General features: G+C 71.9%; 45 protein-coding genes and 1 pseudogene. 22 read left to right on the top strand and 24 right to left on the bottom strand.

Annotated elements, in window-relative coordinates; all coding sequences use genetic code 11:
* Positions 1–198: 198 nt before the first annotated feature.
* The 4 genes from ACIF9R_RS15400 to ACIF9R_RS15385 all read left to right on the top strand — a co-directional run bounded on the left by ACIF9R_RS15400 (position 199) and on the right by ACIF9R_RS15385 (position 5,198).
* Complete coding sequence (locus ACIF9R_RS15400) at positions 199–2,025, top strand: gamma-glutamyltransferase family protein (protein WP_399979450.1); 1,827 nt, start codon at positions 199–201, stop codon at positions 2,023–2,025.
* 92 nt (positions 2,026–2,117) lie between these two features.
* Entirely contained in the window at positions 2,118–2,975 is an 858-nt protein-coding gene (locus ACIF9R_RS15395) for an inositol monophosphatase family protein (RefSeq protein ID WP_399979591.1), read from the top strand.
* Positions 2,976–3,279: 304 nt separating this feature from the next.
* Complete coding sequence (locus ACIF9R_RS15390) at positions 3,280–4,689, top strand: phytoene desaturase family protein (protein ID WP_399979447.1); 1,410 nt, start codon at positions 3,280–3,282, stop codon at positions 4,687–4,689.
* Positions 4,686–5,198, top strand: a complete 513-nt coding sequence (locus ACIF9R_RS15385) for an O-acetyl-ADP-ribose deacetylase (protein ID WP_399979444.1) — start codon at positions 4,686–4,688, stop codon at positions 5,196–5,198. Before ACIF9R_RS15390 ends, ACIF9R_RS15385 begins: the two co-directional genes overlap by 4 nt.
* A gap of 19 nt (positions 5,199–5,217) precedes the next feature.
* On the opposite strand, the gene ACIF9R_RS15380 is transcribed toward ACIF9R_RS15385, so the two are convergent.
* Positions 5,218–6,288, bottom strand: coding sequence for an SPFH domain-containing protein (locus ACIF9R_RS15380; RefSeq protein WP_399979441.1), 1,071 nt, complete (start codon positions 6,286–6,288; stop codon positions 5,218–5,220).
* 4 nt (positions 6,289–6,292) lie between these two features.
* Entirely contained in the window at positions 6,293–6,724 is a 432-nt protein-coding gene (locus ACIF9R_RS15375) for an NfeD family protein (RefSeq protein ID WP_399979439.1), read from the bottom strand.
* Positions 6,725–7,043: 319 nt separating this feature from the next.
* Here ACIF9R_RS15375 and ACIF9R_RS15370 point away from each other — a divergent pair, with 319 nt between their 5' ends.
* The 3 genes from ACIF9R_RS15370 to ACIF9R_RS15360 all read left to right on the top strand — a co-directional run bounded on the left by ACIF9R_RS15370 (position 7,044) and on the right by ACIF9R_RS15360 (position 13,141).
* Positions 7,044–10,955: a glycoside hydrolase family 2 TIM barrel-domain containing protein gene (locus ACIF9R_RS15370; RefSeq protein ID WP_399979437.1), complete on the top strand. Its 3,912-nt coding sequence runs from the start codon at positions 7,044–7,046 to the stop codon at positions 10,953–10,955.
* Positions 10,956–11,161: 206 nt separating this feature from the next.
* Positions 11,162–12,637 carry an AlkA N-terminal domain-containing protein gene (locus ACIF9R_RS15365; RefSeq protein WP_399979589.1) on the top strand — a complete coding sequence of 492 codons (1,476 nt, stop codon included), beginning with the start codon at positions 11,162–11,164 and terminating at the stop codon, positions 12,635–12,637.
* Positions 12,638–12,658: 21 nt separating this feature from the next.
* A complete protein-coding gene (locus ACIF9R_RS15360) occupies positions 12,659–13,141 on the top strand; it encodes a methylated-DNA--[protein]-cysteine S-methyltransferase (protein ID WP_399979434.1) in 483 nt (160 codons plus the stop codon).
* Here the strand turns inward: ACIF9R_RS15360 and ACIF9R_RS15355 are convergent.
* The 3 genes from ACIF9R_RS15355 to ACIF9R_RS15345 all read right to left on the bottom strand — a co-directional run bounded on the left by ACIF9R_RS15355 (position 13,138) and on the right by ACIF9R_RS15345 (position 15,191).
* Positions 13,138–13,866: an SIR2 family NAD-dependent protein deacylase gene (locus ACIF9R_RS15355; RefSeq protein WP_399979432.1), complete on the bottom strand. Its 729-nt coding sequence runs from the start codon at positions 13,864–13,866 to the stop codon at positions 13,138–13,140. The genes ACIF9R_RS15360 and ACIF9R_RS15355 overlap by 4 nt on opposite strands.
* A gap of 59 nt (positions 13,867–13,925) precedes the next feature.
* A complete protein-coding gene (locus tag ACIF9R_RS15350) occupies positions 13,926–14,429 on the bottom strand; it encodes an NUDIX domain-containing protein (RefSeq protein WP_399979430.1) in 504 nt (167 codons plus the stop codon).
* Positions 14,430–14,612: 183 nt separating this feature from the next.
* On the bottom strand, positions 14,613–15,191 hold the full coding sequence (locus ACIF9R_RS15345) for a TetR/AcrR family transcriptional regulator (protein ID WP_399979427.1): 579 nt from the start codon (positions 15,189–15,191) through the stop codon (positions 14,613–14,615).
* Between the two features lie 91 nt (positions 15,192–15,282).
* Here ACIF9R_RS15345 and ACIF9R_RS15340 point away from each other — a divergent pair, with 91 nt between their 5' ends.
* The gene (locus tag ACIF9R_RS15340) at positions 15,283–15,729 is read left to right on the top strand and encodes an anthrone oxygenase family protein (RefSeq protein WP_399979587.1); all 447 of its coding nucleotides are present in this window, start codon (positions 15,283–15,285) and stop codon (positions 15,727–15,729) included.
* A 14-nt stretch (positions 15,730–15,743) separates the two neighbouring features.
* On the opposite strand, the gene ACIF9R_RS15335 is transcribed toward ACIF9R_RS15340, so the two are convergent.
* Complete coding sequence (locus tag ACIF9R_RS15335) at positions 15,744–16,826, bottom strand: ADP-ribosylglycohydrolase family protein (RefSeq protein WP_399979424.1); 1,083 nt, start codon at positions 16,824–16,826, stop codon at positions 15,744–15,746.
* Between the two features lie 147 nt (positions 16,827–16,973).
* Between ACIF9R_RS15335 and ACIF9R_RS15330 the strand changes: the two genes are divergently transcribed.
* Positions 16,974–18,149 (top strand): glycerate kinase, encoded by a 1,176-nt coding sequence (locus ACIF9R_RS15330; protein WP_399979422.1) that lies wholly within the window; start codon positions 16,974–16,976, stop codon positions 18,147–18,149.
* 263 nt (positions 18,150–18,412) lie between these two features.
* On the opposite strand, the gene pssA is transcribed toward ACIF9R_RS15330, so the two are convergent.
* From pssA to ACIF9R_RS15285, 9 genes are all read right to left on the bottom strand, one after another.
* Positions 18,413–19,237 (bottom strand): CDP-diacylglycerol--serine O-phosphatidyltransferase, encoded by an 825-nt coding sequence (pssA, locus tag ACIF9R_RS15325; RefSeq protein WP_399979584.1) that lies wholly within the window; start codon positions 19,235–19,237, stop codon positions 18,413–18,415.
* Positions 19,238–19,259: 22 nt separating this feature from the next.
* Positions 19,260–19,916 carry a phosphatidylserine decarboxylase gene (locus ACIF9R_RS15320; protein WP_399979419.1) on the bottom strand — a complete coding sequence of 219 codons (657 nt, stop codon included), beginning with the start codon at positions 19,914–19,916 and terminating at the stop codon, positions 19,260–19,262.
* 170 nt (positions 19,917–20,086) lie between these two features.
* Positions 20,087–21,292 (bottom strand): acyl-CoA dehydrogenase family protein, encoded by a 1,206-nt coding sequence (locus ACIF9R_RS15315; RefSeq protein WP_399979416.1) that lies wholly within the window; start codon positions 21,290–21,292, stop codon positions 20,087–20,089.
* Between the two features lie 3 nt (positions 21,293–21,295).
* Positions 21,296–21,808, bottom strand: coding sequence for a MaoC family dehydratase (locus tag ACIF9R_RS15310; protein ID WP_123972516.1), 513 nt, complete (start codon positions 21,806–21,808; stop codon positions 21,296–21,298).
* 5 nt (positions 21,809–21,813) lie between these two features.
* Positions 21,814–22,779 (bottom strand): HpcH/HpaI aldolase/citrate lyase family protein, encoded by a 966-nt coding sequence (locus ACIF9R_RS15305; protein ID WP_399979413.1) that lies wholly within the window; start codon positions 22,777–22,779, stop codon positions 21,814–21,816.
* Positions 22,776–24,803 carry a protein meaA gene (locus tag ACIF9R_RS15300; protein ID WP_399979410.1) on the bottom strand — a complete coding sequence of 676 codons (2,028 nt, stop codon included), beginning with the start codon at positions 24,801–24,803 and terminating at the stop codon, positions 22,776–22,778. The genes ACIF9R_RS15305 and ACIF9R_RS15300 overlap by 4 nt, the downstream gene beginning before the upstream one ends.
* Before the next feature lie 7 nt (positions 24,804–24,810).
* Positions 24,811–26,154, bottom strand: a complete 1,344-nt coding sequence (gene ccrA / locus ACIF9R_RS15295) for a crotonyl-CoA carboxylase/reductase (RefSeq protein ID WP_399979407.1) — start codon at positions 26,152–26,154, stop codon at positions 24,811–24,813.
* Between the two features lie 413 nt (positions 26,155–26,567).
* Positions 26,568–27,380 carry a TetR family transcriptional regulator gene (locus ACIF9R_RS15290; RefSeq protein WP_399979403.1) on the bottom strand — a complete coding sequence of 271 codons (813 nt, stop codon included), beginning with the start codon at positions 27,378–27,380 and terminating at the stop codon, positions 26,568–26,570.
* 163 nt (positions 27,381–27,543) lie between these two features.
* Entirely contained in the window at positions 27,544–29,349 is a 1,806-nt protein-coding gene (locus ACIF9R_RS15285; RefSeq protein ID WP_399979400.1) for a 3-hydroxyacyl-CoA dehydrogenase family protein, read from the bottom strand.
* 355 nt (positions 29,350–29,704) lie between these two features.
* Here ACIF9R_RS15285 and ACIF9R_RS15280 point away from each other — a divergent pair, with 355 nt between their 5' ends.
* Positions 29,705–30,310: an adenylosuccinate lyase gene (locus ACIF9R_RS15280; protein ID WP_399979397.1), complete on the top strand. Its 606-nt coding sequence runs from the start codon at positions 29,705–29,707 to the stop codon at positions 30,308–30,310.
* A 42-nt stretch (positions 30,311–30,352) separates the two neighbouring features.
* On the opposite strand, the gene ACIF9R_RS15275 is transcribed toward ACIF9R_RS15280, so the two are convergent.
* On the bottom strand, positions 30,353–30,880 hold the full coding sequence (locus tag ACIF9R_RS15275; protein WP_399979395.1) for a GNAT family N-acetyltransferase: 528 nt from the start codon (positions 30,878–30,880) through the stop codon (positions 30,353–30,355).
* A complete protein-coding gene (locus tag ACIF9R_RS15270) occupies positions 30,877–31,275 on the bottom strand; it encodes a RidA family protein (protein ID WP_399979393.1) in 399 nt (132 codons plus the stop codon). The genes ACIF9R_RS15275 and ACIF9R_RS15270 overlap by 4 nt, the downstream gene beginning before the upstream one ends.
* 287 nt (positions 31,276–31,562) lie before the next feature.
* Between ACIF9R_RS15270 and ACIF9R_RS15265 the strand changes: the two genes are divergently transcribed.
* The gene (locus ACIF9R_RS15265; RefSeq protein ID WP_399979390.1) at positions 31,563–31,919 is read left to right on the top strand and encodes a DUF805 domain-containing protein; all 357 of its coding nucleotides are present in this window, start codon (positions 31,563–31,565) and stop codon (positions 31,917–31,919) included.
* Between the two features lie 118 nt (positions 31,920–32,037).
* On the opposite strand, the gene ACIF9R_RS15260 is transcribed toward ACIF9R_RS15265, so the two are convergent.
* The 3 genes from ACIF9R_RS15260 to ACIF9R_RS15250 form a co-directional block, all read right to left on the bottom strand.
* On the bottom strand, positions 32,038–33,618 hold the full coding sequence (locus ACIF9R_RS15260) for an alpha/beta hydrolase (protein WP_399979387.1): 1,581 nt from the start codon (positions 33,616–33,618) through the stop codon (positions 32,038–32,040).
* Between the two features lie 328 nt (positions 33,619–33,946).
* Entirely contained in the window at positions 33,947–34,579 is a 633-nt protein-coding gene (locus ACIF9R_RS15255; protein ID WP_399979582.1) for a response regulator, read from the bottom strand.
* Positions 34,579–35,850, bottom strand: a complete 1,272-nt coding sequence (locus ACIF9R_RS15250) for a sensor histidine kinase (protein ID WP_399979579.1) — start codon at positions 35,848–35,850, stop codon at positions 34,579–34,581. Before ACIF9R_RS15250 ends, ACIF9R_RS15255 begins: the two co-directional genes overlap by 1 nt.
* A 198-nt stretch (positions 35,851–36,048) precedes the next feature.
* Between ACIF9R_RS15250 and ACIF9R_RS15245 the strand changes: the two genes are divergently transcribed.
* On the top strand, positions 36,049–36,786 hold the full coding sequence (locus ACIF9R_RS15245) for an ABC transporter ATP-binding protein (protein ID WP_399979577.1): 738 nt from the start codon (positions 36,049–36,051) through the stop codon (positions 36,784–36,786).
* Positions 36,780–39,233 carry an FtsX-like permease family protein gene (locus ACIF9R_RS15240; RefSeq protein WP_399979385.1) on the top strand — a complete coding sequence of 818 codons (2,454 nt, stop codon included), beginning with the start codon at positions 36,780–36,782 and terminating at the stop codon, positions 39,231–39,233. The genes ACIF9R_RS15245 and ACIF9R_RS15240 overlap by 7 nt, the downstream gene beginning before the upstream one ends.
* 161 nt (positions 39,234–39,394) lie before the next feature.
* Here the strand turns inward: ACIF9R_RS15240 and ACIF9R_RS15235 are convergent, their stop codons facing one another.
* The gene (locus ACIF9R_RS15235; RefSeq protein ID WP_399979383.1) at positions 39,395–39,604 is read right to left on the bottom strand and encodes a hypothetical protein; all 210 of its coding nucleotides are present in this window, start codon (positions 39,602–39,604) and stop codon (positions 39,395–39,397) included.
* A gap of 213 nt (positions 39,605–39,817) precedes the next feature.
* On the opposite strand from ACIF9R_RS15235, the gene ACIF9R_RS15230 reads away from it, so the two are divergent.
* The 5 genes and pseudogenes from ACIF9R_RS15230 (at position 39,818) to ACIF9R_RS15210 (ending at position 47,094) form a co-directional block, all read left to right on the top strand.
* A complete protein-coding gene (locus ACIF9R_RS15230; protein ID WP_399979380.1) occupies positions 39,818–40,261 on the top strand; it encodes an SRPBCC family protein in 444 nt (147 codons plus the stop codon).
* A 162-nt stretch (positions 40,262–40,423) separates the two neighbouring features.
* The gene (locus ACIF9R_RS15225) at positions 40,424–42,892 is read left to right on the top strand and encodes an MFS transporter (protein WP_399979377.1); all 2,469 of its coding nucleotides are present in this window, start codon (positions 40,424–40,426) and stop codon (positions 42,890–42,892) included.
* A 144-nt stretch (positions 42,893–43,036) separates the two neighbouring features.
* Positions 43,037–45,513, top strand: a pseudogene (locus ACIF9R_RS15220) (SpoIIE family protein phosphatase).
* A gap of 149 nt (positions 45,514–45,662) precedes the next feature.
* Positions 45,663–46,388, top strand: coding sequence for a methyltransferase domain-containing protein (locus ACIF9R_RS15215; RefSeq protein WP_399979375.1), 726 nt, complete (start codon positions 45,663–45,665; stop codon positions 46,386–46,388).
* 292 nt (positions 46,389–46,680) lie between these two features.
* A complete protein-coding gene (locus ACIF9R_RS15210; protein WP_399979373.1) occupies positions 46,681–47,094 on the top strand; it encodes a DUF6059 family protein in 414 nt (137 codons plus the stop codon).
* Positions 47,095–47,704: 610 nt separating this feature from the next.
* Here ACIF9R_RS15210 and ACIF9R_RS15205 read toward each other — a convergent pair.
* Positions 47,705–49,315: an MFS transporter gene (locus ACIF9R_RS15205; protein WP_399979370.1), complete on the bottom strand. Its 1,611-nt coding sequence runs from the start codon at positions 49,313–49,315 to the stop codon at positions 47,705–47,707.
* A gap of 227 nt (positions 49,316–49,542) precedes the next feature.
* Here ACIF9R_RS15205 and ACIF9R_RS15200 point away from each other — a divergent pair, with 227 nt between their 5' ends.
* Positions 49,543–51,369: a BTAD domain-containing putative transcriptional regulator gene (locus ACIF9R_RS15200; RefSeq protein ID WP_399979368.1), complete on the top strand. Its 1,827-nt coding sequence runs from the start codon at positions 49,543–49,545 to the stop codon at positions 51,367–51,369.
* 55 nt (positions 51,370–51,424) lie between these two features.
* On the opposite strand, the gene asnB is transcribed toward ACIF9R_RS15200, so the two are convergent.
* The gene (gene asnB / locus ACIF9R_RS15195) at positions 51,425–53,290 is read right to left on the bottom strand and encodes an asparagine synthase (glutamine-hydrolyzing) (protein ID WP_399979366.1); all 1,866 of its coding nucleotides are present in this window, start codon (positions 53,288–53,290) and stop codon (positions 51,425–51,427) included.
* Positions 53,291–53,387: 97 nt separating this feature from the next.
* A complete protein-coding gene (locus ACIF9R_RS15190) occupies positions 53,388–53,816 on the bottom strand; it encodes a DUF6069 family protein (protein WP_399979364.1) in 429 nt (142 codons plus the stop codon).
* A 147-nt stretch (positions 53,817–53,963) separates the two neighbouring features.
* Here ACIF9R_RS15190 and ACIF9R_RS15185 point away from each other — a divergent pair, with 147 nt between their 5' ends.
* The 3 genes from ACIF9R_RS15185 (at position 53,964) to ACIF9R_RS15175 (ending at position 56,820) form a co-directional block, all read left to right on the top strand.
* Positions 53,964–54,479: a MarR family winged helix-turn-helix transcriptional regulator gene (locus tag ACIF9R_RS15185; protein ID WP_399979574.1), complete on the top strand. Its 516-nt coding sequence runs from the start codon at positions 53,964–53,966 to the stop codon at positions 54,477–54,479.
* A gap of 168 nt (positions 54,480–54,647) precedes the next feature.
* Positions 54,648–55,682, top strand: coding sequence for a hypothetical protein (locus tag ACIF9R_RS15180; RefSeq protein WP_399979362.1), 1,035 nt, complete (start codon positions 54,648–54,650; stop codon positions 55,680–55,682).
* A 136-nt stretch (positions 55,683–55,818) separates the two neighbouring features.
* Positions 55,819–56,820, top strand: a complete 1,002-nt coding sequence (locus ACIF9R_RS15175) for a beta-ketoacyl-ACP synthase 3 (protein WP_399979360.1) — start codon at positions 55,819–55,821, stop codon at positions 56,818–56,820.
* The last annotated feature ends 405 nt before the right edge of the window (positions 56,821–57,225 follow it).

Genomic DNA, 57,225 nt, shown 5'->3' with positions numbered 1-57,225 from the left:
CGCCCGCTTCCCGGCCGGCGCAGGGACGGCATCAGAATTCCCCGGGGAAGGGGGAAGAAGGGGCGTGGGGCGACCGATAGCCTTCTGGGGGAGCGGGAGGAGGAGGCCGGCGCACACTCCCCAGATTCTCCCCAGGGCCCGTCCTGAGTGCCCATCACCTGGGGGCCGCGTCACGTAAACAGCGAGGTGAGAGGCACTGTGTTCACGACCCGCCCCACCCTCCAGGGCACCTTCGGCATGGTGTCCTCCACCCACTGGCTGGCCTCGCAGTCCGCGATGGCCGTGCTGGAGGACGGCGGAAACGCCTACGACGCGGCAGTGGCCGGAGCCTTCGTCCTGCACGTCGTCGAACCGCACCTCAACGGACCGGCCGGCGAGGTGCCGATCCTGCTCGCGCCGGCCGGCGGGGAGGCGCGGGTGCTGTGCGGGCAGGGCGTTGCCCCGGCCGGGGCGACCGTCGCCCACTACCGGGGGCTCGGTCTGGACCTCGTCCCCGGCACCGGACCGCTCGCCGCGGCCGTGCCCGGCGCCTTCGACGCCTGGATGCTGCTGCTGCGCGACCACGGCACCCGCACCCTCGCCGACGTCCTGAAGTACGCCATCGGGTACGCCGAGGACGGACATCCGCCCGTGGAACGCGTCGGCGAGACCGTGGAGACGGTACGCGAGCTGTTCGAGACCGAGTGGACCTCCTCGGCCGAGGTCTACCTGCCCGGCGGCCGGGCCCCGCGCCCCGGCGCGCTGCTGCGCAACCCCGTCCTCGCCGCCACCTGGAAGCGGCTCCTCGCCGAGGTCGCCGGGTCCGGGGACCGCGAGGCACAGATCGACGCCGCGCGGGAGGTGTGGCGTACCGGATTCATCGCCGAGGCCCTGGTCCGGCAGGCCGGCCGCCCGACCTTGGACACCAGCGGCGAACGCCACAGTGGCACCCTGACCGCCGCGGACCTCGCCGGCTGGTCCGCGACGTACGAGGCTCCGGTGCGCCACGACTTCGACGGCTGGACCGTGTGCAAGGCCGGCCCATGGAGCCAGGGCCCGGTGCTGCTCCAGCAACTCGCCCTGCTCCCGCCGGAACTGCCCCGCTACGGCTCCGCCGACTACCTGCACCTGCTGATCGAGGGCTGCAAGCTCGCCATGGCCGACCGCGAGGCCTGGTACGGGGACGCCGCCGAGGTGCCGCTCGACGACCTGCTGTCCGCCGGGTACAACGCCGAGCGGCGGACCATGATCGGCCCCCGCGCCTCCCACGACCTGCGGCCCGGCAGCCCCGGCGGGCGCGTCCCCCGGCTGAGCGTCCATGCGCGCGTGGTGGTCACCGACGAACCCGGGGCCGCCCCGATGGGAGTCGGTGAGCCGACCGTCGCCAAGAGCCCCGCGTCCCCCGTGCCCGGCGAACCGGACGTCTCCGCCGCCGGCGGCACCCGCGGCGACACCTGCCACCTGGACGTCGTCGACCGCTGGGGCAACATGATCGCGGCCACCCCCAGCGGCGGCTGGCTCCAGTCCAACCCCGTCGTGCCCGAACTGGGATTCCCGCTCGGCACCCGGCTGCAGATGACCTGGCTGGAGGAGGGCCTGCCCAACACGCTCACCCCCGGCCGCCGCCCCCGGACCACCCTCACGCCGTCCCTCGCGCTGCGCGACGGCGTGCCCGTCATGGCGTTCGGCACCCCCGGCGGGGACCAGCAGGACCAGTGGCAGCTGCACTTCTTCCTGGCCGTCGTGCTGCGGGCGAAGGTGCGCGGCGGACTCGACCTCCAGGGCGCCATCGACGCCCCGAACTGGCACAACGACAGCTTCCCCGGCTCCTTCTACCCGCGCGGCATGCGGCCCGGCAGGGTCACCGTCGAGTCCCGCACGGATCCGGCGGTGGTGGAGGCGCTGCGCCGCCGTGGCCACGAGGTGACCGTCGGTGACGCCTGGTCGGAGGGCCGTCTCTGCGCCGTGGCACGCGACCCGGCCACCGGTGTCCTCTCCGCGGCCGCGAATCCGCGTGGACAGCAGGGCTACGCGGTGGGCCGCTGAGCCCAGGAGCCCGGGGTCCGGCACCCCGTTTTCATGCCGATTCCACCCGGGGTGCACCGGGAAGGACGGGAATGTCAGTGGCGCGTGTTCTCATGGAGGGCATGATCGCAAACCACGACGAAACCATCGACGAGTTTCTCACCCGGCACGCCTTCGACGTGGAGGAAGCCGTCCGCAAGGCCGCCGCTCAGGAGATCATGCCGCGCTGGCGCCGCCTCGCCGAGCACGAGGTGGACCGCAAGTCCGGCCCGCACGACCTGGTGACGGACGCCGACCGCAACGCCGAGTTGTATCTCACCGACGCCCTCGCCGCCCTGCTGCCCGGCTCCGTCGTGGTCGGCGAGGAGGCGGTGCACGCCGACCCGGCGTCCTACGGGGCGATACGGCAGGACGCGCCGGTCTGGATCGTCGACCCGGTCGACGGGACCCGCCAGTTCGTGCGCGGCGAGACCGGCTTCTGCACCCTGGTCGCCCTCGCCCTGCGCGGAGTCGTCCACGCCTCCTGGACCTACGCCCCCGTCGACGACCGGATCGCCACGGCCGTCCGGGGACGCGGCGCCCATCTCGACGGAGAGCGGCTGCGCGCCGGATCCCCGGACCCGGGCCGCGATCTCCGCGTGGCCACCTCCCACCCGGACTTCACCACGGACGAACAGAAGCGCTCCCTGCACGGCCTGTGGACGGATGGTGTCGTGCCCCGCGCCTGCGGCTCCGCGGGGCTGGAGTACCTGGCCGTCGCCCGCGGCGAGTCCGACGCCACCGGCTTCTGCTGGGAGGCCGCCTGGGACCACGCGGCCGGGCTGCTGCTCGTGGAGGAGGCCGGAGGAGCCCACCTCACCCGCGCGGGCAAGCCCTTCGACATCCGGGGCGGCAACACCCTGCCCTTCACGGCGGCCAGGGACGCCGCCACCGCACACCGGGTGGTGGACCTGCTGTCCCATGCGGCCTGATCCCGCCCCCGGGCCGAAGGGTCGCGCCCCACGACGTGGTGCAGGGGATCAAGCAGTGCGCGTTCCGGTTCGGGGCCCATGGCGATCTCCGTGGCGACGGCGGCCCGGGAAGGGTCCCGGTGCGGCGGGCCGGATGCCGGACGGCGCGCGGGCTCGCCCCTGGCCTGCCGGTTCCGGCGCCTCGATCCGCGACACCACCAGGCGGGACGCCATCGGCCGAAGACCCCGGAAGAACGCCGGCGGCCCGGCATATCCTGATCCCCCAGTGGCCGCCCGCCGACAGAGGAGTCCGAAGGTGCCGTCGATGCTCGATGCGGTCGTGGTGGGGGCGGGGCCGAACGGGCTGACCGCTGCCGTGGAGCTGGCCAGGCGAGGCTTCTCGGTGGCGCTGTTCGAGGCGAAGGACACCGTGGGCGGCGGCGCCCGCACCGAGGAACTCACCCTCCCCGGCTTCCGCCACGACCCGTGCTCCGCCGCACACCCCCTGGCCGTCAACTCACCGGCGTTCCGTGACCTCCCGCTGGAGCGCTACGGTCTGGAGTGGCTGCACGCGCCGCTCCCCATGGCCCACCCCTTCCCGGACGGGACGGCGGCCGTGCTGTCCCGCTCGGTCGGCGAGACCGCCGCCTCCTTCGGACCGCGAGACGCCGGCGCGTACCGCCGCCTAGTCGAGCCCTTCCTGCCCAAGTGGGACACGCTCGTCCGCGACTTCATGTCCCTGCCGCTGACCGCCCTGCCCCGCGACCCGGTCACCCTCGCCCGCTTCGGTCTGGTCGGACTGCCCCCGTCCACCTGGCTCACCCGCCGTTTCCGCGACGAGCGGGCCCGCACCCTGTTCGCCGGCCTCGTCGCCCATGTCATGGCGCCCCTGGGCGGATTCGCCACCGGCGCCGTCGGTCTGGTCTTCGCCCTCGCGGCGCACGCCCGCGGCTGGCCCGTCGCCCGCGGCGGCTCCCAGGCCATCTCCGACGCCCTCGCCGCGTATCTCGAAGCCCTGGGCGGCACCCTGCACACCGACTACGAGGTCAAACGCCTCGACGACCTGCCGCCCGCCCGGGCGTACGTCTTCGACACCTCGCCCACCGCCCTGGCCCGCATCGCCGGCTTCGGCGACCACTACGCGGACTACCGCTACGGACCGGGCGTCTTCAAGATCGACTACGCGCTGGACGGCCCCGTGCCGTGGACCGCGCCCGAGGCCCGCAGGGCCGGCACCGTGCAGATCGGCGCGGACAGCGACGAGATCGCCGCCGCCCTGCGCGCCGTCTCCCGCGAGGGCCGGGCCCCCGACGCCCCCTTCCTCATCACCGTGCAGCCCGGCGTCGCCGACCCCACCCGCGCCCCGGCCGGCCGGCACGTCTTCTGGGTCTACGGCCATGTGCCGAACGGCTGGACCGGCGACCTCACCGACGCCATCGAGCGTCAACTGGAGCGCTACGCCCCCGGTTTCCGTGACCGTGTGCTGGCGCGCGCCACCGCGGGCCCGCCCGAACTCGCCGCCCGCAACGCCAACTACGTCGGCGGGGACATCGCCTCGGGCGCGGCCTCCGGCCTCCAGCTGCTGCTGCGCCCCAAACTGTCCCTGTTCCCGTACGCGACCCCGCACCCGGCCGTCTTCATCTGCTCGTCGGCCACCCCGCCCGGCCCCGGTGTGCACGGGATGTCGGGCCACAACGCGGCGAAGGCCGTCTGGAGGAGGCTGCAACAGACATGACCCCCGTCCTCACGCTCGTCCAGGGCGACATCACCCGCAGGCGCGCCGACGCGATCGTCAACGCCGCCAACTCCTCCCTGCTCGGAGGGGGCGGCGTCGACGGCGCCATCCACCGCCGGGGCGGCCCGGAGATCCTGGCCGCATGCCGCGCCCTGCGCGCCTCACGGTACGGCCGTGGGCTGCGCACAGGCCAGGCCGTCGCCACCACCGCGGGCCGCCTCGACGCCCGCTGGGTGATCCACACCGTCGGCCCGGTCTGGTCCGCGACCGAGGACCGCTCCGCCCTGCTCGCCTCCTGCTACCGCGAGTCCCTGCGCGTCGCCGACGAACTCGGCGCCCGCACGGTCGCGTTCCCCGCCATCTCCACGGGCGTCTACCGCTGGCCGATGGACGACGCCGCCCGCATCGCCGTGGAGACCGTCCGCACCACGGAGACCGCGGTCGAGGAGGTCGTCTTCGTCCTCTTCGACGACCGGGCTTACGAGGCGTTCGCCGCGCGGGCCGGCTGACCTCCGCCCGCGGCCGTCCTCAGGTGCGGTCGTCCTCGCCGCCCTCGGCGAGCTCGTGGCGCCGGCGTTTCACGGCTGCGGCGGTGCCGCTGTCGGCCTCGGCCGCGTCCGCGAGGGCCTGCGCCGCGGCCCGGGCCGCCTGTGCCGTGTCGTCGGCGGCCCGGGTGGTGCTGTCGTCGGCCGACGGCTTCTCCCGGGTGGCCGGCGACTGGGGCAGCACCTCGGTGAAGGCCTTGGAGACGCCCTGGAGAGCGGAGGTGATCTCGCTGGGGATCACCCAGAAGTTGTTGCCCGAGCCCTGCGCGAGCTGGGGGAGCGCCTGGAGGTACTGGTAGGCGAGGAGCCCCGGGTCCGGATCGTTGCGGTGCACGGCCTGGAACACCTCGTCGATGGCCCGGGACTGGCCCTCGGCCTCCAGGATCGCGGCGGTCCGGTTGCCCTCGGCGCGCAGCACGGCCGCCTGCTTGTCACCCTCGGCGGTGAGGATCTGCGACTGGCGTTGTCCCTCGGCCCCCAGGATCGCGGCCCGCTTGTCCCGCTCGGCGCGCATCTGCTTCTGCATCGCCTCCTTGATGGACTGCGGAGGGTCGATGGCCTTGATCTCCACCCGGTTGACCCGGAGCCCCCACTTGCCGGTGGCCTCGTCCAGCACCCCGCGGAGCTGGCTGTTGATGGTGTCCCGTGAGGTGAGGGTCTTCTCCAGGTCCATGGACCCCACGACATTGCGCAGGGTGGTGACGGTGAGCTGCTCGACGGCCTGGAGGAAGTTGGCGATCTCGTAGAAGGCCGCTCGCGGGTCGGTGACCTGGAAGTACAGCACGGTGTCGATCTCGACGACCAGGTTGTCCTCGGTGATGACCGGCTGCGGTTTGAAGGAGACCACCTGTTCCCGCAGGTCGATCAGCGGATGCACGCGGTCGATGTAGGGGATGACCAGGCTGAGTCCGGGGGTGAGGGTGCGGTGGTAGCGGCCCAGCCGCTCGACGTTGCGCGCGCGGGCCTGCGGCACGATGCGGACCGCTCGCACCACGGTGAAGATCGCGAACAGCGCGATGATCAGGCCGGCGACGAGGGGGGCGGTGATGTCCATGGCTTCAGTCCCTGGGGTAGACGAGCGCGGTGGCGCCGCTGATCTCTATGACATCGACGGTTCTTCCCGTGGGTATGACCAGGGTTTCGTCATAGCTGCGGGCCGTCCATTCCTCGCCGTCGATACGCACCCGGCCGCCCGTGCCCGACACGTCCGACAGGACGTAGGCGGGCTTGCCTATCAAGGCGTCCGTGCCGAACCGCGCGGTCTGGGGCGGAAGCATGTGGCGCAGCGCGACGGGGCGTACGAACAGCAGCGTGCCGGTGGCGACCAGGGCGTACACCAGCAGCTGGAACCCGATCGGCAGTCCGGCCGCGGCGGCTCCCGCGGTGACCAGCGCGGCCGCGCTCAGCATGCCCAGGGCGGCAGTGAGGGTGAAGATCTCTGCCACGGCCAGCACGGCCGCGATAATCAGCCAGATCACCCATGGATCCATGACGCGCCTCTTCTCACCGGTGCGGGTGTCGAAGGGTCGACCTCTGCCTCCACCTTACGCACGGGTAGTCCAGGTGCCGAGACGCGTGCGCGAGGAAGCCGCTCGGGACGGCGGAACCATCAGGACCGCACAGAGTCCGACGGGATCATTGCTTCGGTTGTGTTCGAGTCCTAGGGTGTGGCTGGCTCAGTAGGTGCTCCGTCACCATCGGTCGTTGCCCTTGCCTGCCGCACCGTCCTCCTCCGGCGACGCGGCGAGGCGGAATCCGACCCGCCCTCAGTCCGCGCAGCGCTCTGTCGAACCGAGGAAGGCCACGGTCATGCCGCACCCCCACGTCTCACCCGCCGACCGGCCCACCCCGTCCGTCCCGCCGGTCGTCAGCCGCCGCCGTCTCCTGGAATCCGGCGCCGCCGTCCTCGGCGCCCTCGCCCTGTCCGCCGCGCCCGGCACCGCCCACGCGGCCGACCGACGGGCGACCGCGGCCGACGGGCCCCCGGAGTGGAACGACTTCGGCGTCTTCACCCTCAACACCCAGCCGCCGCACACCACCCTCATGCCGTACGCGGACGTGCGCCAGGCCCTCGCCGGCGACCGCACCCGCTCGCCCTACCGGCTGAGCCTGGACGGCACCTGGAAGTTCGCCTACGCCGACCGCCCCGAGGACCGGGACCCCGACTTCCACCGCACCGACACCGACGACAGCCACTGGGACACCGTCCCGGTCCCGTCCGTGTGGCAGCTGCACGGCCACGACTTCCCCGTCTATCTGAACATCACCTACCCGTACGGGGGGCCCAACGGCCGCGGCGAGGAACCACGTCCGCCGGCCGCCCCGACCCGCTACAACCCGGTCGGCCAGTACCGGCGCACCTTCACCGTCCCCCGCGACTGGGCGGGCCGCCGCACCTTCCTGCACTTCGAGGGCGTCAAGTCCGCGCACTACGTGTGGATCAACGGCGAACTCGTCGGCTACGACGAGGACTCCTACACGCCGTCCGAGTACGACATCACCGACCACCTCAGGCCCGGCACCAACCAGATCGCCGTGGAGGTCTACCGGTACGCCGACGGCGACTGGCTGGAGGACCAGGACATGATCCGGCTGAGCGGCATCTTCCGCTCGGTCCACCTCTATTCCACCCCGGCCGTGCACCTGCGCGACTTCAGGCTCGACACCCCGCTGAACGACACCTACACGGCCGCCGAGCTGGCGGTCACCGCGAGCGTGCGGGCGTACGGCGCCGCCGTGAGCGGCCGCTACACCGTCGAGACCCAGCTGTACGACGCGCGCGGCCACGCCGTCTGGTCCCGTCCGCTGGAGCAGACCGCCGAGCTCGCCACGGCCGGCGCCGGCGAGGACGTCACCGTACGGGCCGCGAAGGCCGTGACCGCTCCCAGGCTGTGGTCGGCCGAGCAGCCGAACCTCTACACCGCCGTCCTCAGGCTCCGCGACCCCGGCGGCACGGTGATCGAGACCCTCTCCCACCGGGTCGGCTTCCGCGAGTTCGCGATCAGGGACGGGCTGATGCGGATCAACGGCGAGCCCGCGTCCCTGCGCGGCACCAACCGCCACGAGATGCACCCCGCCCGCGGCACCGCGCTCACCCGCGCGGACCTGGTCGAGGACATCGGCATCATCAAGCGGACGAACATCAACTCCGTCCGCACCTCGCACTACCCCAACAACCCGCTGTGGTACGAACTCGCCGACGAGTACGGCCTCTACCTCGTGGACGAGACCAACCTCGAGACCCACGGCATCCGTTCCGAATACCCCGGCAGCCACCCGCAGTGGACCGCGGCCTGTGTCGCCCGCGCCCGGAACATGGTCCACCGCGACAAGAACCACCCCTCGGTGGTCATCTGGTCGCTCGGCAACGAGGCGGGCGGCGGCAGCACCTTCACCGCCATGCACGACTGGATCCGCTCCTACGACGACACCCGCGTCATCCAGTACGAGGGCGACGACCGTCCCGGCATCAGCGACATCCGCTCCCGGATGTACGAGAGCCCCGCGCGCATCGAGCAACGCGCCCGGGACACCGCCGACACCCGGCCGTACGTCATGATCGAGTACTCCCACGCGATGGGGAACTCCAACGGCAACCTCAAGAAGTACTGGGACATCGTCCGCCGCCACGACGTACTCCAGGGCGGCTGGATCTGGGACTTCGCCGACCAGTCCCTGTACACGCCCGTCCCCGCCCGCACCCTGCTCACCGAGTCGGGTCCGGCCGGCCTGCGCGGCGAGATCCTCGCCACCCGCGGCACCCTCGACCGTGACCGGGGCCTGTCCGGCATCACGGTCTTCGCACGCGACGACAGCCTCGACCTCACCGGCTCCCTGACCCTGGAGGCCTGGATCACCCCGGACGTGCTCGGCCACCACCAGCCGGTCATCGCCAAGGGCGACACCCAGTACGCGCTGAAACAGACCGACCGCAGGCTGGAGTTCTTCATCCACTCGGCGGGCCAGTGGATCGCCGCGAACTGGACCCTGCCGGACGACTGGACCGGCCGCGAGCACCATGTCGCCGGCGTCTTCGACGCCGACGCCGGCACCCTGACCCTGTACGCCGACGGCGTCCTCAGGGCCACCCGCGGCACCGACCGGCGCCCGAGCAGCAACACGGCGCCCCTCGCGCTCGCCTCGGACGCCGACAACCAGACGAGGGAGTTCAGCGGCACCATCCGCCGCGCCCGCGTCTACGCCCGCGCCCTGTCCGCCGCCGAGCTGGCCTCCGAGGGGCGCGGCCCGGGCGACGACGGCGTGCGGTTCTGGTTCGACGCCGCCACCGCCCGGACCGAGCGGAAGCGGCCCGACGCCGACCGGTTCCTCGCCTACGGCGGCGACTGGGGCGACAACCCCAACGACGGCGCGTTCGTCGCGGACGGCATCGTCACCGCCGACCGCGGGCACACCGGCAAGGCGGCCGAGGTCAAGCGCGTCTACCAGGCGATCAACGCCACCTCCGGTGACCACCCCGGTGCCGTCGCCCTCACCAACGAGTACCTGTTCACCAACCTCCGCGATTTCGACGGTCATTGGGAACTCGTCGCGGACGGCCGTGTCGTACGGCACGGACGGCTGACCCGGGACCAGCTGGACGTGCCGCCGCGGTCCGGCAAGGACATCAGCCTGCCCGTACGCCTGCCGAAGGACCCGGTCCCGGGGACCGAGTACTTCCTCCAGCTCTCCTTCACCACCAAGGAGCCCACGAAGTGGGCGAAGGCCGGCTTCGAGGTGGCCCGGCAGCAGCTTCCGCTCGACGCGGGGAGCCCGGCCGTGACGCCCCTACCCCTGGCCGGCGTTCCGGCCCTGCGGTACGAGGACCGGGAGAAGGACATCCGGATCACCGGCAGGGACTTCTCGGTCACCCTCGACCGGGGCAGCGGCACCCTCACCTCCTACGAGGCGAAAGGCGTCCGGCTGATCACCTCCGGCCCCGTGCCCAACTTCTGGCGGGCGCCCACCGACAACGATCACGGCAACGGCCAGCACCTCCGCAATCAGACCTGGCGCGACGCCGGCGCCCGGCGGAAGGTCACCGGCGTCACCGTACGGGCCCTCGGCCGGCGGGCCGTGGAGATCAAGGTCACCGGCACGCTGCCCACCACGGTGGAATCCGACTGGTCCACCACGTACACGGTGTTCGGCAACGGCGAGATCAAGGTCGACAACACCCTGCACCCGGGCGCCGGGAACCTGCCGTACCTCCCCGAGGTCGGCACCCTGCTGTTCCTGCCGCGCCGCCTGGACCGCCTGCACTACTACGGGCGCGGCCCCGAGGAGAACCACTGGGACCGCAACACCGGCACCGACGTGGGCCGTTACACCTCGACCGTGGCCGAACAGTGGACGCCCTACATCCGCCCGCAGGAGAACGGCAACAAGACCGACGTCCGCTGGGCCGCCCTGACCGACGGCAGCGGGCGCGGGCTGCTGGTGTCGGGCGAGCCCCTGGTGGAGATCAACGCCTCGCACCACACCCCGGAGGACCTGTCGGCCGGCGTCCGGCACGACTACCAGCTGACCCCACGGGACGCGGTCGTCCTGCGGGTCAACCACCGTCAGATGGGTGTCGGCGGGGACGACAGCTGGGGCGCCCACACCCACGACGAGTTCAAGCTCTTCGCCGACCGCGACTACGCGTACACCTACCGCCTGCGCCCGCTGACCGACCCGAGGGAGGCGACGGCGGCCTCGCGCCGGCCCACGGCGACCGCGTAGGCCGCGGCGTTCACGCGGACCGTCCGGGCACGGCGGGCGGCCGCGGCCCCGCCGGGGAGCCACCAGGACCGAGGTCCTCCCACCGGGGTACGCGGCCGCCGGCGCACGACGCGAACCGGGCAGCCCCAGGACACCCGACGTCGATGTCGGATTCTCGCCAGACCCGGGCACCGCCCGTGCCCGATCCTTGGGACATGCACAAGGGGATGCACACCGACACCGAGCGCTGCGTGCGCGCCGTGCGGTCGAAGGACGCGCGCTTCGACGGCTGGTTCTTCACCGCCGTCCTGACCACCGGAATCTACTGCCGGCCCAGCTGCCCGGTGGTACCGCCCAAACCCGGGAACATGGTCTTCCACCCGAGCGCGGCGGCCTGCCAGCAGGCCGGATTCCGGGCCTGCAAGCGCTGCCGCCCCGACACCAGTCCCGGCTCACCCGAGTGGAACCACCGGGCCGACCTGGTGGCCCGCGCCATGCGGCTGATCGCCGACGGCACAGTGGACCGCGAGGGGGTGACCGGCCTCGCCGGCCGGCTCGGCTACAGCCCCCGGCAGGTGGAACGCCAGTTGCTCGCCGAGCTGGGCGCGGGGCCCCTCGCGCTCGCCCGCGCCCAGCGTGCCCAGACCGCCCGGCTGCTCGTCGAGACGACGGACCTGCCGATGGCGGAGATCGCCTTCGCCGCCGGATTCACCTCCGTGCGCACCTTCAACGACACCGTGCGCGAGGTCTTCGCGCTCTCCCCGAGCGGCCTGCGCAGCCGGTCGGCGCCGCAGAACGCCGCGGCCGGCACCACCCCCGGTGTGCTGTCCCTCCGGCTGCCGTTCCGCGCCCCGCTCCACCCCGGCAACCTCTTCGGCCACCTCGCCGCGACCGCCGTACCCGGCGTGGAGGAGTGGCGGGACGGCGCCTACCGGCGCACCCTGCGGCTGCCGTACGGGCCCGGCATCGTGGCCCTCACCCCGCGCCCCGACCACATCGCCTGCCGCCTCACCCTCGGCGACACCCGCGACCTCACCGTCGCCATCAGCCGCTGCCGCCGGCTGCTCGACCTCGACGCCGACCCGGTCGCCGTCGACGAACAGCTGCGCACGGACCCGGTGCTCGCGCCCCTCGTCGACAGGGCCCCCGGCCGCCGGGTGCCGCGCACGGTCGACGAGGCGGAGTTCGCCGTCCGGGCCGTCCTCGGCCAGCAGGTCTCCACGGCCGCCGCCCGCACCCACGCGGCCCGTCTGGTCACCGCGCACGGCACACCGGTCGACGACCCCGAGGGCGGCCTCACCCACCTCTTCCCGACCCCCGCGGCGCTGGCCGCGCTCGACCCCGAGACCCTGGCCATGCCCCGCACCCGCCGCACCACCTTCACCACCCTGGTCCGCCGGCTGGCCGAGGGCGAGCTCCACCTGGGGGTCGCGAGCGACTGGCCCGAGGCCCGCGCGCGGCTCCTCGCCCTCCCGGGCTTCGGCCCCTGGACGGTGGACGTGATCGCCATGCGCGCCCTGGGCGATCCCGACGCCTTCCTCCCCACCGACCTCGGCATCCGCCGCGCCGCCCGGGAGCTGGGTCTGCCGTCCACCCCGGCCGCCCTCACCGCCCGCGCGGCGGCCTGGCGACCCTGGCGGGCGTACGCCGTGCAGTACCTGTGGGCGACGGACAGCCACCCGATCAACTTCCTCCCCGCCTGAGACACCGGGAACATGACACCGATGAAGCAGCACACCGTGATCGACAGCCCCTACGGCCCGCTGACCCTCGTCGCCGACGACGGCGTCCTGTGCGGTCTCTACATGACCGACCAGCGTCACCGCCCGCCGGAGGAGACCTTCGGCACCCCCGACGACACCCCCTTCGCCGCGGCGGAGGAACAGCTCGCTGCCTACTTCGCGGGCGAGTCGAAGGAGTTCACCCTCGAACTGCGCCTGCACGGCACCCCGTTCCAGCGCCGGGTCTGGGAACAGCTGACCCGTATCCCCTACGGCGAGACCCGCACCTACGGCCAACTCGCAGACGCCCTCGGCAGTCCCCGGGCCTCCCGAGCGGTCGGTCTGGCCAACGGCCGCAACCCGATCGGCATCATTGTGCCCTGCCACCGTGTCGTCGGCGCGAGCGGCGGCCTCACCGGGTACGGCGGCGGCCTGGACCGGAAGCGGCGCCTGCTGGACCTCGAACGCGGAACCGCCCTGTTCTAGGCGGAGATCCGGCGCAGCAGCCCGGGCAGTGCGGTACCGATCGGCTCGCGGATCACCTCGTCCGCGCGGTCGTCGTACGGGGTCGGCTCGGCGTTGACGACGATCAGACGGGCGCCGTGGTCGGCGGCCAGTCCGGCGAGCCCCGCGGCGGGGTGGACCTGGAGACTGGTGCCCACGGCGGCGAAGACGGTGCAGGCCTTGCTGATCGCCGCCGCCTCGCCGAGCACCATGGGGTCGAGCGCCTCCCCGAACATCACCGTCGCCGGCTTCAGGACGCCGCCGCACTCCCGGCACGGCGGGTCGTCCTCACCGGCGTCGACCCGGGCGAGGGCGTCCTCCATCGGACTGCGCGCCTGGCACTCGGTGCACACCACGCCGCGTACCGAGCCGTGCAGTTCGAGCACCTTGCGGTCCGGCATCCCGGCGCGCTGGTGCAGCCCGTCCACATTCTGGGTGATCACCCGCACCGCCGCCGCCCCGGACCGCTCCAGCTCGGTCACGGCGCGGTGCGCGGCGTTGGGTTCGGGGGCGCGTGCGGCGTTCTCGCGCCGCATCCGCCACGACCGGCGGCGGATCTCCGGGTCGCCCATGTAGTACGCGTACGTCACGAGCTTCTCGGCGTCGGGATCGCTTCGCCACAGTCCGTTCGGCCCGCGGTAGTCCGGGATGCCGGAGTCGGTGCTGACACCGGCACCGGTGAGGAGCGCGACGAGGGGTTTGCTCATGCGGCCGAGGGTAGGGCGCCGGGTGTCCGCGCGGCGAGCGGATTACGGCCGGGGCGGGGTCAGCGCACCCGGTGGCCGTCCTCCAGTTCCGCCGTGCCCGCGCCCTCGGCGAGGACGTCCAGCGCGGTCAGCACACGGCGCCCCAGGGAGTCCCAGAGGTACTCGGTCAGTTCCTCGCGCGACACGAGCCGCCAGGACAGCAGTTCCGACTCCTGCAACTGGATCGCCCCGAGTTCGTCCTCGCCGAGCACGCCACCGTCGTACAGGTACGCCACCAGCGGCGGCCGGCCCGGCCCCGTCACCCAGTCCACCGTGAGCAGCCGCCCCAGGGGCCGGTCGAGGCCGATCTCCTCGGCCGTCTCGCGCCGGGCCGCCTCGCGCGGGCTCTCCCCGTCGTCCGACTCGATCGTCCCGCCGGGCAGCGCCCACCCCTCCCGGTAGTTCGGCTCGACGAGCAGGACCCGTCCCTCCCCGTCACGGAAGAGAGCGGCGGCGCCGGCGAGGACACGGGGGAGGGAGGCGACGTAGGCGGCGAAGTCCTGGGTGTCCTGGGTGGTGGTCATGCGGGGAAGGGTAGCGGCGGCGCGGTGCCTCCTCCCGGGAACGGCGACCGGCTCGCAGGGCGCACCACAGCACACGCCGTCCCATGATCGGCACGGGGCGGCGCACGCGCCGGGGGTACGGGCATTCCGCCCCTTCAGGGGGCGGACGCGCCAGGGCCCCGCCGCGCCCGACGGGACGGTGGGTCAGAGCACGGAGAGACGGTCCACCAGCAGTTCCACCCTCCGCTCGGTGTCCTCCGGGGGCAGCCGTCCCGCGCGGGTCAGGGTGGCCAGCCCGTGCAGGGCGGCCCAGAACACCTCGGTGAACCGTCCCGGGTGGACGCCGTCGCCGGCGACCTCGCCGAGGCTCTCCAGCAGGGCGGCGAAGGCGTCCTTCAGGGGATCCGGGGTGTCCTCCCGCGCGAAGGCCAGGCCGCCGTCGAGCCGGAACATGGCGTCGTAGACAGCCGGGTTGTGTGCGGCGAATGCGAGGTAGGCGCGGGCGAGGGCGATGACCCGGGCACGCGGGCCGTCCGCGGCGGAGGTCGCGGCCCGCAGCGCCGTGGCCATCTCGGCGGCGCCGCTGAGGGCCACGGCGCCGATGATCTCGCGCTTGCCGCGGAAGTGGCTGTAGAGGACGGGCTGGCTGTATTCGATGCGCTCGGCGAGCCGGCGGGTGGTGACCGCGTCCCAGCCCTGCTGTTCGGCGAGTTCGCGGGCTGTCGCCACGATGAGGCGTTCGCGTTCCGCCCGTTCGCGCTGCTTGCGTTCCTGTACCGACATGATCCGATCCTAGCATCGCTAGACAATCGAGCGGCGGCAGGGCTAGCGTTGCTTCGTCAGCTAGCAGCACTAGATGTCGACAGGGGTCATCATGCTCAGCGCACTCGAGGTGTTCACCACCGTGGTCGTCGGCGTGATGGTGGGGGTGGAGTTCTCCGTCGCCTTCGTCGTCAACCCGATCCTCAACGCCCTCCCCGAGGACAGTGGCCAACTCGGCCGCGCCCACGGAGGCCGGATGCTCGGCGCCGTGATGCCGGTCTGGTACGTCGGCTCGCTCGCCCTCGTCGCGGTCTGGGCCGTCGCCGGACGACACCACGACGGCGCCGGCGTCGTCGTCACCGGCGGCGCGCTGCTGGTGCTCAGCGTGATCATGTCTCTTCTGCTGCTCGTCCCGATCAACAACCGGGGCAAGACATGGACCCCCGACAACCGGCCCGCCGACTGGAAGCAGCAGATGAACCGCTGGGACCGCTTCCACTACGTCCGTGTCGCCGTCATCGTCGCCGCCTTCACCCTGCTGGTCGCCGCCCTCGTCTGACCCGGCGCGGGTGATCAGCGCGAGGTGAGCGCCAGTCGCAGTGTGCGCTCCGCCAGTTCGCTGATCCGAGCCCCGTCGAAGCCGAAGACGGCGCTGCGGACGGTGTCCCGCAAGGGGGTGGTCCACTGGTCCGGGATCGCCGGGGCGCCGCACAGCACACCGGCCACCGAGCCCGCCGTCGCCCCGTTGGAGTCGGTGTCCAGGCCACCGCGCACCGTCAGGGCGATGGTGCGGGTGAAGTCGCCGTCGCCGTACAGCAGGCCCGCCGTGAGCACGGCCGCGTTCGGGACCGTGTGGATCCAGCCGAGGCCGGCGGTCTCCCCGGCGAGCGTGGTGAGCGTGTCCTCCCAGGCCAGCCCGGACTCGTGCAGGGAGGCCACCCGGCGCACGGTCCGGGCGAGGCGGCTGCTCGCGGGGATCACCGCCAGCGCCTCGTCGACCGCGTGCCGCACGGTGGGCGCGGTGAACGCGGCCGAGATCAGGGCCGCCGCCCACATCGCGCCGTACACGCCGTTCCCGGTGTGGGACAGCACCGCGTCCCTGCGGGCCAGGGAGGCGGCGCGGCGCGGGGCGCCGGGGGAGGTCCAACCGTGGATGTCGGCACGGATGAGGGCGCCGATCCACTCCTGGTACGGGTTCTCGTGGGTCGCCGTGAGCGGGGGCCGGAGCCCGCCCGCGAGGTTGCGGTAGGCCGCCCGTTCCGCCGTGAAGGTCTGCAGATACGGCAGCCGCAGCAGCCACAGGTCGCCCACCTGTTCGGTGCTGAAGGCGAAGCCGTGGGTCTCCAGCAGGTCCAGGCCGAGGATCGCGTAGTCGACGTCGTCGTCGCGGCAGCTGCCGTGGACGCGGCCGCGCACGCAGTACCGCCATTCGGGGCGCAGGTCGCGCGCCTCGCTCTCGGTCGGCGGCCCGGGAAGGTAGTCGGTGAGGGGGAGGGCGTCCGTCCGCCTCAGGTAGCGGTCGATGCGTTCCCGGGTCCACACCTCGCCCTGTTCGACCGGCTTGCCGAGCATGTTGCCCGCGATCCGGCCCAGCCAGCCTCCGAGGATGCGGTCGGCGAGTCCTGACTCCGTGCCCACAGCGGTCGTCGCGGTCATGGCACCGGTCTACCCGATTCCGGGCCGGGCCGCGCCGTTCCACGGGGTGGGCAGGGCGTGGCGGGGTCGGTGCCCGCCGGTTAGGGTCACAGCGGCGCCGGCTGGCCTCGCCACGCGCGCGAGGCCCGGAGAGCGAGGGGAACGCACGTGACGGACTCTGCAGGGAGCGGGCCGCGTACGACGGGGTCGGCACCGCTGCGGCGGGTACTGGTCGCCGCCGACAAGTTCAAGGGGTCGCTGACGGCCGTCGAGGTCGCCGGGCGGGTGACGGCCGGGCTGCGCCGGGTCGTACCGGATCTGGAGGTCGAGGCGCTGCCGGTGGCCGACGGCGGCGACGGCACCGTGGCCGCGGCGGTGGCGGCCGGGTTCGAGCGGCGGGAGGTACGGGTCACCGGTCCTCTCGGGGACACGGTGACCGCGGCGTACGCGCTGCGCGGTGACACGGCCGTCGTGGAGATGGCGGAGGCCAGCGGACTGCAGCGGCTGCCGGAGGGGGTGCTCGCGCCGCTCACCGCGTCGACGTACGGCTCGGGGGAACTGCTGCGGGCCGCGCTGGACGCGGGGGCGCGCAGTGTCGTGTTCGGGGTGGGCGGCAGCGCCACGACCGACGGCGGTGCGGGGATGCTGTCGGCGCTGGGGGCGCGGTTGCTGACGGCCGGGGGTGAGTCGGTGGCGCCCGGGGGAGGCGGGCTCGCCGAGCTGGCGTCCGCGGATCTGTCCGGGCTGGACCCGCGGCTGTCGTCGGTCGAACTCGTGCTCGCCAGTGACGTCGACAATCCGCTGACCGGTCCGAAGGGCGCGCCGACGGTGTACGGGCCGCAGAAGGGGGCCTCGCCGGAGGACGTGGAGACGCTGGACGCGGCGCTCGCGCACTTCGTGAAGGTGCTGGAGGGCGAGGCCGGGCCGAAGGCCCGTGAGTACGCGGCATCGCCGGGGGCGGGCGCTGCGGGGGGTGTCGGCTTCGGCGCGCTGCTGCTGGGCGCGGGGTTCCGTCCCGGTATCGAGGTCATGCTGGAGGTGCTCGGGTTCGCGCCGGCGCTGGAGCGGGCGGATCTCGTGATCACCGGGGAAGGGTCCCTGGACGAGCAGACGCTGCACGGGAAGGCCCCGGCGGGGGTCGCCGCGGCGGCGCGTGCGGCGGGCAAGGAGGTGGTCGCGGTGTGCGGACGCCTCGCGCTGGCGCCGGAGGTGCTGGGGCGGGCGGGGATCCGGCGGGCGTACGCGCTGACGGATCTCGAACCTGACGTGGCGGTGTGCGTCGCGGACGCGGGGCCGATCCTGGAGCGGACGGCGGAGCGGATCGCGCGGGACTTTCTGAGCTGAGCTTCTTTCGCCCCCGCCGCCCCTTCCCGTCCCCCTCCGGGGGCTGCGCCCCCGGACCCCCCTTCGGCCCTGAACGGGCCTCGTCCTCAATCGCCGGACGGGCTGGTGGGTGGGTGGGTCTGACGGTGCCTCTTCGGCCGGCCGGCCGAGTCGGGTGGTGGGTGGGCATGGGCGGAGCCCCCGGCAGGGGCCCCACCCGTGCCGGGTGTCAAGAAGACGGCCCCGGACCCAAACGGGTCCGGGGCCGTCACAAGGAGCCGGCGTTACGGCAGCTGCGCCGCCCGCGCCTCACGGCTCTCGCGCCGGTTGTCACGGAAGGTGTTCATCCGGCGCGCCGTGGCGAACAGCGGGATCACCGCGCCCATCACCAGCTGCAGCGCGCAACCGGCCTGCAGCAGCAGCTGACCGCTCGGGGCGTCGAACGCCCAGGCCGCCAGCAGGCCCATGCTGAGCACGATCCAGGTGAGCACCGCCACCGCGAGGATGCCCCGCGGCTTCGGGTACTCGACCCGGCTCACCATCAGCCACGCGGTACCCACGACCGCCAGCAGCGTCGCCTCGAACGGCAGCTCGAGCAGCACGATCGAGACGACCGTGAGGGCTCCGAACGGCGAGGGCATGCCCTGGAACGTGCCGTCCTTCACGGTGACGCACGAGAAGCGGGCAAGCCGCAGCACCACCGCCAACAGCACGACGATCGCGCCCACCGCCGCGACCCGCTCGTGCGCGTCGCTCGCGACCATGCCGTACACGAGCACGAAGTACGCGGGCGCCAGACCGAAGCTGATCAGGTCGGAGAGGTTGTCCAGCTCCGCGCCCATCGGCGACGACCGCAGCTTGCGGGCGACGAGGCCGTCGAACAGGTCGAAGACGGCCGCGCACAGCATGAGTATCACGGCCGTGGCCGCGCTGTTGCGGGCCATGCCCGAAGTGTCACCCGAGAGGTGCGGGATCAGGATGCCGGTGGTGGTGAAGTACACCGCCATGAAGCCGCAGGTGGCGTTGCCGAGGGTGAGGGTGTCAGCTATCGACAGGCGGAGCGAGAGGGGCATCTCCTCCTCGTCGTCCGCCTCGTCGGCCTCGGGCACCCAGCCGGCCTGTGTTTCGGGATCAATCACGGTCAATGCGAGTCACCCCAGCCACGGTCTTCTGGCCGACCTCGACGGCCACCTCCACGCCCTCGGGCAGGTAGATGTCGACGCGTGAGCCGAAGCGGATCAGACCGATGCGCTCGCCCTGCTCGACCTTGGTGCCCTGGGGCAGGTAGGGGACGATGCGGCGGGCCACCGCGCCGGCGATCTGGATCATCTCGATGTCGCCGAGCTCGGTGTCGAAGTGCCACACCACGCGCTCGTTGTTCTCGCTCTCCTTGTTGAAGGCGGGAACGAAGCCACCCGGGATGTGCTCGACAGACGTCACCGTGCCGGCCAGCGGGGCGCGGTTCACGTGGACGTTGAGCGGGCTCATGAAGATCGCGACGCGGGTGCGTCCGTCCTTCCACGGCATGATGCTCTGCACCACACCGTCGGCGGGCGAGATGACCCGGCCCTGGGCGATCTCGCGCTCGGGGTCGCGGAAGAACCACAGCATCCCCGCCGCCAGGGCGGTGGCGGGGACGGCGACGGCCTTGGCGGCGCCCGAGCGGCGGGCGCGGAGCAGGCTGACAGCTGCGGTGGCGACGGTCGGCAGGAGCCACGGCGAGGCTCCGCGCGCGAGGCGAACGCCGGCGAGGCTGTCGCGAGGTGCAGAGGTTTGGCTGTGGGGCATGGATGACCTTCGTAGCGGATGATGCCGCGCAACTGCGGGGGACGGCGGCTTTCCGGCGATCGTAGCGGCTCCGGGCCGCAACTGGGTAAGCCAGGCAACCAAGTCGACGGCCGAAGAGCGCATACGGGGTGTGATCCTCTTCTCCAAGAAAACACCCCGTATCCGGACATCTAGCCCTGGAATCGATACTCTTCGAGCAGCCGACGGCCGATGATCATTTTCTGGATCTCGGCGGTGCCTTCACCGATCAGCAGCATCGGTGCCTCCCGGTAGAGGCGCTCGATCTCGTACTCCTTGGAGAAGCCGTAGCCGCCGTGGATCCGGAAGGCGTCCTCCACGACCTCCTTGCAGTATTCGGAGGCGAGGTACTTCGCCATCCCTGCTTCAAGGTCGTTTCGTTCCCCGGAGTCCTTTTTGCGCGCTGCGTTCACCATCATGGCATGCGCGGCCTCCACCTTGGTAGCCATCTCGGCCAGCTTGAACTGGATGGCCTGGTGCTGGGCGATCGGCTTGCCGAACGTGTGACGCTGCTGGGCGTACTGGACGCCGAGCTCGAAGGCACGCTGGGCGACGCCGCAACCACGGGCCGCCACGTTGACCCGGCCGACCTCGACGCCGTCCATCATCTGGTAAAAACCTCGGCCGGTGACCCCGCCGAGCACCCGGTCGGCGGGAATCCGCAGGCCGTCCATGATGAGCTCGGTCGTGTCGACGCCCTTGTAGCCCATCTTGTCGATCTTGCCGGGGATGGTCAGGCCGGGCCGGACCTCACCGAAGCCCGGCTCCTTCTCGACCAGGAAGGTCGTCATCGATTTGTGCGGCGCCGTGCCCTCGGGGTGACCCTCGTCACTTCGCACCAGAACGGCCACGAGGGACGACGTCCCGCCGTTCGTCAGCCACATCTTCTGGCCGTTCAGGACGTACTCCTCGCCGTCCTTCACCGCCTTCGACGTGATGGCCGACACATCGGAGCCGAGGGCCGGCTCCGACATCGAGAAGGCGCCGCGGATGTCGCCGGCCGCCATGCGGGGCAGGAAGTGTTCCTTCTGTTCCTGCGTGCCGTGCTGCTTGAGCATGTACGCCACGATGAAGTGGGTGTTGATGATGCCGGACACCGACATCCAGCCGCGGGCGATCTCCTCGACGCAGAGGGCGTACGTCAGCAGGGACTCGCCCAGACCGCCGTACTCCTCGGGAATCATCAGGCCGAACAGGCCGAGTTCCTTCAGGCCGTCGACGATGGCCTGCGGGTACTCGTCACGGTGCTCCAGCTCGGTCGCGACCGGGATGATCTCCTTGTCCACGAAGTCGCGGACGGTGGAGAGGATCTCCTGCTGGACGTCGGTCAGACCGGCGGTCTGGGCGAGACGGGCCATCGCTTACTTCCCCTGTTCCTTCAGCTCGGGGCGGCCCGGCTGCTCGCCGCCGCGCTCCTTGATGTACGTCTCGGTGGGCACCATCACCTTGCGGCGGAACACGCAGACCAGCGTGCCGTCCTGCTTGTAGCCCTTGGTCTCGACGTACACGATGCCGCGGTCGTTCTTCGACTTCGACGGCCACTTGTCGAGCACCGTCGTCTGGCCGTAGACCGTGTCGCCGTGGAAGGTCGGCGCCACGTGCTTCAGCGACTCGATCTCCAGGTTGGCGATCGCCTTGCCGGAGATGTCGGGCACCGACATGCCGAGCAGCAGGGAGTAGATGTAGTTCCCGACCACCACGTTCTTGCCGAAGTCCGTCGTCTTCTCGGCGTAGTTGGTGTCCATGTGGAGCGGGTGGTGGTTCATCGTGAGGAGACAGAACAGATGGTCGTCGTACTCGGTGACCGTCTTTCCCGGCCAGTGCTTGTACGTCGCGCCGACCTCGAACTCCTCGTAGGTGCGTCCGAACTGCATCGCGCTCAGGCCTCCGGGATCTCGAACTTCGACGTGCGCCGCATGCCGGCGGCGCGTCCCTTGCCCGAGATGACCAGGGCCATCTTCCGGCTGGCCTCGTCGATCATCTCGTCGCCGAGCATCGCCGAGCCCTTCTTGCCGCCCGCCTCGGACGTGTAGTAGTCGTACGCGTCCAGGATCAGCTCGGCGTGGTCGTAGTCCTCCTGCGACGGCGAGAAGATCTCGTTGGACGCCTCGACCTGGCCGGGGTGCAGCACCCACTTGCCGTCGAAGCCGAGGGCGGCGGCGCGCTGCGCGACCTCGCGGTAGCCGTCCACGTTGCGGATCTGCAGGTAGGGGCCGTCGATCGCCTGGAGGTCGTTGGCGCGGGCGGCCATCAGGATCTTCATCAGGATGTAGTGGTAGGCGTCCGCCGGGTAGCCGGGGGGCTGCTCACCCACGACGAGGGACTTCATGTTGATGGAGGCCATGAAGTCGGCCGGGCCGAAGATGATCGTCTCGACGCGCGGGGAGGCCTGCGCGATCTCGTTGACGTTGTTCAGGCCGCGGGCGTTCTCGATCTGCGCCTCGATGCCGATCCTGCCGACCTCGAAGCCCATGGTCTTCTCGATCTGCGTCAGCAGCAGGTCGAGCGCGACGATCTGCTGGGCGTCCTGGACCTTCGGCAGCATGATGCAGTCGAGGTTCGGTCCTGCGCCCTCCACCACCGTCACGACGTCGCGGTACGTCCACTCGGTCGTCCAGTCGTTGACGCGCACGACGCGGGTCTTGCCGGTCCAGTCGCCCTCGTTGAGGAACTTCACGATGGTGTGCCGCGCCTCGGGCTTGGCGAGCGGCGCGCAGGCGTCCTCCAGGTCGAGGAAGACCTGGTCCGCGGGGAGGCCCTGGGCCTTCTCCAGGAAGCGCGGGTTCGAGCCCGGCACCGCCAGGCAGGAACGCCGCGGACGGAGACGGTTGACAGGCGTGGTCATGCGGGGACCTCCAGGGGGTCGAGCTTGTTCGCGTTGCGGATCTCGTCGACGATGCGGCCGATGATCCCGGTGATGTCGAAGTCCTTCGGGGTGAAGACCGCGGCCACTCCGGCGGCCCGCAGCTGTTCGGCGTCACCGCTGGGGATGATGCCACCGGCGATCACCGGTATGTCCGTGGCACCCGCCACACGGAGCCGGTCCAGCACGTCCGGCACGAGCTGCGCGTGCGAGCCGGACAGGATGGACAGGCCGACCGCGTGCACGTCCTCCGCGAGTGCGGCGTCCACGATCTGCTCCGGGGTGAGCCGGATGCCCTGGTAGACCACCTCGAACCCGGCGTCGCGGGCCCGCACGGCGATCTGCTCGGCACCGTTGGAGTGCCCGTCCAGGCCCGGCTTGCCGACCAGGAAGCGCAGCTTGCCCACACCGAGGTCGCCGGCCGTCCGTTCCACCTTGCGGCGGACCTCCGACAGGGCGGAGCCGGGCTCGGCGGCGACCGCCACCGGGGCGGAGGAGACACCGGTCGGCGCCCGGAACTCCCCGAACACCTCGCGCAGGGCCCCGGCCCACTCGCCGGTGGTGACACCGGCGCGGGCGCACTCCAGGGTGGCCTCCATGAGGTTGGCGGTGCCCTTCGCGGCCTCCTTCAGCCGCTCCAGCGCCTTGCAGGGACGTGGGTGGTTGAACGGCGGCTGGTAGCGGGTGTCGCGCCAGTTCTGCAGCGAGGCGATGACCCGGGCCTCCACCGCGGGGTCGACCGTCTGGATCGCGGTGTCCAGATCGGCCGTCAGCGGGTTCGGCTCGGTGCTCTCGAAGGCGTTCACACCGATGATCTTCTCGTCCCCGGACTCGATCCGGGCGCGGCGCGCGGCGTGCGAGGAGACCAGCTGGGACTTGAGGTAGCCGGACTCGACGGCGGCCATCGCACCGCCCATCTCCTCGATCCGCTCCATCTCCGCGAACGAGTCCGCGACCAGCTGCTCCACCTTCGCCTCGATCACCTTCGAGCCCTCGAAGATGTCGTCGTACTCCAGCAGGTCGCTCTCGTAGGCGAGGACCTGCTGGATGCGCAGCGACCACTGCTGGTCCCAGGGGCGGGGCAGGCCCAGCGCCTCGTTCCAGGCCGGCAGCTGCACGGCACGCGCGCGGGCGTCCTTGGAGAGGGTGACGGCCAGCATCTCCAGGACGATCCGCTGGACGTTGTTCTCCGGCTGGGCTTCCGTCAGGCCGAGGGAGTTGACCTGCACGCCGTAGCGGAAGCGGCGGTGCTTGGGGTTCTCGATGCCGTACCGCTCACGGGTGACCCGGTCCCAGATGCGGCCGAACGCGCGCATCTTGCACATCTCCTCGACGAAGCGGACGCCCGCGTTGACGAAGAAGGAGATGCGGCCGACCACGTCGTCCATGCGCTCCTGCGGCACCTGGCCGCTGTCGCGCACCGCGTCGAGCACGGCGATGGCGGTGGACATCGCGTACGCGATCTCCTGCACCGGTGTGGCCCCGGCCTCCTGCAGGTGGTAGCTGCAGATGTTGATCGGGTTCCACTTCGGGATGTGGGAGACCGTGTACGCGATCATGTCCGTCGTCAGGCGGAGCGACGGGCCCGGCGGGAAGACGTGCGTCCCCCGGGACAGGTACTCCTTGACGATGTCGTTCTGGGTGGTCCCCTGGAGCTGGGTGATGTCCGCGCCCTGCTCCTCGGCGACGACCTGGTACAGCGCCAGCAGCCACATGGCGGTGGCGTTGATCGTCATCGAGGTGTTCATCTGCTCCAGGGGGATGTCCTGGAACAGCCGGCGCATGTCACCGAGGTGGGCCACCGGCACCCCGACCCGTCCGACCTCGCCGCGGGCGAGGATGTGGTCGGAGTCGTAGCCGGTCTGGGTCGGCAGGTCGAAGGCGACCGACAGTCCCGTCTGCCCCTTGGCGAGGTTGCGCCGGTACAGCTCGTTGGACGCCTCGGCCGTGGAGTGACCGGCGTACGTGCGCATGAGCCACGGCCGGTCCTTCTGACGCTCACTCATGTGGACCTCAGATGTTCCGGAAGCGGTTGATGGCGTCGATGTGCCGTGCGCGCTTGACGTGGTCGCGCACGCCCAGGCCCTCCTCGGGCGCCAGGCACAGCACACCGACCTTGCCCTGGTGGGCGTTGCGGTGCACGTCGTGGGCGGCCTGGCCGGTGTCCTCCAGGGAGTACACCTTCGACAGGGTCGGGTGGATCTTGCCCTTCGCGACCAGCCGGTTGGCCTCCCAGGCCTCGCGGTAGTTGGCGAAGTGCGAGCCGATGATGCTCTTCAGCGACATCCACAGGTAGCGGTTGTCGTACTCGTGGTTGTAGCCCGAGGTGGAGGCGCAGGTGACGATGGTGCCGCCCTTCCTCGTCACATAGACGCTCGCGCCGAAGGTCTCCCGGCCCGGGTGCTCGAAGACGATGTCGACGTCCTCGCCGCCGGTGAGTTCACGGATGCGCTTGCCGAACCGCTTCCACTCGCGCGGGTCCTGGGTGTGCTCGTCCTTCCAGAACTTGTAGCCCTCGGCGTTGCGGTCGATGATCGCCTCGGCGCCCATCGACCGGCAGATGTCCGCCTTCTGGTCGCTGGAGACGACACAGATCGGGTTGGCGCCGCCGGCCAGCGCGAACTGGGTGGCGTAGGAACCGAGTCCGCCGCTCGCGCCCCAGATGAGCACGTTGTCGCCCTGCTTCATGCCGGCGCCGTTGCGGGACACCAGTTGCCGGTACGCGGTGGAGTTGACCAGACCCGGGGCGGCGGCCTCCTCCCAGCTGAGGTGGTCCGGCTTGGGCATCAGCTGGTTGGACTTCACCAGCGCGATCTCCGCCAGACCGCCGAAGTTGGTCTCGAAGCCCCAGATGCGCTGCTCGGGGTCGAGCATCGTGTCGTTGTGGCCGTCGCTGGACTCCAGCTCGACGGAGAGACAGTGGGCGACGACCTCGTCACCGGGCCGCCAGGCGTTGACGCCGGGGCCGGTGCGCAGCACGACGCCCGCGAGGTCGGAGCCGATGACGTGATACGGCAGGTCGTGGCGCTTGGTGAGCTCACTGAGCCGGCCGTAGCGCTCCAGGAAGCCGAAGGTGGACAGCGGCTCGAAGATCGAGGTCCACACCGAGTTGTAGTTGACCGAGGAGGCCATGACGGCCACCAGGGCCTCGCCCGGGCCGAGTTCGGGCAGCGGCACGTCGTCCAGGTGGAGCGACTTGCGCGGGTCCTTGTCGCGGGTCTCGAGGCCCGCGAACATCTCCGTCTCGTCCTTGTGCACGGTGATCGCGCGGTACGACTCGGGAAGCTGCAGGGCGGCGAAGTCCTCCGACGTGGAGTCGGGCGACTGGATCGCGGCCAGGATGTCCTTGACGGTCACGGTGTTGCCTCCGGCGATGAGCGCCCTGAGGGAGGGGCGCTGAGGGTTACGTCGGTGTGCTGCTGAGGGTTGGGGGGTGCCGTCGGTTCGGCGGTGGTGCTTCGGCAGCGCGTGGTGTGCGCGGGAGGGTGCCTGTGACGCAGGCGTCCGGACGTGCGGGCGGTGGGCCCGCCGGGACTCGCCCGGACTCCTTCAACGTATGGCACGCCGTGTCATCCGGCAAGGCACGGAGTGCCAGAACTTGAGCTCAGGTGAAATCTTTACCCATCAGATGAGCGATGATCGATCGAACGTCCCCGGAAACGGGTGAGAAAAGGGGCCCTGACATGGCAAAACGGCCACCCGGTGGGGTGGCCGTCATCACAGCGGGGAGCGGTCCGCCGAGGGGCGTCGCGTGCTCCCCGGCGGGCTGTTCAGCGCTCCTTGAGCGCCTGCTCGATGGTCCGCATCACCTCGTCCAGCGGCGCGTCCACGTGGGCGACCGTCACCAGGACCTCACCGTGGGCCGACGCCGAGGCGGCCGGCGGCCTCGGGGGCGCGGTGCGCCGGCCCGCCATGATCCCGCTGCCGAAGGTCTTGCGGACGATCGCGAAGGCGTGGTCCAGCTGGGCCTCCACATCGCCCTGGCCGCCCGCCCTGAGCCAGCGCCGCAGCACATGGTTGTGCGCGGTGACCACCGCGGAGGCCGCCACCTCCGCCAGCAGCGGATCGTCGTTGGCGTCGTCGTCCTGCGCGTGCTCGTCGAAGTGGCCGAGCAGATAGCGGGTGAAGAGCCGCTCGTAGCGGGCCACCGACGCGATCTCGGCCTCGCGCAGGGTGGGCACCTCGCGCGTCAGCTTGTAGCGGGCCACCGAGATCTCCGGCCGCGCCGCGTACATCCTCATGACCTCTTTGATGCCGCGGCACACCGTGTCCAGCGGATGCTCGTGCGCGGGCGCGGCGTTGAGCACCGCCTCGGCGCGCACCAGGGTGTCGTCGTGGTCGGGGAAGATCGCCTCTTCCTTGGAGCGGAAGTGGCGGAAGAAGGTGCGGCGGGCGACCCCGGCGGTGGCCGCGATCTCGTCGACGGTGGTGGCCTCGTACCCCTTCGTCGCGAACAGTTCCATCGCGGCGGCTGCCAGTTCCCGGCGCATTTTCAGCCGCTGGGCGGCGGCACGAGAGCCTGCGGCTCTCTCCGGCGGCTCGGTCGTGGCTGACGTACGTACGGACTTGGCGGGCTGGGACATGCCCCGAACGTACTGCATGTGCGCAGCTCGATGCGCGTGAGAGGGGTTTCCCCCGCCCTCTCCGGGCGGGGGAGGGGCGCTGCGGGCGGGCGGAGCGAACCGGTCGGGGTCCAGCAGCCCGCCCCACTCCGCGCCGCCCTCGGACCGGTCGCCGGCGCGCGCCTCAGCGCTTGGCATATTCGCGGAAGCCACGGCCGGTCTTGCGGCCGAGGCAGCCCGCGGCCACCAGGTGCTCCAGCAGCGGCGCCGGGGCCAGCCCCGGGTCGCGGAACTCGCGGTGCAGGACCTTCTCGATGGCGAGCGAGACATCCAGCCCGACCACGTCCAGCAGCTCGAAGGGCCCCATCGGGTAGCCGCCGCCCAGCTTCATCGCGGCGTCGATGTCGTCCAGGGAGGCGTAGTGCTCCTGCACCATCTTGATCGCGTTGTTCAGGTACGGGAACAGCAGCGCGTTCACGATGAACCCGGCCCGGTCGCCGCAGTCCACGGCGTGCTTGCGGATCGTGCCGCAGACCTCGCGCACGGTGGCGTGGACGTCGTCGGCCGTCAGCACCGTACGCACCACCTCGACCAGCTTCATGGCCGGCGCGGGGTTGAAGAAGTGCATGCCGATCACGTCCTCGGGACGCGAGGTGGCACGGGCGCAGGCGACGACCGGGAGGGAGGAGGTGGTGGTGGCGAGCACGGCGCCCGGCTTGCAGACCTTGTCCAGCGTGGCGAACAGCTGCCGCTTGACCTCCAGGTCCTCGGCCACCGCCTCGACCGCGAGATCCACGTCGGCGAAGTCGTCGTAGGTGCCCGTCGCACGGACCCGCTCCAGGGCCTGCGCGGCGGCCTCGGCGCTCATCCGGCCCTTGTCCACCGAGCGTGCCAGGGACTTCCCGATCCGGGCCTTGGCGCTCCGGGCCTTCTCCTCGCTGCGGGCGGCCAGGACCACCTCGTAGCCCGCCTTGGCGAACACCTCGGCGATCCCCGAGGCCATGGTGCCCGAGCCCGCGACACCCACCGAACGCACCGTGCGGCCCTCGGCGGCGAATATGTCCTCGCGCGGGGTGAGGGCGTCGGTCACGACCGTCCCGCTGCCCGGCGCCTCGTACGTGTAGAAACCACGCCCCGCCTTGCGGCCGGTCAGGCCCGCCTCGCTGAGCTGCTTGAGCACCGGGGCCGGCGCGTGCAGCCGGTCCCGGGACTCGGCGTACATGGCCTCCAGGACCGTGCGCGCGGTGTCGATGCCGATCAGGTCGAGCAGCGCCAGCGGGCCCATGGGCAGTCCGCAGCCCAGGCGCATCGCGGCGTCGATGTCCTCACGGGAGGCGTAGTTGGCCTCGTACATCGCGGCGGCCTGGTTGAGGTAGCCGAACAGCAGGCCGTCGGCGACGAATCCGGGCCGGTCGCCGACCGCCACGGGCTCCTTGCCCAGGTCCAGGGCGAGATCGGTGACGGCCGTGACGGCCGCGGGGGCGGTCAGCACCGAGGAGACGATCTCCACCAGCTTCATCGCGGGCGCCGGGTTGAAGAAGTGCATGCCCAGCACCCGCTCGGGGTGGGCGGAGTCGGCGGCGAGCCGGGTGACGGACAGGGCGTTGGTGCCGGTCGCCAGGATGGTCTCCGGCCGCACGATGCCGTCGAGTTCACGGAAGATCTGGTGCTTGATCCCGTACGACTCCGGGGCCACCTCGATCACCAGATCGGCGTCGGCGGCGGCCGTGAGAGCGGTGGAGGTGGTGACGCGGGCGAGGAGGTCCGCGCGCTGCCGCTCGGTCAGCCGTCCGCGCTCCACGGCGCGGGTGGTGGAGGCCTCCAGGGCGGCGACGCACTTCGCCGCCTGGGCTTCGCTGATGTCGATGCCGACGACATCGCGGCCGGCCGCGGCCAGGACCTCGGCGATGCCGGTGCCCATCGTGCCGAGGCCGACCACGGCGACGGTCCGGAGCGGGGACAGAGGGGTGTCGGACAGGGGAGTGGCCATCGCGGGACTCCAGGAATGAGGGTGACGACGGGAGACACGCCCTGGTGCGCCGAAGGGCGCACCAGGGGCGTGCGGGATGCGGGTGTGGAACGGGCTGCGAGCGCACACGCCCGGTGCCGCCGCGAAACACGGCGGTGGATCCGACCGGCCCTGTCCCGGGGCCGAGCCGTACTGCGGTACAACGGGGTACCGAACCGACTGCGACTCACGCCGGCCGCGTCACCAGACCGCCGTGAGGAGGGTCGCGAGTGGGTAACTCGCTCGTCTGAGCTTAACCAGTGGGTAACGAGCGCGCCAGTCCCCGGGTTTGTGATGTACGTCCCGCGTACCCCGCCCGGCCCCTAATCTCTGGGGCATGGACGAAGAGTTGCGATCGCTCACGGAGCGCTTACGGACGGAGTCGGGCGGATCGGCTGCGTACGGCCGTCTCCTGGCCGCGGACGACCCCGACATCCTGGCCGATGTCCTCACCGAGCCGGGGCAGCCGCTGTGGGCGCGGGAACTGGCCGCGTTCCGGCTGGGACTGGCCGGGGACCGGCGGGCCTTCGAGGCGCTCGTCCTCCTCCTCAACCACCGTGACCCGCCGCGCTGCGCCGCAGCCGCCCACGCCCTGGCCCGCCTCGGCGACCCGCGCACCGCCCGCGCCGCCGCCGCCCTCGCCACCAACGAACTCCGTGTCGCCTACGCCCTGCACCCGGTCCGCCTGCTGGCCCGACTGCGCGCCCCCGAGGCCGTACCGGCCCTGATCACCACCCTGCGGCGCAGGCTGCGTCCGCACGACCCCTACCGCCGGATCGCGCTCGCCTGCGTGGAAGGGCTCGGCGAACTCGGCGACCCGCGCGCCGAACCCGTACTGAACGAGGCCCTCGCCCACCCGGCACTGGCGGAGGCGGCGGTGCACGCCCTGGCCCGGATTCCACGGCAGGGGGCCGGCCGGGGCCGGATCCCCGGACAGCGCTGAGGCCCGTCGCGAAGGTGACGCCTGCCGCACCGGGCGCCGCCGTCAGCCGGCGAGTTCCTTCACATACCGGACCTCGGGCACCGTCACCCCGCCCACCTCGAAGGGCTCCTCGGTACCGTCCGCGCCGAACCCCGCGCGCTCGTAGAAACGGCGGGCGCGGACGTTGTCCCTGAGGACCCACAGGTACATGCGCGGGTGGCCGGAGGTGGCGCAGCGGTGGATCGCCTCGGTCAGCAGGGTCCGTCCCACGCCCCGGCCGATGCGCTCGGGAGGCACATAGAGGGCGTACAGCTCGGCGTCCCCGGTGCGTACCTCGCCGTCCCGGTACGGGCCGAACGCGGCCCATCCCGCGAGGTCGCCGCCCTCCGACTCGGCGACCAGGTCGACCCCGCTGCGCTCGTCCGCCAGCAGGCGTGCGCGATGCCGCTCGGCGTCCGCCCCGATGTCGAGACCGTCGAGGTACGACTGCGGGACGAGACCCCGGTACGCGTGCTGCCACCCGCGGATCCGGATCCCGGCGACGCCCTCGCAGTCACCGGCGGTCATGGACCGCAGCAGCAACCCGCTCATACGGCCGTCACCGCGAGGGCCTCGATCTCCATCAGGAACTCCGGGCGGACCAGCCCGGAGACCTGCACGGCGGACGCGGCCGGCAGCCGGTCGTCCGGTATGTGCTCGGCGCGGGCCGCGCGGATGGCCGGCAGGTGTGCCATGTCCGTCACGAAGAAGGTGAGCTTCACGACGTCGTCGAAGGTCGCCCCGGCGGCCGCGAGGCAGCGTCGCAGATTGTCGAACACCTGGCGGGCCTGCGCCCCGGCGTCACCCTCGCCGACGATGTCGCCCTTCTCGTCCAGGGCGAGCTGACCGGAGACGGCGACGAAGCGGCCCGTGCCCGCCACCACATGGGTGTACTGGGCGGCGGGCGCGACGCCGTCGGGGGCGGGGACGCGGGTCAGGTGGCTCATGTGCTCATCATGGACCACGGGTACGACATCCCGCCCCCGACGGAGCGTCAGGCCGTGGGGCGGCAGGCACGAACTGCCACCGGACGCCGCAACCAACGTGTCCCGCCCCCCACTTCGCAGCGCGTGTTCACAGCGCGTGTCCCACCGTCGATGTTGGCGTGAATTCGTCGTCGGATAACGGATCAGCACAGGCCACCCAACTTGTTGACCTGCCTCGATCAAGGCGCGTAGATTCCCCGCTGGCTTGATTCATTCGCTCAAGTCTTCGTACATCCCTGGGGGGATCCATGAACTTCTACCTGGACGTCATCAAGAAGTACGCCGTGTTCACCGGGCGGGCCCGCCGCCAGGAGTACTGGATGTTCTTCCTGTTCAACATCGGCATCAGCATCGTGCTGTCGATCATCGACGCCGTCGCCCTGGGCACCAACGTCCTCGGCCTGCTCTACGCCCTTGCCGTCTTCCTGCCGAACCTCGGCGTCACCATCCGCCGCCTGCACGACACGGGCCGCTCGGGCTGGTGGATCCTCATCGGTCTCATCCCGCTGGTCGGCGTGATCGTCCTCATCGTCTTCCTGGCGACCGAGGGCAGCCAGGCCGGCGACAAGTACGGCCCCAACCCGAAGTACGCCCCGACGGCCTGACATCGGTTCGTCACCCTGCTCATACGGTGCCCGTCGGCCAAGCGCTGACGGGCGCCGTCACATGAGATCGGCGCCTGCCGCGCGACGCCCGGCACGTACTCGCGCCGCACCGGCCGCCTCAGCCCCGGAAGCCGAGCAGGCCGTGCAGGGTCGAGCCGCGGGCCGTGCTCGGGGCGGCCCTGGACGTCAGCGGCTTCGGGTCGGGCAGCGCCGCGCACACCGCGTCGGCCTCGCCACGGCCTCCGCGCGGCACGGTCCCGTCCGCCAGATAGGCCGCCAGATGCCGGTCCAGACAGGCGTTCCCGCTCAAGGTGATGCCATGATTCCCGCTGCCCGACTCGACCACCAGGCTGGAGCCCGCCAGCAGCCGGTGCACGGAGACACCGCCCTGGTACGGGGTCGCCGCGTCGTCCGTCGCCTGGAACAGCAGCGCCGGCGGCAGTTCGCTGTTGCCGATGCGCTCCGGGCGCAGGGACTCGGTCGGCCAGAACGCGCACGGCGCGTTGTACCAGGCGTTGTTCCAGGCCATGAACGGCGCCCGCTCGTACATCTCCCAGGTGTCCTTGCGCCACTGCCCCCAGTCACGGGGCCAGGAGGCGTCCCGGCACTCGACGGCCGTGTAGACGCTGTAGCCGTTGTCGCCCGAGGCGTCGTTCGCGCCGAAGTTCTCGTACGCCTCGATCAGCGGCCCGTCGTCCTCGTCGTTCACGTACGACGCGAACGCCTCCGCGAGATAGGGCCAGTAGCCGTTGTAGTAGCCGCCCGGGATGTAGGTGTCCTCCAGCTCGGCGGCGCCCACCTTGCCGCCGGCCGGCTCCTTCTTCAGCCCCGCGCGCATCGCGTACCACGCGGCCTCGATCTTCTCCGCGTCGGTGCCGAGACGGTACGTCGAGTCGTGCTTGGCCACCCAGTCCATGAAGGCCCGGTGGCGGGCGTTGAAGGTGTGATTCTGGTTCAGATTGGCGTCGTACCAGACCTCGGTGGGGTCGACCACCGAGTCCAGGACCAGCCGTCGCACCCGCTGCGGGAACAGTGTGGCGTAGACGGCGCCCAGGTAGGTGCCGTAGGAGTAACCGAAGTAGTTGATCCTCTTCGTGCCGAGCGCCTGCCGGATCACCTCCATGTCGCGCACCGTGGCGCCCGTGTTGATGTGCGGCAGCAGATCCCCGTACTTCCTGCCGCAGGCCTCGGCGAAGGACTTCGCGCGCTCGAGGCCCGCCCGCTCCACCTCGGGCGACGTGGGCACCGGATCGGGGCGCACCGGCCCGAAGTGATCCGGCGCGCAGTCCAGCGCCGGCTCGCTCGAGCCGACCCCGCGCGGGTCGAAGCCGATGACGTCGTACTGGGCGGCCACCTTCTTCGGCAGTGACGCCGCCACGAACCCGGCCAGCGTCAGTCCGCTGCCGCCGGGACCGCCCGGGTTGACCAGCAGGGGCCCCTGGTACTTCTTCGCGGTGTGCGGGACGCGGGACAGCGCGAGGGTGATCGTCCGCCCGGTGGGATCGGAATGGTCGAGCGGCACGTCGACGGAGGCGCACTGCAGCGTCGGATAGTCGTCGGTGGCGCACTTCTGCCACGCGGGCTTCGCGGCGTGAAAGGGTTCCGCCGCGCGCGGTGTGCCGGCCTCGGCGGGGACGGCCGTGACACTTCCGGCCAGGACGACGGCGGCACCACACAGCACGGCTGCGCGTTTTCTCATGGGTCCTCCCAGGACGGAGGTGCTGCGGGCCGCGAGGCTCACGGCCCAGCGGCATCGTCCCGACCTGGGATCCCACAGGAACGCGTTCCCTCGATTGTTGACCCAATTGGGCCGCCGGATGCCCTCGGATGCCCTCGGCGCGCTCGGAGAAGGGTCAGCTGGGTCGGCTCGGTCGCCGGCCGCCCGGTGGACCCGGCGGGCTTCGTGCGCCGGTACCACCTCGGCGCGTAGGCCCCCTCCGCGTGCAGCCGCTCGTCGCGGGTGACCAGGTGCGGATGGTGCCGCGCCGGCCAGGCCGATGAACACCGTACGGTGCGCCAGGTCCGGGTCAGGCCCGCAGGTAAGTGAGCACGGCCAGGACCCTCCGGTGTGTCTTGTCCGTCGGGGGCAGGTCCAGCTTGGTGAGGATGTTGCCGATGTGCTTGCCGATCGCCGCTTCGGAAACCACCAGCTCCTGGGCGATCGCGCCGTTGGACCTGCCTTCGGCGATCAGCGCCAGCACCTCGCGTTCGCGCGGGGTGAGCCGCTCCAGCGGGTCGCGGCGACGGCGCAGCAGTTGGCGCACCACCTCGGGGTCGACCACCGTCCCGCCGTCCGCCACCTTGTGCAGCGCTTCCACGAATTCCTCGACCTGGCCCACCCGGTCCTTGAGCAGATAGCCGACACCCGATCCGTCGCCGGAGTCCAGGAGCTCCGCGGCGTACGTCCGTTGCACGTACTGACTGAGGACCAGGACCGGCAGTGTGGGGCGCTTCGCGCGCAGCCGCACTGCCGCATCCAGGCCCTCGTCCTGGAAACCGGGCGGCATGCGCACGTCCGTCACCACGATGTCGGGGGCATGCTGCTCGACCGCGGAGACCAGTGCCTGCGCGTCCCCGACGGCCGCCACCACCTCGTGGCCGCAGCGGCTGAGCAGGCCTATGAGTCCCTCCCTCAGCAGCACGCTGTCCTCGGCCAGCACTACGCGGAGTGATCGGCCGCCCTGGTCAACTCGCAAGGAAACTCCACACGCAACAGAGTCGGTCCACCCGGAGGACTGGTCAGGGCAAGTCTGCCATCCAGGACGGACACCCGGTCCGCGAGACCGATGAGGCCGCTGCCCGCCGAGGCGTCCGCGCCGCCGCGGCCGTCGTCGCGCACCTCGAGGAACAGGCGTCCGTCGCCATGACCACCGCGGATCCGCGCGCGGTCGGCCCCGCTGTGCCGGGCGACGTTGGCCAGCGCCTCGCAGACCACGAAATACGCGGCGGATTCGACCGCCCGGGTCGGCCGGCCCGGCAGTTCGAGGTCGACATCGACGGGAACCACGCAGCGGTCGGCGGCGTCAGCGACCGCGGCTTGAAGGCCGTAGTCCGTGAGGACCTTGGGGTGGATGCCGTGGATGAGCTCGCGCAGCTCCGTGAGCGCCCTGCCCGCCTCCTCGTGGGCCTTGGTGAGCTGGTCGGCGAGCGGTCCGGGCGGGGCGTCGAGGCGGGCCAGCCCGAGAGCCATCGTCAGGGCCACGAGGCGCTGTTGGGCGCCGTCGTGCAGATCGCGCTCGATACGGCGCCGCTCGGCCTCGAAGGCCTCGACCAACCGGACGCGGGAGCGCGCCAGTTCGACCACCTCGGCGTCGAGCTCGCCCTCGCGGGAGGCGATCAGCAGCCGGGCAAGCTCGGCGCGGGCGCCCGCCGTTACGCCGAGTACGTAAGCGCACAGGACCATCAGGAGCAGGCCCAGCACGGCGACGCCGAACGCGGTCGGCCAGGTGGTGACCGTCCACTGCTTGAGCACCTTCGCCTCCTGGCCGTCGCCGACCGTGGCCATCAGCAGCGGGGTGGAGACCATGGACAGCGGGAGGAGCAGGGCGACCGTGACCGCCAGGGCATCGACCGGCCACAGCAGTCCGGCGAACAACAGCGCGTAACCGAGCTCCCGCCAGGTCGCCTGCTCGCGAAGCCGGATGGTCAGCCAGGCCCGCAGTCCCGGCGCGGCCGGCACCCGGTGTCGGCCGGACACCGGGTCGCTGCGGATCAGGCGCAGTCTGCGCCGCTCCACCTCGGCCACCGGGATCCCGCTGAGAGCGAGCAGGACGAGCAGCGGCAGCCCCACCAGGACGACGGCGAGCGCACCGCAGACCGTGGCCACCGTCACGATCCCCACCAGAGTGACGGCGCCGGTCACCGCGCCGGTGAGCAGATACGCGGCGGAGCGCCAGGGCCAGGCCGACAGCAGGAAACCCGGCCGGGACATGGCCTGCCACACATTCCGAGGGTGCATGGGCATGACCGTAAAGGGCCGCCTCGGTCGGGGCCATCGGTCCGGGGCCCGTATCGGGGGTAGGTCTGGCCCCACCCCAGGTCTCGTTCTGGCCGTACTGCGCCGCGAGGGGTTTCCGGGATGTGGTGGAGACATCAACGAGCCAAGGAGCAGGTGCTGGTGGGGGGAAACATGACCAACGACGCGATCCGATTGCGCTCCGTGACCCGGCGGTACGGCTCGGGCGGTACGTCAGTCACCGCCCTCGACGAGGTGTCGCTCGCCTTCCCCAGGGGGACGTTCACCGCCGTGATGGGCCCGTCCGGGTCCGGCAAGTCGACCCTGCTGCAGTGCGCCGCGGGCCTGGACCGGCCCACCTCCGGCTCGGTCACCGTGGGCGACACCGAGCTGACCACGCTGAGCGAGACCACGTTGACCCTGCTGCGCCGCGAGCGCATCGGCTTCGTGTTCCAGGCGTTCAACCTGCTGCCCTCACTGACCGCCGAGCAGAACGTGGCCCTGCCGCTGCGGCTGGCCGGCCGCCGCCCGAAGAAGGCCCAGATGCGTGAGGTGCTCGAACAGGTCGGACTCGGCGACCGTGCGCGGCACCGCCCGACGGAGATGTCCGGCGGCCAGCAGCAGCGGGTTGCCCTGGCCCGCGCCCTGATCACCCGCCCCGAAGTGCTGTTCGGCGACGAGCCGACCGGCGCGCTCGACTCGCAGACCGGCCGCGAGGTGCTGACCCTGCTGCGCGGCATGGTCGACCGGGACGGCCGGACGATCATCATGGTCACCCACGACTCCGTCGCCGCCTCCTACGCCGACCGCGTCGTCCTCCTCGCCGACGGCCGGGTCCACGGCGAGCTGATCGGCGCCTCGGCCGAGGACATCGCGGCACGCATCACCAAGCTCGAGGCGGCGCCGTGCTGAGCATCACCCTGCATACCCTGCGCACCCGCTGGGTCACCTTCGTCGGCAGTTTCGTCGCCCTCTCGCTGGGCGTGGCGCTGATCGCCGTGATGGGGCTGGCCCTGGCGTCCTCGCTGGACGCACCCGACCGGGGGCCGGAGCGGTTCGCCGCCGCGCCGGTCGTCGTCAAGGGCCAGGACACCCTTGAGATGCCCACCTCGATCGGCGACCGCGCCCAGAAGCTCGCGCAGCCGCGTGCCGTGCCCGGCGACGCGGTCGCGAAGCTGCGGGGCCTCGGGACCGTCGTCGAGGACCGGTCGTTCGCCGTGCGGGCCGAGGGCGGGCCCGACGATCTGGTGGGCCACCCCTGGTCCACCGCGGCCTTCGCGCCGTACGAGCTCGATGCGGGACGCGCGCCCGAGGCCGCGGACGAGGTCGTCGTCATCGGTGACTGGGCCCGTCCGGGCACCCGGGTGCGGACCGACGGCGGCACGGTGCGCGTCGTCGGCACCGTGGCCGGGCTCGGCTTCGAGAACGCCGTGTTCTACACCGACGCCCGCGCCGCCGAACTGTCGCCGCGCAGTCTCCAGCTGGTGGTCGACGCCGACGCGACGGCCGTGCGCGAGGCGGTGCGCGGCAGCGGTGGCGTCCAGGTCCTCACCGGGGACGCGCGCCGGTACGCCGACGCCGACCCCGACCGGGACAGCGAGGCCCTCACCGCGATGAACGCCATGTTCGGCACGGCCGGCGGTGTCACCGGGTTCGTCTCGGTGTTCGTGGTGGCCTCGACCTTCGCCTTCGCGGTGGCCCAGCGGCGCCGCGAGTTCGGGCTGCTGCGCACCGCCGGGGCGACCCCGGGCCAGATCCGCCGCATGGTCGTCCACGAGGCACTCGTGGTCGGTGTGCTCGCCTCGGCCGCCGGCTGTGTGCTGGGTTTCTACGGGGCTCCGAAGCTCGCCGAGTGGGCGGTCGGCGAGAGCCTCGCGCCCCGCTGGTTCATCATCGGCGACTACATCTGGCCGTACCACATGGCGTTCTGGACGGGCCTGTCGGTGGCCCTGTGCGGCGTGCTGGCCGCGTCCTGGCGGGCCGGGCGCACCGGTCCCACCGAGGCACTGCGCGAGGCGTCCGTCGACACCCGGCCGATGACGTGGGGCCGTCGGCTGTTCGGCGCGGCTCTGCTGGTCACCGCCGCCGTGACACTGACCCTGGCCCTGGTGACGAACCCGGGCGACCTGTTGCAGCGAAAGACCTATGTGAGCCGGCCGATGCTGCTGATCACCGCGGTCGCGCTGCTCGCGCCGGTGCTGGTGCGGCCACTGGCCCGGCTGATCACCTGGCTGCCGGCCCAACTGCCGGGCGCCGGCGGAATGCTGGTGCGGGAGAGCGCCGCCACCGGGGTCCGCCGCACCGCCGCCGTCGCGGCGCCCGTGCTGGTCACGGTCGCGCTGGCGGGCTCGCTGCTCGGCGCCACCGCCACCCTCGACGAGGCGAAGGCGACCGAGGTGCGCGATCGGACGGCCGCCGACTTCGTGGTCACTCCGGCAGGCAACGGCTTCGCCGAGGCGACGCTGCGGCGGCTTCGGGCCGTGCCCGGTGCCGAGGTCTCCGCGAGCTCGTCGAGCGCCGTGTACGTCCTGGAGGACGGCGTGGCGCTCATCAGGTCCGATGCCAGGGCCGTCGAGCCGGAACCGCTCGCGGCAACGACCCGTCTCCCGCTCGCCGCGGGGAAGGTCGCCGACCTGGACGACGACTCGATCATCGTCAACGAGGAGTGGGAGAAGCACACCGTGGGCGAGCGGGTGGACGTGTGGCTCGGCGACGGCACGAGGAAGTCCCTGGAGATCGCCGCGGTCATGACCATCGGCACCGGCAACAACGGCGTCTACGTCACCCCGCGCAACGCTCCCGGGGCGCCCGTCGACCGGGTCGACGTACACCTCGCGGACGGTGCCGACACGGTCGCCGTGGCCGCCGGTCTGCGTCAGGCGGTACGGGCGGCGGGCGGGGAGGTGCTCACCAGGGACGCCTGGGTGCGGGCGACGTACCCCGAGAGCAGCCGGACGACCCGGACGGGCTTCTTCCTGGTCCTCGGGATCGCCCTCCTCTACACCGGCGTCTCACTGGCCAACACGATGGTCATGGCGACCTCCGACCGGGTCCGCGAGCTTGCCGTGCTGCGGCTGGCCGGCGCCACCGGATGGCAGGTGCTGCGCTGGGTGGGCGCCGAGGCGCTGATGACGGTCATGGTCGGCGGACTGCTGGGAGCGCTGGTCGCCGGCCTCAACCTGGTGGGCATGTGGAGCGCGCTGGCCCTGCTCTCGGTGCGGACGTCCATCGAGCTCCCGTGGGCGACGCTCGCGGCGGCCCTGGGTGCCTGCGCGGTGCTCGCGGTGATCTCGGCGATCGTTCCGGTCTGCCTCTTCCTGCGCCGTGGGGCGGTGGAGGCGGCGGGCGTCCGCGAGTGACCGCCGACCGGCGCCGGCCTGCCCGGATGCCGCCGCGCCCCGGTACGACCGGGCCTCCGCCCCCGCCGGCGAGCGTCGCTCCCGAGACGTGGGGGGAACGGGTGGTTCGCGGGTGGGACGCCCGCGTGCCCGTGTGCGTGACGGGGCCTCCGGCAGGCGGCTCACCGTCGCTCGGTGGTGCGCTTGCGCAGGAGCAGCCACTGCCTGGGGGGAGTGCCGGCCGCCGAGCCGACGGCCGTACCCTCGAGGAGCGCGCGGTACGCGGCTGCCCCTGCCCGGGGTGCGGCGGTCCGCGGTCCGCGGTCGTCCCGGTCCTCGATCGACGTGGCCATGTTCTTCCAGACCCTGTCGGCCTGCGGTGCGCTGACCATGAGTAACCACTCCCGGTTCATGGGGCCATCGTTGGAAGTACATACGCATGCGGGTCGCCCCCTCGGGAGCACTGGCCGACAGAATAGAACAAGTGTTCCCTTGATCGTGCGAGTGGCCAGGTTCGGTCAGAACCGGAACCCCGATTTGGGTGGCCGGGCACGGGGGTGGTTGGCTTGCCCCGACCCCGTTACCCCATGCCCTGGAGGAAAGCGATGGCGCAGGTCGAGGCCACTACGGAGCGGATCGTCGCGGCGGACGCGGAGACGGTGTTCGATGCCCTCGCCGACTACAGCGGAACCCGCGCGAAGCTGCTGCCCGAGCAGTACAGCGAGTACGAGGTCCGTGAGGGCGGTGACGGCGAGGGCACCCTCGTGCACTGGAAGCTCCAGGCCACCAGCAAGCGCGTGCGCGACTGCCTGCTGGAGGTCACCGAGCCGACCGACGGAGAGCTGGTCGAGAAGGACCGCAACTCCTCCATGGTCACCACCTGGCGCGTCACCCCGGCCGGGGAGGGGCGCTCCCGGGTCGTCGTGACCACCGTCTGGAACGGCGCCGGCGGCATCGGCGGCTTCTTCGAGAGGACCTTCGCGCCCAAGGGCCTCGCCCGGATCTACGACGCCCTGCTGGCCAAACTGGCCGCCGAGGTCGAGAAGTAGCGGCGGGGAGCCTTCAAGAACCGAGAAATGGTGGGGAGTTGGCTCCTCACCGGTTCGGGTGATCTGCCGACGGGCCGTCTCTGTCCCGTAACTCGTCGCGCTTGCTCGTAGTTGTCGCTTTTACGCGGGAATTGTCCGGCGGCGCGACGAGGGGAGCGGCACGTGGGCGGGATCACTCTGACGCAGGACGAGCCGGTCTCGGCACCACCGGCCGGGAGCCCGCCGCCCCCGGCACCGGTCGGGGAGCCGGGCCTGAGCCCGCGTCGGGTCCGGCTGGTCTTCCTCGCGCTGCTGCTCGCGCTGACGCTCGCCGCGCTGGAGCAGATGATCGTCGCCACCGCGCTGCCGAGGATCGTCGGTGAGCTGCACGGCCTGGACCGCATGTCCTGGGCGATCACCGCCTATCTGCTCACCTCCACCGTCGCACTCCCCGTCTACGGCAAGCTGGGTGACCTGACCGGCCGCAAGGGCGTCTTCCAGTTCGCCCTCCTCGTCTTCGTCGTCGGCTCCGCGCTGGCCGGCCGCGCGACGACCATGGACCAGCTGATCGTCTGCCGCGCGGTGCAGGGCGTCGGCGCGGGCGGGCTGATGACCGGCGTCCAGGCGATCCTGGCGGACATCGTGCCGGCGCGGCGGCGCGGCCGCTTCATGGGACTGATCGGCGCCGCCTTCGGCCTCGCCTCCGTCGCCGGACCGCTCCTCGGCGGCTACTTCACCGACCACCTCTCCTGGCGCTGGTGCTTCTACGTCAACGTGCCGTTCGGGCTGGCCACCATGGTCGTCGTCGCCCTGGTGCTCAAGCTCCCCAAACCCGCCGCGCGGGGCCGCTTCGACGTCCTCGGCACCCTGCTGCTGACCGCCGCCTCCATCTGCCTGGTGCTGCTGACCACCTGGGGCGGCACCGAGTACGCCTGGGACTCCCGCCTCGTGCTCGGTCTCGGCGCGGGCGCCGCCGCGGCGACGGTGCTCTTCCTCGTCGTCGAGCGCTTCGCCGCCGAACCCCTCATCCCGCTCCGGCTGTTCCGGGACTCCGTCTTCAATGTGACCGGTCTGGTGGGCCTGGTGACCGGCGTGGCGCTGTTCGGCGCCGCGAGCTATCTGCCGACGTATCTGCAGATGGTCGACGGGGCCTCCGCCACCGAGTCCGGGCTGCTGATGCTGCCCATGACGGGCGGTATCGTCGGCGCCTCGGTCGTCTCCGGCCGGCTCGTCAGCCGCAGCGGCCGCTACCGGTGGCACCCCGTCGCCGGCGCGGCCCTCTCCGTGGCCGGCATGGGGCTGCTCTCCCGGCTGGAGCCCGGCACGCCCCGGCTGCACTACGGCATCTGGACGGCGGTCCTCGGCGCCGGTATCGGCATGGTGATGCCGGTACTGATCCTCGCCGTGCAGAACTCGGTGCGCCCCGCCGACCTCGGGACCGCCACCAGCGCCCACACCTACTTCCGGCAGATCGGCGGCAGCGTCGGCGCCGCCGTCTTCGGCACGCTCCTCGCCGACCGGCTGACCGCCGCGCTCGCCGACCGCCTCCCCGCGGACGTGGACGGGGACGCGGGCATGCCGGACGCCGGGTCCCTCACCCCCGAGTCGGTGCACGCGCTGCCGCCCGGGCTGCGCGACGCCTACGTGCAGGCCTACGCGGACGCCATGCCGCGCATCTTCCTCTACCTGGTGCCGGTGCTCGTCCTCGGCCTGCTCATCGCCTTCTTCCTCAAGGAGAAACCACTGGTGTCCCACCACGCCCCCACCGCCGACCCGGCCCAGGCAGCGCAGCACTTCGACGCGCGGGTGCCGCACACCGACGCGCGGGTGCCGGACGCGCGCCCCCACACGTCGACCGGCCAGGCCCCCACCTCGCTCCGCCCGCCGCACGCCGGGGGCATTCCCGTCTGCGGGACCGTGCAGCATCCCGACGGGACCGCCGTGCCCCGCGCGGCGCTCACCCTCATCGACGTCTCCGGACAGCAGACCGGACGCGGCGCCAGCGGTGCGGACGGGCGGTACGCGCTGGCCACGCCGGGCCCGGGATCCTACGTCCTGATCGCCGCCGCCGGGGGCCACCAGCCGCAGGCGGTCTCGGTGACCGTCGGCGAGCGGCCCGTCGAACTCGATGTCGTCCTCGGCGGCGCGGGCCGCCTGGCCGGCAGTGTCGTCACCGCCGACGGCACACCCGTGCGGGACGCCGCCGTCACCCTCACCAATGTGCACGGGGAGGTCGTCGCCAGTACCCGCAGTGGCCGCGAGGGTGGCTATGTGATCAGCGAGCTGGTGGCCGGCGAGTACACCCTGGCGGCCAGTGCCCCCGCGTTCCGTCCGGCCGCCCTCCCCGTCTCCGTCCAGGCGGCCCGCGAGACCCGCCAGGACGTCGAACTGGCCGGTGGCGCCATGCTGCGCGGCACGGTGCGGGCCGGCGGCGGACGGCCGGTGGAGGAGGCGCGGGTGACCCTCCTGGACGCGGCGGGCAACGTCGTCGACACCCTCACCACCGGACCCGACGGCACCTTCCGGTTCGTCGACCTGTCCTCCGGCGAGTACACCGTCATCGCCGCCGGCTACCCGCCGGTCGCGACCGTGCTCCAGATGGCCGGCGGAGGCCGCACGGAACGCGACCTCCAACTGGGTCACGAGGACTGAAACGGTCCTTCACACGGGGAAACGCACGCCGGTGCGAGCACCGGCGGGCAATTCCCGTATTGCCGCACATCGCCGCCGACCGTGGTCGTACGGTGGTCCCGGCGGTACAGATCTTGCGCAGCCGGGGGAGAGAGGGCCTGGGCCATGGACCGTGGCACCGAGCGGAACGCACCTCCCGATCACCGCACCCGGGAGGGCACGGTGACCCGACAGGACGGAGCCGGCCGGATCCCGCTGGCCGTGGTCGTCGTCGACCGCGACGGACTCGTCTCGCACTGGAGTACGGGCGCGCGGCACCTGTTCTCACTCCCCAAGGAGGAAGCGCTCGGCCGTCCGGCCGTCGACCTGCTGCCGGTGACCGGAGCCCTGTCCGAGGACGAGGAGCACACCCCGTACGAGGAGAGCGCACCCCCTACGAGGGCTATGCCCCCTACGACGGGCTGGGCCCCGGACTCGGCGCCTCCCTCGGCGGCGGTCTGAGCTACCCGGCGGCGGGCCGGGCCCGTCTGGCCGCCGCCGGGACCGGCCGTCGTGTCGACGTGCTGTGGTGGGCCTATCCGCTGGTGGGTCCGGGCCGGGAGCGGCTGCTGGTGCTGGCCGCCGACGCGGACCGGCTGGGCACGGACGAGGCAGGGGTGTTCGAGCGCATCGCCCCCGGCTTCGCCCTGCACACCGACTTCCCCGGCTCCGCGGACCTCGCCCGGCGCCTGCCCGAGATCCTGCCCAGCATGAGCGTGGGGGAAAGCGCCCGGATCGTCTCGCAGGTCCTCGAACTGGGCTATCCCGTTCTGGAGTTCAGCCAGAACGACCGGGTGCCGGTCACCCCCGACTGGGGAGTGCCCCGGCGCGTGGAGCGCCGGGAGCGCCGTGCGCGGGCCGCCCGCGCGCTGGCGGCCGGTGAACCGGTGCCGGAGGGACTGCGCGACGAGAGCGAGGACCTGGAGTACGCCGCCGTCCGGGAACGCCTGGAGTTCCTCAACGAGGTCAGCTCCCGCATCGGTACCTCCCTCGATCTCTCCCGCACCATCGTCGAGGTCAGCAAGGCCGTGGTGCCCCGCTTCACCGACGTCGCCGGCACCTACTTGCGCGAACAGGTCGTGGCGGGCGAGGGGTTCGACGAGGGAGTGCCCGACACCACCACCATGTGGCACCGGGTCGCCCTGGAGCACACCGACGAACCCGGCCGCTGGGACGACGTCGTCCAGGTCGGCGAGGCCATGCCCTTCCCGGCCCACACCCCGTTCTTCCAGTGCATGACCACCGGCGAACCCGTCCTCGTGCCGCACATCAGCGAGGAGATGGGCCACGCCATCGCCTCGCAGTTCGACAAACGCGACATCCGGCCGCTGATCACCGGCCGGTCCATGCTGGTCGTCCCGCTGAAGGCCCGTCAGGTGGTGCTGGGCTTCATGATCCTGCTGCGCCATCCGGAGCGGCAGCTGTTCAACGACATGGACCGGGTGACCGGTGCCGAACTCGCCGCCCGCGCCGGTCTCGTGCTCGACAACGCCCGCATGTACACCTACCAGGAGAACGTCGCCGAGACGCTCCAGGACAGCATGCTGCCGCACATCCCGCCGCGCATGGCGGGCTGCGACATCGCCACCCGCTATCTGCCGGGGACCCTCCTCGGCCGGATCGGCGGCGACTGGTTCGACTCGGTCAAACTGCCCGGGTCCCGCACCGCGTTCGTCGTCGGTGACGTCATGGGCCACGGACTGAACTCGGCCGCCATGATGGGGCAGTTGCGCACGGCCGTACAGACCATGGCCGCGCTGGACCTGCCGCCCGCCCAGCTCCTGCGCAACCTGGACGACCTGGCCCAGCGGCTCGGCGACACCTACCTCGCGACCTGTCTGTACGCCGTCTACGACCCGATCGCGAGCGAACTGCACCTCGCCAACGCCGGACACATCCCGCCCGTGCTGGTGCGCGCCGCGGACGGGCGCAGCGAACTGCTCGACCTGCCCACGGGCGCTCCCATAGGGGTCGGCGGGGTGCCCTTCGAGGCGGTCCGGGTGCGCGTGGAGCCCGGCGACCGGCTGGTGATGTGCACCGACGGACTGGTCGAGGTGCGCGGTGAGGACATCGGTGTCGGGCTCGCCACCCTGTGCGAGTCCGCCGCCCACCCGGCCGCGTCCATGGACGACGCCTGCGACACCATCATCAGGGCCCTCAACGTATGCGGTGGCCGCAAGGACGACGTGGCGTTGCTGATGGTCCGCCTCGCCGGAATCGCCCCCGATGACGTCGCGGAGTGGCGGGTCGCCCCCGATCCTTCCGAGGTCGGCCGGGCCCGCGCGGTGGTCCGCGAGCAACTGCACGGCTGGGGTCTGCCGCAGCTCACCGACACTGCCGAGCTGATGGTGAGCGAGCTCGTCACCAACGCCGTACGGCACTCCCACGCCCGCCCCGTGGCGCTGCGGCTGGTGCGCGGCGACACCCTGCTCTGCGAGGTGGAGGACGACGACCACGAGCTGCCGACACTGATCGACGCGCGTCCCCTGGACGAGGCCGGGCGCGGACTGCGGGTGGTCTCCACCCTCGCCCGCGAGTGGGGGACGAGCCGGACCACGGCCGGCAAGAGCGTGTGGTTCGAAATGACCCTGCCGCGCCGCTGAGCGCCGACTCCGGTGGTACGAGGGCGCGTTCCGCGGCGAACGCGCCGTGAAGGAATGCGCCCGCGCGCTTGTCCGCGCGCCCGGGGCGCGGTACACCGTACTGGCCCGTCGCACGGGGCGGGCCGGCGTCGGACCCTGGGGAGTCGGTCATGAGCGTGACGAGTCGGTACCGGGAGGCCTGGGAGGGCTTCTGGAACGAGGCACCGCACGGGCAGGGGGCGGTGTTCTGGGACGCGGAACCCGCGCTGACCGCGGCGCGCCATCTCGCCCTGTTCGAACCCCATCTGGCCGACCCCGGCCTGCCGTTGGTGGACCTCGGCTGCGGCAACGGCACCCAGACCCGCTATCTCGCCGAGCGCTTCCCACGCGTCCTCGGCGCCGATCTGTCCGCCGCCGCCCTGGACCACGCCCGCGCCGCCGATCCGGCGGGGCGGGCGGCCTATCGCCTGCTGGACGCCGTGGAGAAGGCCGGGACGCAGGCCCTGCACACCGAACTCGGCGACGCCAACGTCTATGTGCGCGGTGTGCTGCACCAGTGCGAGCCCGACGACCGGCAGGCGCTGGCCGATGGTGTCGCCACGGTGGTCGGCGAGCGCGGCCGGGCGTTTCTCGTGGAGCCGTCCGAGACCGCCGGGGCGGTGCTGCGGAGCATCGCGACCGGTCCCGGCGGCCCGCCGCCCAAACTCGCGCCGGTCCTCCGGCACGGCATAGCCCCCGGCGAGGTCGCCGACGCGGACGTGCCCGAGTTCCTGACCGCGGCCGGACTGACCGTCCTGGCGAGCGGCACCCTGCCCCTGACCACCACCGAGTACGCCCCCGATGGCACCCGGATCGAACTGCCGTCCACCTGGTACGTGACGGGTCGCGTCGCCTGAGGCAGCGGAAGGCGGCGGGCGGAGCACTGCGCCACGGGGGAAGGCGCTGCGCTCCGACCGCCGCCGTGAGGGCGCCAGGCCGTGGGCGTCCCCGGTCCGCACTGTGCCGCTGCCTGTTCGAGAGACGCTGGTCGGCCGCTGGAGCGCCGGGAGAGAGCGGGAGCACGCCGGCCCGTAGTCCTCCACCCCGCCTCGAGGCGGACTTCCTAGTCTGCTCGCGGGCTCGGGCTGCGTGAGCCACCGGAAGAGCCATGAGGCGGACGCCGCCGAGACGGTGACAGGAGAGGCCGGTATGAGGAAATCACCGACGTGGCTGCGGCGGGCGGGGCGGCATCTGATGGCGGGGCTCGTCGGCCTGGGGCAGAGCCTGGGCGCGTACACCACGATCGAGAGCTACGGCCTCGTGCCCGCGTCGCAGCCCGGCCAGGTTCCGGTGGCCGGGCGCACGGAGGGTGGGAGTACGGAGGGTGCGAGTACGGAGAATGCCGGGGACGTACCGCCGCCGGGCCATCCCGAACGCCTGGTTCCGGTCTCGGAGCTGTCCGGATCCGACAGGAGGGCGTGGCGGCGGCTGGAGGAGTCGTGGGAGAGCGTCACCACCGGGACCGACCGTCCTGACGGCTCTGCCACGCTCGGGAGCAGGCGGTCCGCAGGGATCCGGCGGTCGCGATCACGACGGTGGATGCCACCCCCGCGTCGTGGGTGAGGGACGGATGCCGCTGGTGCCGGGCCGTGGCCGCGGCGACGGGGCCGGCGACGTGAAGGGCGGGGCGGCCCAGGGGCCCTGTCCGTATCTCAAAGTGCTGCCGGCGCGGACCGCCGCGCGCTGAGAGCCCTGGCGACTGCCTCTTCGGCCACGCAGCGCGCCGCCGGTGACGCTGTGCCTCGCGCTGCGCCTGGCGGAAGGACCCGTCCCAGGAGTCAGTCTGTCGGCGAGGCCCGCGTTTGCGTTCCGGGGCGGGACCGAACCGGGCGACGGCCGCCACGTCGGTCTCCACTCCGACGATCCGCCCCGTGGCCGTGGCCGTGGCCGTCGCCGGCGCCGGAGCGACGAGCAGGTGGGACAGCGGACGCTCAGCCGCCCGGCCGCACGGGGCACAAGTGTGCCGAGCGCGGCCGGGCCAGGAGGTTCCTGCGCATGCGAAGGAGGCTGCCGCCCCTGACTCGACGCGCGCTCGAGAAGGCGCCGGGTACGTGCGGTCAAGGGATCGCCGCCGCACAGGCCTCACGCGGCTGCGGCGTGGGACGGCGTCGCGCGCCGCAGCCGGTCGTCGCCGTCCGGGCCCCGGCCGTGTGCTGTCCGATCGCCCGCGTGGTCATTCCTTCCGCGTCCGGTCCCGTCCGCCGCCCTCGGCGTCCACCGGCGGTGGGCCCGCCGCGCCGGGCCCACCGGGAGCCTCCAGTCTGCCGTCCTTCATCATGAGCGCGAGGACCAGGCCGACCAGCAGGACGGGAACGGCCGAGAGGAACACCGTGGAGAGCGCCGCGCCGTAGACGTCGGCCACCGCCTCCGCCGTCCCCGGCCCGAGTGCGGCGATCCGGCGTGGCTCCAGAGTGCCGCCGGTCACCCGGTCCGCCACATCCGGCGGAAGCAGTCGGGCGGCCTCGGTGGCCAGGCGCGCGTTGAGGAGCGAACCGAACACCGTGGCACCGAAGGCGACGCCGAGGTTGCGGGAGAGGCCGACCGTGGAGGTGCTGACACCGATGTGCCGCCGGGGAGCGGTGCTCTGGGCGACGAGTGTGGTCACCTGGGAGGAGAGCCCCACACCGATGCCCATGACCGCGAGCAGAGCGCTGACGGTCGTGGGGCTCGTCTCCGTGGACGTCAGGGACATCAGGGCGGCGGCCAGGGCGGCGAGGGCGGTACTGGTGACGGGGAACCACTTGTAGCGTCCGGTCCTGCCGATCACCTGGCCCGCGACGACGGTTGCCACGGCCATGCCGATCATCGCGGGCAGGAAGAGCAGACCGGTCCGGGTGGCGCTGACGCCCTCGACCGTCTGGAACAGCAGCGGTACGAAGTTGACGGAGCCGAAGAAGGCGAAGCTCACGGCGAAGGCCACGACCACGCTGATCGTGAAGGTCCGGTTCCCGAACAGTCCGAGTGGGACCACCGGTTCCGCCGCTCGCCGCTCGTGGCGCACCCAGACCGCGCCGAGCAGGACGGCGCCCGCGCCGAGGGCGGCGACGGAGGGGTGGCCCCAGCCGTGGCGTCCGGCGAGGTCGGTGAGCAGGACGAGGCACACGATGACGCCGGTGAGGAGGGCCGTGCCCGCGTAGTCGAGGCGTGGCCGGGGCGCGCCGGGGGTGGCCCGCGGGAGCAGTGCCCACAGGCCCGCCATCGCGAGCAGGCCCAGCGGCAGGTTGACGTAGAAGATCCAGCGCCAGCCGAGCTGGTCGGTGAGCAGGCCGCCGGCCAGCGGTCCGGCGAGGTTCGCCATCACCATGACTCCGGCGAACCAACCCTGGTACTTTGCGCGCTGACGCGGCGGCATGAGGTCGCCGAGCACCGAGAACGCGCTGACCTGGAGGCCACCCCCTCCCAGGCCTTGCAGCGCGCGGAACGCGATGAGCTGGCCCATGGAGCCGGCCGCTCCACACGCCGCGGATCCCGCGAGGAAGAGCACGACGGCAGTCAGATAGACCGCGCGACGGCCCAAGAGGTCGCCAAGTTTTCCGTAGACAGGCATGGCGATGCTGAAGGTGAGCATGTACGCCGTGAAGGTCCAGCTGTACAGGTGCAGCCCGCCCAGGTCGGAGGTCAGGCTCGGTCCGGCGGTGGCAACGATCGACTGGTCGAGCATCGACATCGCGCTGGTGAGCAGCAGCGCGGCGAGAAGCAGGGGGAACCGTGGAGGCAGCGGACGCGAAGGGGGTGGCGCCGCGGCCGTCGGTCCGGGTGGGCGGTCTGGTTCGGTGTCGGTCATCAGGTCCTCCCCGGACCACCATTCTGGATTTTCCGCATTTATATGCTACCAGCATATAGATGCTTTGTGTAGCCTGACGGCGCCGGGTGGGGGAGATGACCGGGGGTCCCGGAATGTGCGTACGGCTGCCCGGCGTCGAGCACCGCTCAAGCGGAAGTCGAGCAATCGACCTGACGCTCACGAAGTGCATCAGGCCGTGTCATCGATGCCAACCAACGGGAGGGCCAGTGCTGGAGATCGGACTACTCGGAACCCTGCAAGTCGTCCACGACGGCGTGCATGTCACGCCATCTGCACCGAAGGTCCGACAAGTACTCGCGTTGCTCGCTCTGCGGGCCAACACGACGGTGCCGCTGCACCAACTCGTGGAGGAACTCTGGGAGGAGCGCCCTCCCTCCAGCGCGGCGACCACGCTCCAGACCTACATCTACCAGCTGCGCAAGCTGCCGGGACTGTGCGATGCGCCGCCTTCCGGATCGGCCGCGGGCGTGGGGTCCCTGCTCACCGCGCCGGGCGGCTACCGCCTTTCGGTCCCCGCCGACTGCCTGGACTCCCGGAAGTTCGGCCAACTCGCCGTGCGCGGAAGAGAGTCGATGGAAAGAGGTGCGGTGGCGGAAGCCGCCGACCTGCTGGGGCGGGCCCTCGCCGTGTGGCGGGGGCCCGCTCTGAGTGATCTGACCCCCGGTCCGCTCGTCGGGATCGACGCCCTGCGGCTCCAGGAGCAGCGCTACGAGGTTCTCGAGGAGCGGATCAACGCCGATCTGCTCCTCGGCCGCCACCACCGTCTCATCAGCGAGCTGACGGCGCTCGCCGCGGACAACCCCACCCGTGAGGGACTGCATGCCAAACTCATGCTGTCGCTCTACCGGGCCGGTCGGCGGCCGGAGGCTCTTGAGGCCTTCCAGCGCATTCGCCGCGTTCTCACCCGGGAGCTGGGCCTGGAACCCTGTTCCGAACTCCAGCGGCTGCACCAGCAGGTGCTGGCCGGTGACCGTGGTCTCGACCTTCCCGGCGGCCGGACGGCCGTGCGCAGCGTGCCCGTCGGCGGACCACCGGTGACGATGCCCGTGGACGTGCCCCTGGTGGGGCGGGAGGCGGAGCTGCGCCACGCGGCGCGCATGGTGGCCGAACAGGGAGAGGGGGACGGGCCGAGGTGCCTCGCCGTCTCCGGACCGCCCGGGGCCGGCACGACGGCCTTCGCCGTTCACCTCGCGCATCGCCTCGGCGATTCCTTCCCCGACGGGCGGCTCTACATGTCGTTCGGCGGCCCGGCGGCCCCGCAGACCGTCGACGAGGTGCTCGCCCGGCTCCTCGAGGCCGTCGGCCACCGGCGCGGCGACCTGCCACCCCACCGGGCCGACCGGGCCCGGATGTTCCACACGTGGACCGCTGGGCGCCGGATCCTGCTGGTCATCGACGACGTGGCGGCCACCGACCAGATCATCGACCTCCTGCCCGCCGACTCCGGCTCGGCTGTCGTGGTCGCCGGTTACCGGCGTCTGTACGGCAGCCAGTTCAAGGCGCGGGTCGATCTGCCCCCGCTCTGCCCCGAGCAGGCACTCGAACTCTGCACCAACGCGTTCGGCAAGGACCGGGTACCCGGCGACGTCCGGGGCCTGGGCTCGATGCTCGATCTGTGCGGGGACCTCCCGGGCCCGGCGCTGGAGGCCGTGGGGCTGCTGGCGCTGCGGCCGCACTGGTCGATCGGCCAGCTCGTCGACTGGCTCAGGCGTGACCGGCCCGCCGTGGTGGCGGACCAGCGACCGCACCCGTTCCACCACGTCGTGCGGCGGTGCAGTCGGCTCGGACCCCGCCTCAGGGACGGCCTGGCCAAGCTTGCCTGGGAGACGGCCGGCGATCTGACGGTGGAGCGGGCGGCCGCGGTTCTGGACCGGGACGTGGACGACGCCGAGGAACTGCTGGAGGAACTGGTGGAGTTCTTCCTGCTGGGTGTCGACAGGGCGAGTGACCCGAGCACGGACCGGTTCTTCCAGTACCGTCTGGCCCCGCTGGTACGCACGGCCCTGCGCGCCACGCAGCCCGCCTGCGTCTGACGAACGGCGAGGGCGCCTCCGCAACGGAGGCGCCCTCGCCGCGCCCGCCGTGCGCTCAGAGCTCCACGTGGTCCCCGAGCTCCAGCAGCCAGGCGTTGACCTGCAGCACCATCTCGGCGTTCATACGGTGCAGCCAGTCCTGCGCCGCTGCCCCGTCGCCCTGCGAGGCGACCGCGCGGGCCCTGTCCAGGTCCAGGATCCGCACCACCGGTGAGGCCGGATCGGCCAGCACCTCCGCGAGCTCCTGGTGCAGGGCCTTGGTGTACGTGACGTCCTGGCTCACCGGGAAGGGGGCCTTGGGCCGGTCCAGGACCTCCTCGGGCAGAAGATCGCGTACGGCGGCGCGCAGCAGGCTCTTCTCCCGGCCGTCGTAGGTCTTCATCTCCCACGGGATGTCGTACGCGTACTGCACGAGCCGGTGGTCGCAGAACGGCACGCGCACTTCCAGACCGGAGACCATGCTCAGCCGGTCGTTGCGCTCCAGCAGCCGGGGCAGCCAGTGGGTGAGATGCAGATGGCAGATCTCCCGGGCCCTGCGCTCCTCGCCGGACTCTCCGGGCAGCCGGGGAATGCCCGACATCGCCTGGTCGTAGCGCTCCGCGTAGTACGAGCTCATGTCCAGGCGGGCCTTGAACTCCGGTGAGAGCAGCCCCTGTCCGAGCCCTTCGCGGGTCCCCGGGTGCCACTGCTCGAAGGCGACCCACGGGAACTGCTCCTCGTGCGCCAGGTCCGGGATGTGGACCCAGCTGTATCCGCCGAAGATCTCGTCGGCGCTCTCCCCGGTGAGGGCCACCTTGGAGTGCCCGCGGACGCCGGCGAATGCCTGGTAGGTGGAGGTGTCCATGTCCCCGAAGGGGGCGGGGACGTCCTGGGCGCGCAGCACGGTGCGACGGGCGGCCGGGTCGATCAGGTCGGCGGTGGTGAGTTCGATCTCCAAATGCTCGGCGCCGATGTGCCCGGCGACGGCGCGTGCGTACGGGGAGTCGGGGGCGCTGCGGACCAGATCGGGCTGGAAGTTGTCGCTGTAGCCGCTGTACGTGACGGTTGTGGTGCGCACGGGTCCGGCACCCTCGGCCGTCAGTGCACGGGCGGCCAGGGCGGCGACGCTGCTGGAGTCCAGGCCGCCGGAGAGCATGACACTCAGCGGGACGTCGGAGACGAGTTCACGGGCGACGCTGCTCTCCAGCAGTTCGCGTACCGTCGCCACGGTCTGTTCCAGGCCGTGCTCGTGGGGCCGGGCCTCCAGCCGCCAGTAGCGGCGGATCGATGTCCCACCGTCCGGGCCCCAGCGCAGGGTGTGGCCGGGTGGCAGGTCGTGGATGTCGCGGTAGACGCTCTCGCCGGGGGCGCGGGCCATGGAGAACAGCACGCGCAGGCCTTCGATGCCGACGACCGGGCGCACGTCGGGATGGGCGAGCAGGGCCTTCGGCTCGGAGCCGAAGACCAGTCCGTCACGGGTCGGCGCGTAGTACAGCGGCTTGACGCCGAAGCGGTCCCGGGCGAGGAACAGGGTGCGTTCCCGGGTGTCCCAGACGGCGAAGGCGAACATGCCCTCCAGCCGCTCGACGCAGTGCTCGCCCCACTCCAGGTAGGCGCGCAGGACCACTTCGGTGTCACTGCGGGTCCGGAACCGGTGGCCGCGGCCGGTCAGCTCCGTCCGCAGCTCGCGGAAGTTGTAGATCTCGCCGCAGTAGGTGAGGACGGCGGACGGTTCCTCGGTCTCGTCCGCGGACATGGGCTGGTGGCCGCCGGCCAGGTCGATGACCGCCATTCTGGTGTGGACCAGCGTCGCGTGCCGGCTGGTCCAGATCCCCTGGTCGTCGGGCCCCCGGCAGGCCATGGTGCGCGCCATGGCCCCGGCGGCTGCGGGGTCCTTGCTGGGGCCGCCCCGGCGGACGGCCCAGCCTGCGATGCCGCACATACGCGATCTCCTTCTGTGGCCTCTCGGTTGCCGGGGTTCACGGTTGCCCGAGGCGCTCGAAGCGGCGTGGAGGGGCGCTGGACCGCCAGGGTCCGGATCACGCCCGCCGTGCGTTCTTGCGGTACGCCGGGATCAGGACCGCGCCGACCGCGAGATGCAGGCAGACGAGCGTGACGCGGTTGCCCGCCGTGAGGCCCTCGGCGAGCAGGGGTCCGACGAGGGAGAGCAGGACCACCGCCGAGGCGACGGCGGTCCATACCGTCCGGGCGCGGGCGGTCAGCCGCTCCAGCAGGGCCAGCAGGCCCCACCCGGCCAGTGAGATCACGGCCACCGAGATGATCACGGCCGGAAGCACCAGCTCGCTGGTGGTCGTCGAGCCGGGACCGTCCGGGATGCGCAGGTCGATCCCGGCGACCGGGTCGGCGATGATCCAGATCAGCGCGTCGAGCAGCACGGCCACGAGCAGGGCGAGCGCCCGGGTACTTGTCGTACCGCCGGTGCGGGCTGCGGAGGATGCTGCGGTCATTTCCGGTCTCCTTCGGTCGAGGTGCCCGGGGTGAGCACCGAACAAGATATTGTGCTCTCAGCATATACATGACCTTCGCATATGATTCTCTCACACCCAGGAATGCCGGGTCCAGTCGTATGCCAGTAGCCTCGACGTGTGGAAGGTGTGGACGACATCGACGTACATGAGGACAAGCAGGGTGATGTGGCGCAGGTCGACGAGGCGGTGTTGGCCGCAGTGGAGGCGGCGATGATCCGGATTCGTCGCCGGCAGTCGCGGCGCAGTCTCGCGAGGCCGGTGATGAAGGGCCTCGCGGAGCCTGTGGACCTCAACACCCTGGCCGTCATCGACGCCGTCGACGAAGGCACGGGCGAGGGCGGCCTCGATGTGACGGTGGGCTTCGTCGCCGACCGGCTGGCCATCGACCCCTCCCGGGCCAGCCGGATCGTCGCCGACGCCGTCCGGTCGGGTTTCGTGCGCCGCGTGGCCTCGCAGGAGGACGGACGGCGCAGCTGCCTGGAACTCGCCCCGATGGGGGAGGAGGCCGTGGCCGCGGCCCACCGCACACGGCAGGCGTTCTACTCCGAGCTGCTCGAAGAGTGGGAACCGGGCGAGCGCAGGGAATTCGCCCGGCTGCTCACCAAGTTCGTGCACTCCCTGGACGAGGCCGCCCGGGGCTGAGACGGCCCGCCCCGCCTCCCCCTCGGGCCCGCACCCCGTCCACCGGCCTTCGAGTGTCCTTCGAGACCCTGCGGCAAAGCTGATCGCGCCAGAACCCCGCACATCGACGGCGCGTCATGTCCCGCTGCCGCGGGGCATGAGGCGCCTCGTCCTGAAGGAGGCGCGACGGTGAGTACGACAGACCGGACAGAGACGCGGTCCGGCCCGGAGGCGGACCGCGGCCGCCCTGCCCCATCCCGGACCCCGGGCCCGGCCGCCGCCGCGGCGCCGAGCGCCGGACCACCCGCGGCCATCCGCTGGGCCTACGTCATGGTGATCGTGGCCACGCTTGCCGCCATCGCCAGCAATGTCTTCGAGATCGCCCACCAGGTGGAAACCGGCGCAGCCGGCGCCGCGACCACCGGCGACCTGGTCCTGACCATCGCCTTCTGCGCGCTGTTCGGGTTCTTCGCCGAGATGCTCCGGGCCGGACGCCAGTGGGGCCGCGTCATGCTCACCGTGTTCACCGCTCTGGGCATCCTGTTCACCGGGCTGGGACTGGCGGGGATCGGCGGCCGGGTGTTCGTGGGCGTGCTGCAGGGCAGCCTGGCCGTCCTCAGCCTCATCGCGTCCGTGGTCGGCCTCGTGCTGCTGTTCGTCCCGTCCGCCAACCGCTGGATGGCCGCGGTGCGCGGGTCCAGCCGTACGATCCCGCAGCGGCTGCGCAAGGCCGTCCTCACCGCCCATGTGGCCATCTCCGTCGGCTGGCTGGGCCTGGTGACCGGCATGTTCGCCATGTCGGTCGCCGGTGCCACCACCCACAGTGCCGAACAGCAGGCGTCGATGTACCGCACCATGTCGATGCTGGACGAGATCTTCCTCGGCATGACCAGCATGTTCGCCCTCATCTCCGGCATCGTCGTCGCCGCGGGCACCAAGTGGGGGCTGCTTCAGCGCAGATGGGTGGCGGTGAAGTTCTTCATGACCATGAGCGTGATGCTGCTCGGCTTCGCGGTCATCCACCAGCTCATCCTCGAAGCCAACGAACTGGTCGACGCGCACGCCCCGGTGCGCGGCGGCGAACTGGACACCGTCGGCTGGTCGATGGCCGGGGCCGCCGCCGTGGCGGTGCTGTCCCTGGTGTTCATGACGGCCGTCTCCACCTACAAGCCCTGGGGCACCACCCGCTGGGGACGCAGGAACACGTCCCGGCCGGTTCACTGACCGCGGGAGTGCGCCGCCGTACGGCCGACCGCACACGGACTCCTGCCGCACCGACCCCGTTCAGCCCAGCCCGCACCGCACCGACGATCCGCCCCAGCGCCGTCCGGGCTTCCCCGTACGCCAGGAAAGGACAAGCATGACCGCGATCCGGGACACAGAAGTCCTGCGCCACAGCCGACTGTTGGGGGTCGGCACCTACCGGCCCGAACGGTCCGTCCCCAATACCGAGATCGCCGAACGGACCGGTCTCGATCCCGACTGGATCGAGCGCCGCTCGGGTATCCGCTCACGCCGCTACGCCTCCGCCGCCGAAACACTTCCCACCATGGCCACGGCCGCGGCCGAGAAGGCGCTCGCCGCGGCGGGAATCTCCGCGGAGCAGCTCGGTACGGTCATCCTCGCCACCATCACGTCCATGGAACAGATGCCGGCCGTCGCGGTCGAGGTCGCGCACCGGCTGGGAGCCGGCCGGGCGGCCGCCTTCGACGTCTCGGCCGCCTGCGCCGGCTTCTGCCACGCGGTGGCGCTGGCGAGCGACCAGGTCCGGATGGGACGTTCCGACTACGTCCTGGTCATCGGTGCCGAGCGGATGACGGACATTCTCGACCACGAGGACCGCGACACCGCCTTCCTCTTCGCCGACGGCGCCGGTGCCGTGGTCGTCGGACCGTCGCCGGAACCCGGGATCGGCCCCGTCGTCTGGAACGCGGACGGCTCGCGCAACGCCGCCCTGAAGATGTCGGCCCCGTGGCACGACGGCACGGGCCTGCGCCCCCAGGCGCGACCCGCCATCACCATGTCGGGCTGGAAGGTCTACCGCTGGGCGACCGAGCGACTGGTCCCCGCCACACGGCGGATGCTGGACCTCGCAGGCGTCACGGTGGACGACCTCGACGCCTTCGTCCCGCACCAGGCCAACATGCTCATCACCGACTTCGTGGCCGAGCAGCTGGGCCTTCCGGAGCACACCGCCATCGCCCGTGACATCGTCGCCAGCGGCAACAGCTCGGCGGCCTCGATCCCGCTGGCCATGGAGGAACTGCTGGCGAGCGGCAAGGCGCCGAGCGGCGGTCTCGCCCTGCTGGTCGGGTTCGGCGCCGGCCTGGTCTACGCCGGTCAGGTGGTGCGCCTGCCCTGACCCGGCCCCCTTCGACCGGAGCGGGCACCCGGCTCGACCGTACGAGCCGGGTGCCCGCTCCGTCGTCCGCCGGACGCTTCGCGGCGGGACCGGGTCCGAAGGCTCCGCCCGGACGGGCGGCCAGGCCGACGGGGCGAGGCCGATCGAGTCACCGGCGCTCCGCTCCGGGCGCGTGCGAGCGGCCGACCCCGGTGGTTCCGCCCGGACGGGTGTGGCGGTGCGCCGACGGTCGTGCCGTTGCGCACGGGTGCTCCCGCCGCGGGCGCCGGTACGTGGCCGGGGCGCCCGGCTCGTTCCGTCCGGATGGGCTCGGCGGACGTGGGGGGGGGGGGGGGGGCCCCGGGGCGCCCCCCCCCCCCCGCCCCCCCCCCCCCCCCCCCGCGAACGCCCCCCCCCCCCCCCAAA

It is taken from the genome of Streptomyces sp. NPDC086080 (genome assembly GCF_044540255.1).
Classification (GTDB): Bacteria; Actinomycetota; Actinomycetes; order Streptomycetales; family Streptomycetaceae; genus Streptomyces.
The sequence above is the reverse complement of the archived record's forward strand: the minus strand, read 5'-3'. Positions and strand labels throughout refer to the sequence as shown.

Excerpts from the sequence above, each read along its gene's own strand:
- ACIF9R_RS15395 (WP_399979591.1), top strand. The coding sequence starts at position 2,118 with ATGGAGGGCATGATCGCAAACCACGACGAAACCATCGACGAGTTTCTC.
- ACIF9R_RS15390 (WP_399979447.1), top strand. The coding sequence starts at position 3,280 with ATGCTCGATGCGGTCGTGGTGGGGGCGGGGCCGAACGGGCTGACCGCT.
- ACIF9R_RS15385 (WP_399979444.1), top strand. The coding sequence starts at position 4,686 with ATGACCCCCGTCCTCACGCTCGTCCAGGGCGACATCACCCGCAGGCGC.
- ACIF9R_RS15380 (WP_399979441.1), bottom strand. The coding sequence starts at position 6,288 with ATGGACATCACCGCCCCCCTCGTCGCCGGCCTGATCATCGCGCTGTTC.
- ACIF9R_RS15375 (WP_399979439.1), bottom strand. The coding sequence starts at position 6,724 with ATGGATCCATGGGTGATCTGGCTGATTATCGCGGCCGTGCTGGCCGTG.
- ACIF9R_RS15370 (WP_399979437.1), top strand. The coding sequence starts at position 7,044 with ATGCCGCACCCCCACGTCTCACCCGCCGACCGGCCCACCCCGTCCGTC.
- ACIF9R_RS15365 (WP_399979589.1), top strand. The coding sequence starts at position 11,162 with ATGCACACCGACACCGAGCGCTGCGTGCGCGCCGTGCGGTCGAAGGAC.
- ACIF9R_RS15360 (WP_399979434.1), top strand. The coding sequence starts at position 12,659 with ATGAAGCAGCACACCGTGATCGACAGCCCCTACGGCCCGCTGACCCTC.
- ACIF9R_RS15355 (WP_399979432.1), bottom strand. The coding sequence starts at position 13,866 with ATGAGCAAACCCCTCGTCGCGCTCCTCACCGGTGCCGGTGTCAGCACC.
- ACIF9R_RS15350 (WP_399979430.1), bottom strand. The coding sequence starts at position 14,429 with ATGACCACCACCCAGGACACCCAGGACTTCGCCGCCTACGTCGCCTCC.
- ACIF9R_RS15345 (WP_399979427.1), bottom strand. The coding sequence starts at position 15,191 with ATGTCGGTACAGGAACGCAAGCAGCGCGAACGGGCGGAACGCGAACGC.
- ACIF9R_RS15340 (WP_399979587.1), top strand. The coding sequence starts at position 15,283 with ATGCTCAGCGCACTCGAGGTGTTCACCACCGTGGTCGTCGGCGTGATG.
- ACIF9R_RS15335 (WP_399979424.1), bottom strand. The coding sequence starts at position 16,826 with ATGACCGCGACGACCGCTGTGGGCACGGAGTCAGGACTCGCCGACCGC.
- ACIF9R_RS15320 (WP_399979419.1), bottom strand. The coding sequence starts at position 19,916 with ATGCCCCACAGCCAAACCTCTGCACCTCGCGACAGCCTCGCCGGCGTT.
- ACIF9R_RS15315 (WP_399979416.1), bottom strand. The coding sequence starts at position 21,292 with ATGGCCCGTCTCGCCCAGACCGCCGGTCTGACCGACGTCCAGCAGGAG.
- ACIF9R_RS15310 (WP_123972516.1), bottom strand. The coding sequence starts at position 21,808 with ATGCAGTTCGGACGCACCTACGAGGAGTTCGAGGTCGGCGCGACGTAC.
- ACIF9R_RS15305 (WP_399979413.1), bottom strand. The coding sequence starts at position 22,779 with ATGACCACGCCTGTCAACCGTCTCCGTCCGCGGCGTTCCTGCCTGGCG.
- ACIF9R_RS15300 (WP_399979410.1), bottom strand. The coding sequence starts at position 24,803 with ATGAGTGAGCGTCAGAAGGACCGGCCGTGGCTCATGCGCACGTACGCC.
- ACIF9R_RS15290 (WP_399979403.1), bottom strand. The coding sequence starts at position 27,380 with ATGTCCCAGCCCGCCAAGTCCGTACGTACGTCAGCCACGACCGAGCCG.
- ACIF9R_RS15285 (WP_399979400.1), bottom strand. The coding sequence starts at position 29,349 with ATGGCCACTCCCCTGTCCGACACCCCTCTGTCCCCGCTCCGGACCGTC.
- ACIF9R_RS15280 (WP_399979397.1), top strand. The coding sequence starts at position 29,705 with ATGGACGAAGAGTTGCGATCGCTCACGGAGCGCTTACGGACGGAGTCG.
- ACIF9R_RS15275 (WP_399979395.1), bottom strand. The coding sequence starts at position 30,880 with ATGAGCGGGTTGCTGCTGCGGTCCATGACCGCCGGTGACTGCGAGGGC.
- ACIF9R_RS15270 (WP_399979393.1), bottom strand. The coding sequence starts at position 31,275 with ATGAGCCACCTGACCCGCGTCCCCGCCCCCGACGGCGTCGCGCCCGCC.
- ACIF9R_RS15265 (WP_399979390.1), top strand. The coding sequence starts at position 31,563 with ATGAACTTCTACCTGGACGTCATCAAGAAGTACGCCGTGTTCACCGGG.
- ACIF9R_RS15260 (WP_399979387.1), bottom strand. The coding sequence starts at position 33,618 with ATGAGAAAACGCGCAGCCGTGCTGTGTGGTGCCGCCGTCGTCCTGGCC.
- ACIF9R_RS15250 (WP_399979579.1), bottom strand. The coding sequence starts at position 35,850 with ATGTCCCGGCCGGGTTTCCTGCTGTCGGCCTGGCCCTGGCGCTCCGCC.
- ACIF9R_RS15245 (WP_399979577.1), top strand. The coding sequence starts at position 36,049 with ATGACCAACGACGCGATCCGATTGCGCTCCGTGACCCGGCGGTACGGC.
- ACIF9R_RS15235 (WP_399979383.1), bottom strand. The coding sequence starts at position 39,604 with ATGGTCAGCGCACCGCAGGCCGACAGGGTCTGGAAGAACATGGCCACG.
- ACIF9R_RS15230 (WP_399979380.1), top strand. The coding sequence starts at position 39,818 with ATGGCGCAGGTCGAGGCCACTACGGAGCGGATCGTCGCGGCGGACGCG.
- ACIF9R_RS15215 (WP_399979375.1), top strand. The coding sequence starts at position 45,663 with ATGAGCGTGACGAGTCGGTACCGGGAGGCCTGGGAGGGCTTCTGGAAC.
- ACIF9R_RS15210 (WP_399979373.1), top strand. The coding sequence starts at position 46,681 with ATGAGGAAATCACCGACGTGGCTGCGGCGGGCGGGGCGGCATCTGATG.
- ACIF9R_RS15205 (WP_399979370.1), bottom strand. The coding sequence starts at position 49,315 with ATGACCGACACCGAACCAGACCGCCCACCCGGACCGACGGCCGCGGCG.
- asnB (WP_399979366.1), bottom strand. The coding sequence starts at position 53,290 with ATGTGCGGCATCGCAGGCTGGGCCGTCCGCCGGGGCGGCCCCAGCAAG.
- ACIF9R_RS15190 (WP_399979364.1), bottom strand. The coding sequence starts at position 53,816 with ATGACCGCAGCATCCTCCGCAGCCCGCACCGGCGGTACGACAAGTACC.
- ACIF9R_RS15175 (WP_399979360.1), top strand. The coding sequence starts at position 55,819 with ATGACCGCGATCCGGGACACAGAAGTCCTGCGCCACAGCCGACTGTTG.